The organism is Reichenbachiella agariperforans, from assembly GCF_900142205.1.
Lineage (GTDB): Bacteria > Bacteroidota > Bacteroidia > Cytophagales > Cyclobacteriaceae > Reichenbachiella > Reichenbachiella agariperforans.
The window spans coordinates 60,282-117,952 of the sequence record NZ_FRAA01000002.1; the positions used below are offsets into that span (position 1 = coordinate 60,282).

General features: G+C 42.9%; 55 protein-coding genes and 2 pseudogenes (1 of these 57 only partly in view). 21 read left to right on the forward strand and 36 right to left on the reverse strand.

The window, feature by feature from the left end; translation table 11 throughout:
• The 9 genes and pseudogenes from BUB99_RS20365 to BUB99_RS06630 all read right to left on the reverse strand — a co-directional run.
• A pseudogene (locus tag BUB99_RS20365) lies at positions 1-1,052 on the reverse strand (hypothetical protein); the annotation flags it as partial.
• Positions 1,053-1,104: 52 nt separating this feature from the next.
• Positions 1,105-1,590, reverse strand: a complete 486-nt coding sequence (locus BUB99_RS06595) for a T9SS type A sorting domain-containing protein (protein ID WP_073120773.1) — start codon at positions 1,588-1,590, stop codon at positions 1,105-1,107.
• 419 nt (positions 1,591-2,009) lie between these two features.
• Positions 2,010-3,416: a hypothetical protein gene (locus BUB99_RS06600; RefSeq protein WP_139280930.1), complete on the reverse strand. Its 1,407-nt coding sequence runs from the start codon at positions 3,414-3,416 to the stop codon at positions 2,010-2,012.
• A gap of 251 nt (positions 3,417-3,667) precedes the next feature.
• Positions 3,668-4,324, reverse strand: coding sequence for a hypothetical protein (locus BUB99_RS06605; RefSeq protein WP_073120776.1), 657 nt, complete (start codon positions 4,322-4,324; stop codon positions 3,668-3,670).
• 104 nt (positions 4,325-4,428) lie between these two features.
• Positions 4,429-4,944: an inclusion body family protein gene (locus BUB99_RS06610; protein ID WP_073121764.1), complete on the reverse strand. Its 516-nt coding sequence runs from the start codon at positions 4,942-4,944 to the stop codon at positions 4,429-4,431.
• Positions 4,945-5,225: 281 nt separating this feature from the next.
• Complete coding sequence (locus BUB99_RS06615; protein ID WP_073120778.1) at positions 5,226-6,071, reverse strand: HNH endonuclease signature motif containing protein; 846 nt, start codon at positions 6,069-6,071, stop codon at positions 5,226-5,228.
• Between the two features lie 70 nt (positions 6,072-6,141).
• Positions 6,142-7,128: a hypothetical protein gene (locus BUB99_RS06620; protein ID WP_073120779.1), complete on the reverse strand. Its 987-nt coding sequence runs from the start codon at positions 7,126-7,128 to the stop codon at positions 6,142-6,144.
• Between the two features lie 201 nt (positions 7,129-7,329).
• Positions 7,330-7,938: a protein rhiA gene (locus BUB99_RS06625; protein WP_073120781.1), complete on the reverse strand. Its 609-nt coding sequence runs from the start codon at positions 7,936-7,938 to the stop codon at positions 7,330-7,332.
• A gap of 209 nt (positions 7,939-8,147) precedes the next feature.
• Positions 8,148-8,996 carry a helix-turn-helix transcriptional regulator gene (locus tag BUB99_RS06630; protein WP_073120783.1) on the reverse strand — a complete coding sequence of 283 codons (849 nt, stop codon included), beginning with the start codon at positions 8,994-8,996 and terminating at the stop codon, positions 8,148-8,150.
• Between the two features lie 1,091 nt (positions 8,997-10,087).
• Between BUB99_RS06630 and BUB99_RS06640 the strand changes: the two genes are divergently transcribed.
• From BUB99_RS06640 to BUB99_RS20745, 6 genes and pseudogenes are all read left to right on the forward strand, one after another.
• Positions 10,088-10,588, forward strand: a complete 501-nt coding sequence (locus BUB99_RS06640; protein WP_073120787.1) for a hypothetical protein — start codon at positions 10,088-10,090, stop codon at positions 10,586-10,588.
• Positions 10,581-12,458 carry a tetratricopeptide repeat-containing sensor histidine kinase gene (locus BUB99_RS06645; RefSeq protein WP_170863747.1) on the forward strand — a complete coding sequence of 626 codons (1,878 nt, stop codon included), beginning with the start codon at positions 10,581-10,583 and terminating at the stop codon, positions 12,456-12,458. Before BUB99_RS06640 ends, BUB99_RS06645 begins: the two co-directional genes overlap by 8 nt.
• Positions 12,455-13,087 carry a response regulator gene (locus BUB99_RS06650; RefSeq protein WP_073120790.1) on the forward strand — a complete coding sequence of 211 codons (633 nt, stop codon included), beginning with the start codon at positions 12,455-12,457 and terminating at the stop codon, positions 13,085-13,087. Before BUB99_RS06645 ends, BUB99_RS06650 begins: the two co-directional genes overlap by 4 nt.
• Before the next feature lie 151 nt (positions 13,088-13,238).
• Positions 13,239-15,074 carry a DUF3857 domain-containing protein gene (locus BUB99_RS06655; protein ID WP_073120792.1) on the forward strand — a complete coding sequence of 612 codons (1,836 nt, stop codon included), beginning with the start codon at positions 13,239-13,241 and terminating at the stop codon, positions 15,072-15,074.
• Positions 15,071-17,038 carry a DUF3857 domain-containing protein gene (locus BUB99_RS06660; RefSeq protein ID WP_073120794.1) on the forward strand — a complete coding sequence of 656 codons (1,968 nt, stop codon included), beginning with the start codon at positions 15,071-15,073 and terminating at the stop codon, positions 17,036-17,038. The genes BUB99_RS06655 and BUB99_RS06660 overlap by 4 nt, the downstream gene beginning before the upstream one ends.
• 257 nt (positions 17,039-17,295) lie before the next feature.
• Positions 17,296-17,434 (forward strand): annotated as a pseudogene (locus BUB99_RS20745) (helix-turn-helix domain-containing protein); the annotation flags it as partial.
• Between the two features lie 73 nt (positions 17,435-17,507).
• Here BUB99_RS20745 and BUB99_RS06665 read toward each other — a convergent pair.
• The 5 genes from BUB99_RS06665 to BUB99_RS06685 form a co-directional block, all read right to left on the reverse strand.
• A complete protein-coding gene (locus BUB99_RS06665) occupies positions 17,508-18,236 on the reverse strand; it encodes a siderophore-interacting protein (protein WP_073120796.1) in 729 nt (242 codons plus the stop codon).
• 18 nt (positions 18,237-18,254) lie between these two features.
• On the reverse strand, positions 18,255-18,782 hold the full coding sequence (locus BUB99_RS06670; RefSeq protein WP_073120797.1) for a cytochrome b: 528 nt from the start codon (positions 18,780-18,782) through the stop codon (positions 18,255-18,257).
• Positions 18,782-19,630 (reverse strand): SDR family oxidoreductase, encoded by an 849-nt coding sequence (locus BUB99_RS06675; protein ID WP_073120799.1) that lies wholly within the window; start codon positions 19,628-19,630, stop codon positions 18,782-18,784. Before BUB99_RS06675 ends, BUB99_RS06670 begins: the two co-directional genes overlap by 1 nt.
• Positions 19,627-19,836 (reverse strand): hypothetical protein, encoded by a 210-nt coding sequence (locus BUB99_RS06680; protein WP_073120801.1) that lies wholly within the window; start codon positions 19,834-19,836, stop codon positions 19,627-19,629. Before BUB99_RS06680 ends, BUB99_RS06675 begins: the two co-directional genes overlap by 4 nt.
• Positions 19,837-19,927: 91 nt before the next feature.
• Positions 19,928-20,791, reverse strand: a complete 864-nt coding sequence (locus BUB99_RS06685) for a helix-turn-helix domain-containing protein (protein WP_073120803.1) — start codon at positions 20,789-20,791, stop codon at positions 19,928-19,930.
• A 214-nt stretch (positions 20,792-21,005) separates the two neighbouring features.
• On the opposite strand from BUB99_RS06685, the gene BUB99_RS06690 reads away from it, so the two are divergent.
• The 10 genes from BUB99_RS06690 (at position 21,006) to BUB99_RS06735 (ending at position 30,621) form a co-directional block, all read left to right on the forward strand.
• Complete coding sequence (locus tag BUB99_RS06690) at positions 21,006-21,434, forward strand: DoxX family protein (protein WP_073120805.1); 429 nt, start codon at positions 21,006-21,008, stop codon at positions 21,432-21,434.
• Complete coding sequence (locus BUB99_RS06695; RefSeq protein WP_073120807.1) at positions 21,434-21,925, forward strand: glutathione peroxidase; 492 nt, start codon at positions 21,434-21,436, stop codon at positions 21,923-21,925. The genes BUB99_RS06690 and BUB99_RS06695 overlap by 1 nt, the downstream gene beginning before the upstream one ends.
• Positions 21,915-22,391, forward strand: coding sequence for a MarR family winged helix-turn-helix transcriptional regulator (locus BUB99_RS06700; RefSeq protein ID WP_073120809.1), 477 nt, complete (start codon positions 21,915-21,917; stop codon positions 22,389-22,391). The genes BUB99_RS06695 and BUB99_RS06700 overlap by 11 nt, the downstream gene beginning before the upstream one ends.
• A 163-nt stretch (positions 22,392-22,554) precedes the next feature.
• Complete coding sequence (locus BUB99_RS06705; RefSeq protein ID WP_073120810.1) at positions 22,555-23,343, forward strand: DUF3050 domain-containing protein; 789 nt, start codon at positions 22,555-22,557, stop codon at positions 23,341-23,343.
• A 19-nt stretch (positions 23,344-23,362) separates the two neighbouring features.
• Positions 23,363-23,986, forward strand: a complete 624-nt coding sequence (locus tag BUB99_RS06710) for a hypothetical protein (RefSeq protein ID WP_073120812.1) — start codon at positions 23,363-23,365, stop codon at positions 23,984-23,986.
• A 99-nt stretch (positions 23,987-24,085) separates the two neighbouring features.
• Positions 24,086-24,526, forward strand: coding sequence for a RipA family octameric membrane protein (locus tag BUB99_RS06715; protein ID WP_073120814.1), 441 nt, complete (start codon positions 24,086-24,088; stop codon positions 24,524-24,526).
• A gap of 144 nt (positions 24,527-24,670) precedes the next feature.
• Entirely contained in the window at positions 24,671-25,780 is a 1,110-nt protein-coding gene (locus tag BUB99_RS06720; RefSeq protein WP_084190413.1) for a porin, read from the forward strand.
• A 344-nt stretch (positions 25,781-26,124) separates the two neighbouring features.
• Entirely contained in the window at positions 26,125-28,404 is a 2,280-nt protein-coding gene (gene katG / locus BUB99_RS06725; protein ID WP_073121768.1) for a catalase/peroxidase HPI, read from the forward strand.
• 425 nt (positions 28,405-28,829) lie between these two features.
• Complete coding sequence (locus tag BUB99_RS06730) at positions 28,830-29,693, forward strand: SDR family oxidoreductase (RefSeq protein ID WP_073120816.1); 864 nt, start codon at positions 28,830-28,832, stop codon at positions 29,691-29,693.
• Between the two features lie 16 nt (positions 29,694-29,709).
• Positions 29,710-30,621: a helix-turn-helix domain-containing protein gene (locus BUB99_RS06735; RefSeq protein ID WP_073120818.1), complete on the forward strand. Its 912-nt coding sequence runs from the start codon at positions 29,710-29,712 to the stop codon at positions 30,619-30,621.
• A 58-nt stretch (positions 30,622-30,679) separates the two neighbouring features.
• On the opposite strand, the gene BUB99_RS06740 is transcribed toward BUB99_RS06735, so the two are convergent.
• The 6 genes from BUB99_RS06740 to nadA form a co-directional block, all read right to left on the reverse strand.
• The gene (locus tag BUB99_RS06740; protein WP_073120820.1) at positions 30,680-31,528 is read right to left on the reverse strand and encodes a hypothetical protein; all 849 of its coding nucleotides are present in this window, start codon (positions 31,526-31,528) and stop codon (positions 30,680-30,682) included.
• A gap of 204 nt (positions 31,529-31,732) precedes the next feature.
• On the reverse strand, positions 31,733-32,056 hold the full coding sequence (locus BUB99_RS20545) for a hypothetical protein (RefSeq protein WP_073120821.1): 324 nt from the start codon (positions 32,054-32,056) through the stop codon (positions 31,733-31,735).
• Positions 32,057-32,407, reverse strand: coding sequence for a hypothetical protein (locus BUB99_RS06750; protein ID WP_073120823.1), 351 nt, complete (start codon positions 32,405-32,407; stop codon positions 32,057-32,059).
• Between the two features lie 78 nt (positions 32,408-32,485).
• Positions 32,486-32,857 carry an STAS/SEC14 domain-containing protein gene (locus BUB99_RS06755; protein ID WP_073120825.1) on the reverse strand — a complete coding sequence of 124 codons (372 nt, stop codon included), beginning with the start codon at positions 32,855-32,857 and terminating at the stop codon, positions 32,486-32,488.
• A gap of 152 nt (positions 32,858-33,009) precedes the next feature.
• Positions 33,010-34,566 (reverse strand): L-aspartate oxidase, encoded by a 1,557-nt coding sequence (gene nadB, locus BUB99_RS06760; RefSeq protein ID WP_073120827.1) that lies wholly within the window; start codon positions 34,564-34,566, stop codon positions 33,010-33,012.
• Positions 34,567-34,572: 6 nt separating this feature from the next.
• Positions 34,573-35,532 carry a quinolinate synthase NadA gene (nadA, locus tag BUB99_RS06765; protein ID WP_073120828.1) on the reverse strand — a complete coding sequence of 320 codons (960 nt, stop codon included), beginning with the start codon at positions 35,530-35,532 and terminating at the stop codon, positions 34,573-34,575.
• Between the two features lie 189 nt (positions 35,533-35,721).
• Between nadA and BUB99_RS06770 the strand changes: the two genes are divergently transcribed.
• A complete protein-coding gene (locus BUB99_RS06770; RefSeq protein WP_073120830.1) occupies positions 35,722-36,804 on the forward strand; it encodes an AI-2E family transporter in 1,083 nt (360 codons plus the stop codon).
• A gap of 113 nt (positions 36,805-36,917) precedes the next feature.
• Here the strand turns inward: BUB99_RS06770 and glpX are convergent, their stop codons facing one another.
• From glpX to BUB99_RS06835, 13 genes are all read right to left on the reverse strand, one after another.
• The gene (gene glpX / locus BUB99_RS06775; RefSeq protein WP_073120831.1) at positions 36,918-37,865 is read right to left on the reverse strand and encodes a class II fructose-bisphosphatase; all 948 of its coding nucleotides are present in this window, start codon (positions 37,863-37,865) and stop codon (positions 36,918-36,920) included.
• Between the two features lie 88 nt (positions 37,866-37,953).
• Positions 37,954-39,486 carry an SGNH/GDSL hydrolase family protein gene (locus tag BUB99_RS06780; RefSeq protein ID WP_073120833.1) on the reverse strand — a complete coding sequence of 511 codons (1,533 nt, stop codon included), beginning with the start codon at positions 39,484-39,486 and terminating at the stop codon, positions 37,954-37,956.
• A 13-nt stretch (positions 39,487-39,499) separates the two neighbouring features.
• Positions 39,500-42,313 carry a TonB-dependent receptor gene (locus BUB99_RS06785; protein ID WP_073120835.1) on the reverse strand — a complete coding sequence of 938 codons (2,814 nt, stop codon included), beginning with the start codon at positions 42,311-42,313 and terminating at the stop codon, positions 39,500-39,502.
• Positions 42,314-42,458: 145 nt separating this feature from the next.
• Positions 42,459-42,785, reverse strand: coding sequence for a gliding motility protein GldC (gene gldC / locus BUB99_RS06790; RefSeq protein WP_073120836.1), 327 nt, complete (start codon positions 42,783-42,785; stop codon positions 42,459-42,461).
• A gap of 7 nt (positions 42,786-42,792) precedes the next feature.
• On the reverse strand, positions 42,793-43,719 hold the full coding sequence (locus BUB99_RS06795) for a bifunctional riboflavin kinase/FAD synthetase (RefSeq protein WP_073120838.1): 927 nt from the start codon (positions 43,717-43,719) through the stop codon (positions 42,793-42,795).
• Positions 43,720-43,752: 33 nt separating this feature from the next.
• The gene (gene truB, locus BUB99_RS06800; protein ID WP_407691729.1) at positions 43,753-44,442 is read right to left on the reverse strand and encodes a tRNA pseudouridine(55) synthase TruB; all 690 of its coding nucleotides are present in this window, start codon (positions 44,440-44,442) and stop codon (positions 43,753-43,755) included.
• On the reverse strand, positions 44,439-45,236 hold the full coding sequence (locus tag BUB99_RS06805) for an undecaprenyl-diphosphate phosphatase (RefSeq protein WP_073120840.1): 798 nt from the start codon (positions 45,234-45,236) through the stop codon (positions 44,439-44,441). Before BUB99_RS06805 ends, truB begins: the two co-directional genes overlap by 4 nt.
• Entirely contained in the window at positions 45,233-45,445 is a 213-nt protein-coding gene (locus tag BUB99_RS06810) for a DUF3098 domain-containing protein (RefSeq protein WP_073120842.1), read from the reverse strand. Before BUB99_RS06810 ends, BUB99_RS06805 begins: the two co-directional genes overlap by 4 nt.
• 1 nt (position 45,446) lies before the next feature.
• A complete protein-coding gene (locus BUB99_RS06815) occupies positions 45,447-46,340 on the reverse strand; it encodes a cell division protein FtsX (RefSeq protein WP_073120844.1) in 894 nt (297 codons plus the stop codon).
• A 79-nt stretch (positions 46,341-46,419) separates the two neighbouring features.
• Positions 46,420-47,319 carry an anti-sigma factor gene (locus BUB99_RS06820; RefSeq protein WP_073120846.1) on the reverse strand — a complete coding sequence of 300 codons (900 nt, stop codon included), beginning with the start codon at positions 47,317-47,319 and terminating at the stop codon, positions 46,420-46,422.
• 1 nt (position 47,320) lies between these two features.
• Positions 47,321-47,860, reverse strand: a complete 540-nt coding sequence (locus BUB99_RS06825) for an RNA polymerase sigma factor (RefSeq protein WP_073120848.1) — start codon at positions 47,858-47,860, stop codon at positions 47,321-47,323.
• 156 nt (positions 47,861-48,016) lie between these two features.
• Positions 48,017-48,712 carry a hypothetical protein gene (locus BUB99_RS06830; protein ID WP_084190414.1) on the reverse strand — a complete coding sequence of 232 codons (696 nt, stop codon included), beginning with the start codon at positions 48,710-48,712 and terminating at the stop codon, positions 48,017-48,019.
• Positions 48,713-49,147, reverse strand: a complete 435-nt coding sequence (locus BUB99_RS06835; RefSeq protein ID WP_073120850.1) for a DUF2147 domain-containing protein — start codon at positions 49,145-49,147, stop codon at positions 48,713-48,715. It abuts the gene before it with no gap.
• Between the two features lie 353 nt (positions 49,148-49,500).
• On the opposite strand from BUB99_RS06835, the gene gap reads away from it, so the two are divergent.
• Positions 49,501-50,487: a type I glyceraldehyde-3-phosphate dehydrogenase gene (gap, locus tag BUB99_RS06840; RefSeq protein WP_073120852.1), complete on the forward strand. Its 987-nt coding sequence runs from the start codon at positions 49,501-49,503 to the stop codon at positions 50,485-50,487.
• 67 nt (positions 50,488-50,554) lie between these two features.
• Here gap and BUB99_RS06845 read toward each other — a convergent pair whose 3' ends face one another.
• The 3 genes from BUB99_RS06845 to BUB99_RS06855 are packed head-to-tail and all read right to left on the reverse strand — an operon-like array spanning position 50,555 to position 53,708.
• Positions 50,555-51,709 (reverse strand): BamA/TamA family outer membrane protein, encoded by a 1,155-nt coding sequence (locus BUB99_RS06845; protein ID WP_073120854.1) that lies wholly within the window; start codon positions 51,707-51,709, stop codon positions 50,555-50,557.
• 29 nt (positions 51,710-51,738) lie between these two features.
• Positions 51,739-52,902: a BamA/TamA family outer membrane protein gene (locus tag BUB99_RS06850; protein WP_073120856.1), complete on the reverse strand. Its 1,164-nt coding sequence runs from the start codon at positions 52,900-52,902 to the stop codon at positions 51,739-51,741.
• A 53-nt stretch (positions 52,903-52,955) separates the two neighbouring features.
• Complete coding sequence (locus tag BUB99_RS06855; protein WP_073120857.1) at positions 52,956-53,708, reverse strand: YebC/PmpR family DNA-binding transcriptional regulator; 753 nt, start codon at positions 53,706-53,708, stop codon at positions 52,956-52,958.
• A 114-nt stretch (positions 53,709-53,822) separates the two neighbouring features.
• On the opposite strand from BUB99_RS06855, the gene BUB99_RS06860 reads away from it, so the two are divergent.
• From BUB99_RS06860 to BUB99_RS06875, 3 genes are all read left to right on the forward strand, one after another.
• Positions 53,823-54,920, forward strand: coding sequence for an AraC family transcriptional regulator (locus BUB99_RS06860; protein WP_084190416.1), 1,098 nt, complete (start codon positions 53,823-53,825; stop codon positions 54,918-54,920).
• Positions 54,921-55,047: 127 nt separating this feature from the next.
• On the forward strand, positions 55,048-56,766 hold the full coding sequence (locus tag BUB99_RS20115; RefSeq protein WP_221407492.1) for a cellulase family glycosylhydrolase: 1,719 nt from the start codon (positions 55,048-55,050) through the stop codon (positions 56,764-56,766).
• 97 nt (positions 56,767-56,863) lie between these two features.
• Positions 56,864-57,671 carry the 5' portion of an alpha-N-arabinofuranosidase gene (locus BUB99_RS06875; protein WP_073120862.1) on the forward strand. It continues 725 nt past the right edge of the window, so 808 of the gene's 1,533 nt are visible here — the first part of the coding sequence; the start codon lies at positions 56,864-56,866; the stop codon falls past the right edge of the window.

Below are 57,671 nucleotides of genomic sequence, written 5' to 3' on the forward strand. Positions count from 1 at the left end.
ACAAAATTATCTACTTCTGTTTCTGATAGTTGCGTATCTGTATCATCGAGATAAGGACTCAAATCAATAGTCGTCGCACTACCATTGTTGGTAATTGTTAGATTATTGCCTGACAATTGTAAATCTTGAATCTCATTCGTCACTGAGCCATCTACTTCTGCGGTCAAGTAGCCGTTGTTACCCGCATAAGCATCCACCTCAGCCTCGGTCAACTGTGTACTGACATTAGACACCCATACAGGAGAAGTACCGTCTGTACTAAGGACTTTACCCGCCTGATCAGCTTGCGCTGGCAATTCAATTTCATTCGTTACAGATCCATCCACTTCAGTGAAAGAGGTCAAGTAACCATTGTTACCCGTGTAGGCATCCACCTCTGCTTCAGTCAGCTGAGTATCAGTATTATCTAAATAGGGACTCAAGTCTATCGTCGTGGCACTACCATTGCTAGTAATCGTCAAATTATTCCCTTCTAATTGTAAATCCTGAATCTCATTGGTTGTAGATCCATCCACTTCTGCGGTCAAGTAGCCATTATTCGCCACAAAATCATCTACCTCTACTTCGGTCAACTTTTCTCCTAAACCTTGTGGTTTATTCGTAAGGTCATCAAAATCACCACTAAATGCATTTCCGGCCGTTTTAGCATACAGTGCATAGGGCACACTCATGAGTTGACTTGTCCCAGTAATGGTATAATCTGTACCGCCATTTAGATCAATCTCTGTCTTGATAAAAAAACTACCTGTAGACCAATCGATCGATGTAAAATCCCCACTAATGACGGATCCCGAACCAATCTCCAAAGTGATCAGGCCTCCAGTATTACTAGTAGGCACCTGTGTCTCCATATAAACAGTACTACCTTCAATACTGCCCTGTAGAATACTAATTTGCATTCCTATTTCTTGATTTGATACGAGGGCATTGTTAGCATCTCGTACTACCGCTTGGTAGCTCATTTTCTCTGGCGCTTGCGCAGATGTTTTTTCTGTCAAAAAACCAGTAACCGTCAGTATAGCCAATGCTATTATTGTGTATATTTTTTTCATTTGATTAATTTCTAATACTAAATTCATTTTCTTTAATTCTAGCTTTTGACATTTAGTTCTTGATGATTTTAAACGTCTTTAACACCTGCCTATCTCCTAGCACTTTCAAGAAGTATGCGGACCTTGGTAGGTCTTTCATATCGATAACTGCTCGGTCATTGTTTAACTGATTCTTAGACACTATTTGCCCTTGCAGATTGTACAGCTGATAAGACAACTCCCCGCTATTTCCCCCATCTATTTTCAGATGCAAAAAATCTGTAGTAGGATTAGGATACGCTACCAAATCCAGCTGAATCTCCTCACGTTCTATCCCTGTCACTACCGTGATCTCATAGGTCTGCTGAACTCCAGCACTCACCGCTCCGTCTTGACCAGAATAATTAGTGTATGCCATCTGACCAATAGTAAAGCTAACTGCCCCGTCTGGTGATAGACCATCCCCCCCACTGGAGGACACGGCCTCTTGCGCTTTCAAAGTCACACTCCCCAATGCGACCAAGCACATGACTGCTATGTAAAATTTAAACTGTTTCATTTTTTATACTTTATTGAATAAATAAGTTGACAACTTAGTTTTTTGCAAAAACTCACAACGAGCCTTTACAAAAAACTAATTAACCATGTTGTTGTGATCAAAATTCAACAGCCCTAACTCTTCATGTTCTATTTTGAGTAGTCCCTTAGCGACAGTTCTAGACCTGCCACAGCATTGCATAATAATCACTCAAAAATGTCGGTTTTTCGGATTCAATCCGTCAGGAGAAAGGAGTATACAGTCCAATACCTCTTTTGGGGTACTGACATGAAAAAAGCATTCATTCTATTAGAACAAATGCTTTACATTTCTGAACAGTGTTTTAACACAAAAAAACTAAGCAAAAGCCCATAATGGGCCTTCACTTAGTCAACCTATCCCTGTCTCTTTATAACAGATCAAATACAATCACTCAACCTCTATTTTGTTTCATTGATATTGCTTTGAATAGACCATGCAAAATCTAATTGCACCCAATCATAAAAGATACTGTCGCTCATATCCACATATTGATCTGCTGTGTATTTCAACGATTTACCGTTGGTTGCATTGGCGGTTGCCATTGCATGACAGCTCATACAGTTGGTCTGCATCCCGTATTGATAAGAAGAATCCAGCTTATTCACATCACCAAAAGGAGCTGAAAGACCAGCCTCCAAATAAGGATTATATCCAATAATCGGTTCTACACCTTCATTTGTCCCGTTGGTAATAGGCTGATTTGGCCACACCATGGCATAGGCAGTAGACACAGCATAGTGAGCAGCAGCTCCATTAAGTCCCTCTGGCCGTAAACCGGCCTCCCAAGCAGAACTCGGAAAATTTGGAATACTCGGGTCTGTGGCCCAAAAAAATGTCTGCCACGTCCAGTTGCTAATCTCTTTCGTCCCCACATGCATACATATCAGTATTGCCAAATCTCCTGATTTAATCTTATCTCCCGTTTGTCCCAGTTGTTGCTTGTTCATATAAGTCGCCGCATCCGTATCTAGACTGTAATGAATAAATTCGTTCAAATTAACGATCGCACTAGCTGGAGGGGACGTCACGGTACTGTCTACTGGAACAGCTACTTTTCCAGGTGTCTGTAGGTTATTGACATCTACGAAAATATAAGCATTCCATGCAGACGGACCATACACTTGTTCCAAACTCTCAGGTTCACCGTGCCAAGCAGGAATTCGGATAAAATCATCACTCACCTGTCCAATGAAATACGTCGGTTTGATAGTCACGCTATTGTTAGGGAAGGGAGGGATTTTACCAATACTATCCTTCACTAGCTTTTTAGTAATGCTCGACTGGTTCAGTATCAAATTTTTAGTAGCAAAACATGCCGCATTCGGGTCATAAGAAACTGACACATAAAAGCCTGGATTATCCTGAATGGCAGAAGTCACGCTCGAACCAAAATTATGCGTCAACTGGTTCGGGAAATCTAATTTCTCTCTAGTGAACTTAGCATTGGCACATCCACCCAATGTATCTCCATTAGCACATTGAGTAGCGATATCTGACACCCCTAGCCATGTCTCATATATGAGCAACGTGTCTGATAGGTTGTACACCTGATCGGAATTAGCCGTTAGGCCTGCCCAAATACCCCATGCATGTTTGGTAATACTTTCTGTATCTCTATTGCTCAGCCACTGATAGATAGTCAGGGAGTCTTCAGGGAAATTAAACCCTGAAACAGTTTCTGGCAAAGCTTGAGGAGTAACACCCGTTACAATTTCACCTGTCTTATCATTGATCATACAGCCCTGAGAGACCACCATCAAAACTATGGACACCAGACCTAGTCGTTTAAGATTTTTAATTTTCATCACTTTATTTATTTTCCTTTAAACTCTCTTATACCCTTTTGACAAAAAACATTTCGCTCTATCTAGTAATAGATTATTTTTCAAAAGTGACAAGTCTAGCCATCGTATGCATCAGGTATAATAGGTAAACAACTGCATACCCCAATCGAGGTATTTTTTCAAGTCAGTATAAAAAAGTCGTCCTTTTCAAATCAGAAATACTCGCTGGGGCATTTCTGACTTGAAAAGGACGACTTGCATGATGCGAACAGTTACGCTGGTACAGGAGTATTCAAGATGACTTGTACGACTCCTCCTCTTTCGGAGCGCTGCACATTACAGATTCTCTCTGACTGTGCAGGCCCGATTGGCAATGTCGGACAGGGAGCATCCCCTACCAATCGAACACAATCAGTACAGTTAACAGGGTAGACCCCTGGGTTGCCTTCATTCTCCTGCAACCCCCTGTTGTATATTCTAGTGATAGGTGTACTCTCTGGACCATAGCTCCAACCTAACCCTTTTTCTACTTTCACCTCAATAAAACAATTGACACCATTGACACAACTGATATCAAATGCTTCGGCACATGGTGAACTAGGATTGAGCGTAAACTCGGCGATACTCGTCCCTGTTTTGCCATGATGAAAATCAGCACCAGCCACTGGACACTGTGGAGGAATATAGAAGCCAATGTTTCCACTAAAACACCGGCCCTCTGCATCAAACAATTGTGTTTGATTTGCTCCTAAAGTAAACTTCCCTCTCAAATCATTTACTTTAGTAAGAAACCCAAACTGCCCTACGGCAACTGGACTCGGACAGCATTTGTTTTCGCTATTTTCAGCTGCAAAAGTCACATATACTTCCACTGCTTCGTCAGTATTGTTTGTTACTGATAGTTTTGTATTATTATCGATCGTACTCATTGTATTGTTTTATGTTTAAAAATTGAATTGACTTTCTGTTAAAAGCGAGAAAACCACCAAAACTTCTTTTTGGTGGTTTTCTCTATTGATCAAAACACTAGAAATTATCCTTCTACTGTCACTGTAGGATCCCACTGAAAATAACCGTAGACTTCTGGCTCTCCAGAAGCTCCTCTAGTGTAGAGAGCAAAAACAACCTGAAAATTCTCAACACCTGCAGTAATCACACGTCCTTCATAGAACCAAAACTGTTCTGACCCTATATGTGCGGGCAATACGTCAAAACCCGAAGGGCTGACCCCATTCTTGGTATAGGTAAAACTCATGAAAGGGCTAAAGACTTGATCTCCTCCAAACCTCTTGATCCCGTACACTAAAATTGCATTCTCAAAATTATCAGAGGCAGATGTTCCATGAAAACGAACATTGTCACCGACCTGAGCTCTAAAATTCAAATCCGCTCCTCCTTGACCAGAGATAGAGGCTCCATCCGTGACCACCATAAACTCGTATTGGTGACCAATACCAGTAGGAGCATTAGGATCTTGACTTGGTGTTGAAAAATCTCTGATGATTGCGTCAGTATCGATCGTGATCTGAACATTAATTATATTATTCATAGCAATATTATTTTTTAGTCCCCTACTCTGTTTGCCAATAGGCTTTTCGGGTTTCGCCTTTGCCTCTTTTTTGATGCGCATTGTTTTAAAGACATATCAAAGTTGATCATTAGCACACGCTATTTTATCCCCCGTGATAGGGATAATCACATACACCGCATCTGGGGTACTGACTCACACTAATGTGGTATGGGTGACTATGAGAAGTATCGAAAAGAGAGAAGGGTATCTGTATACATACCGCTTCTCTCTACCAATATAGCTGATCAAAAAAATTGTGCTTAATTACCCCAAATTCGCTGCACAAAATTGGCAGAGTCTATAAATGGGTTTCTATTGTTTTGTATCAAATAGACGGCATTGTTTCGATCTACCTCCTTTTGGCTGACAGGATCTTTTTTATGCCAGCCGAGCAAAAGATCTAAATACCACTGCTGATAAACCGTAGTGTCCGTTCCATCCAAAACTTGTCCTGCATATAAACTATTGGTATTCCAACTTGCTATTTTATCCTGATAGCGAGTAGCCATATAAAAGTACGTTCTCGCAAAATCTCCCTTGTATTCATCTATAGGTTCGAATACGATGATATCCTTCCCTAGCTCTTTATTCGTCGATGAATAGCCTAGTTTACTACCATTTTGTGAAGCGTATAACTCAGTTTTGTCTGCATTACCAAACGGGTAATTGCTCCGTTTGCTATTGACATAACCGTCAGTTGGATAGATATGAAACAAATCTGTGTACATCGGTTTAGGTTTCTTATTTTTTGTTGCGCCAAACCAGCTTGCTGGAAACGAATGTTCCCTGTTGTAACAGTCTCCTTCCATTTTATATGTCCCACATTGTGTGACCTGGTATCCATAGTAATAAGGATTGGGCTTACCAACTAGAGGAGGGAATGAATACATATCCCAGAGCGTATCCCCTTTCATATCTGTCAAATCAAAACATGCCCATAGTTGACCATAGGTCTTCTCCTTGTGCCCCTTAATGATATTGTAAAGGGTCGTTTTCAATTGATAGCCTGACTCACCTACAGTATTGTCATAATATGACTCAGGTGGTTGAGCATAGGTGCCCGTGAGCAGTAGACATACTACTACTGTTGAAAATATACTTTTCATGATTTTAAATTTTAAGTTTGTTAATAGATTAAGTATCGGGATGAATCAACCTCTCATGATCAGAGAGGCGTCATGCCCATTTAATAGTATAGAGTTCGGAGATATTAGAAGGTCTAGTTTCATTGCCCCCGGTCATGGTTGTAGACGTTTTACCCTTCCCTACCAAGTTGACAGATGCCTGTCCCACAGGGGTAGCAATCTCCGAGAAAGCTATGGAGTGATTATGCTCCTTAAATTCCTCTAATTCCAATGTCCCTACATGGTCTCCGCTGACATTAGACGCTCCCCATTTCTGCCTTTGGTTAGCGTCTGGATCGATACTAGCGCCATGATTCCATGCACGGCTAAAGTAACCCCTCATGTCTGGCAACAATGACCTATTTTCCCCCTTACCGTATCTATGGTTGAGCACTGAGTCCAAACGTGAATAGCCTATACCTAATTCTTCGGCAGATTGACAAAGCGATAGCTCCTGTGCAGGAGGGTTCTCTGTGGCAATATATTGCTTTCGTTCTCCGATCACCCCATTTACCATACAAGCGAGATTACTCAAAGCAATAGAACCGATATTCGCGTACACTTTGCTGATATCAACAACTACATTTGGCGTACTGCATTCTATTTTCAGTATTAGCCCAGTTGCGGCGGCACCAACAGCTAACTGCACTTCCAACTCATAGTCTCCCGCAGCATTCGTACTGCTTTCTTTGGTAACGATACCATCTGATAGAGAAAGACTGACAGCAGCTTCTGTTTCTAGGTGTACATGTGCTTTGGCCGTAACGGTCTCGCTACTCAATAACTCCTGCCATCTAGGAAACTCGTGTAGTGCCTGACTCAATACAGCCTGCCCACTAGCTTCAGTAGCAAGCCTGCAACAATTATTACTGGTATCAAGACCCACCGAGCCTTCACCTACAAACACCCATCCATCTGGATGCCCATATTCTGCGGGCGAAACATAGTTGCTGAAATACAAAAAATTATAATTGTAGACCAAGTTCAACTGCTGCATAGCGCGTAACGTTTCTTGAACATACGTAGTGTAATTTTCCATCTTAATTAATCGTTTAGATTGATCCCCCTACATCCATAATTAAATGATCTATCACAGTGTCTAAAAAATGACAAGAAGCTAACCGCTACATAGTTGCACCAGTAGATCAAAACATGGATTGAGAAAGGAGAGGTAGGTAGATGACAGTACTCAATAGTTACAATGAGCACTGCCAAATTATTTCAAAAGAACATCGGATGATTACCCTACAGTCCAAGTATTATCCTCGTTGAGTGTGACCTCTAGGTTGTACTGGTTGACAGGAAATGCAATCTCCTGAGCTGTAGCAGTGATCTTCTCAAGATCCAAAACCTCTCCTTGAGTAAAAGTTCCGAATGTGATCCAATACTTTGGATGAGGAGTAAACTGTAGTTGCATATTCGGTTGTGAGTTTACCACGAAAGTCCCATTACCAGACATCCCGATTCCTACCGAACATTCGTTGGCACCTACATTCCTTTTTTCATTGATGTACAAACTGCCATCTTCAGAACCTGCTGTTTGATTTTCAAACGAATAGGCATCCAATGAAGTGTCCTTTATGAAATCTATGGCATTCTTATTGGTAAGGTCTGCCACCCACGTTTGTGCCGCTTCATATATTATCCCAGGTTTTAGAATTCCCTGTCTAGACCAAGTGTAGCAGTAATCAATTTGCCACTGGAATAAAATATTTGTCGTAGGATAGGCTGACTTTGCAAACCAAGCCAATGACATGACATCATGTACGCCCAAATCTGGGTCTGTCTGATAGATACATACATTTCCCTTTTGGGAAGAATTGTTTTTAAAATTTAATGAATACTTCATCTCATTTAGTTTTAGGTGATATAATTTATTATTGTACTGATTTATCTCGAGTATTTGCTTTGTTGATTCATGATTTAAAATCAATGTTCAATCTAAGTAGGGCCTGCTCTGATCATATGTCTAGGTTTTAGATTTTATAGTCCTCTTCGTTTTAAAGACAAATCAAAGTTGATCAATAACTCAAGCCCTTACTTGTATCAAATCCGCAATCACATCTCATCGTGTAGCATAAGTTCTTTTTTTAGCCAAGTGCAAAAATTTTCTTGGCGCTTCTGCTTCTTATAGACCGAAGGCGAGCAACGGTATGTCCCTTTGAAAGCATGAGAAAAATGAGCTTGATCAAAAAAACTAGCTCTATAGGCAACTGTAGCTATCGATACAGTCTCATCGGCGAGTAACTCTGCCGCATACAAAATTCGAAGCTGTTGTAAAAATCGAATGGGGGTAATACCTAAGCAAGATTTTAAATTCCTTATCAATTGGGAAGAGCTCAGATTTAGCGATGCGGCTAGCTCATCTAATACGACTGATTCGTCTCCCAAGTGATCTAGTAGTAACTTTAAAAACGTACATAGCCATGGCTTTCCTCTAGCTATGGCTAGCATAGAATTTCTCAGTTCTGGAGATGGGGGCATAACCCACAAGACACACGAGGGGCATACCTGTTTGGAAGGATCCCTACACATTCGGTAAGCTGAGGGGGAGCATCCATAGCGCGTAACGAAGGCTTTCCAAAAGCTCTGGTAGCTAACAAACCCACAGTTCCAGGCTACTTGCTTGACAGGGGCATCTCCCTCACGCAACAATACAGATGCCATATGTAAGCGAACCATTAGAATTTGCCTACCTGGCGATACCCCAATGAGAGCTGTTAGTTTTCGACTCAGCTGTGCACGGCTATAGCCTACTATCTCAGCCAGCACTTTGACATCAAATCTGGTCTCTCTGGCGTGCTTTTTTATGATCCGGGCTACTTCCTGGATAAACATACGGTCAGAGTCGATCTCCGAATTAGGTACTTCGTAGATCGTTAGTTCGGGGCAATCAAGTGTTTGCATGTCTACTCAAAATTTTGAGCGACACCAGCGGCAGCCTATCCTATATCACAAATATCGAAGGCATAGTTATCTTGCTAATACGTCATTGTATTTCTTTAAATTAATTCATGATGCAATACCAAACATAGCAGGTCGGAGTGCTAAAATTCGGAAGTAAAGGTGATCGCTGGGTCTTGGTTAAAAATGGATTAAACAGGCAATGTTGTTCAGCGCCCCTCATTCGACACCCCACAGATGAATCAAAAATATTTTAGCCATTCATATGTTATTCGACCAGTACTACACTACTGTAGCTGGTTTTCATGACACGCTGCATATGACAAAATCAAAGCACCTAATCAGATATTTATGTGAGGGGTTCCTAGCTCAAGTGATCATACATCAGGCACTTATTTGCCCCTGCGACTATACACTGAGATAGTTTTTTGGTTTATTTTCCACCTACTCTATTAAGGCTTTTCGGTGTCCGCCAGTCTGTGACATATCTCACAGATCGTAGCATGCAGTATCACCATTTTATTGTCCTTTTCCTCTACCTTTTTTGGGGTATAATGGCACATATGGGATCCTTTACAAGACGATTTAAAGCCAAGTTGGAAAATATCAGCAGGGATAAATTGTAAGAAATCGGCATTCATATCTGATATTGTCTCATCACCATATTTCTCCATTTCATCATGAAAGACCTTAGCTATAGCAAACAACGGAATGTGCCTATCTAAACGTGAATAAATACTGGACAAAAGCAGGAGTTTCCTTCCCTAAAAATGTATCCGCTAGCAGAAGTGTCTGCTCATAAGAATGCTTCACTATAAGTATATTTAATAGTTTAAAGGAAATGACATTTCATAATCCAAATTGATCTCATAACTGTTTGAACTGAATCAGCCCGTCAAACTCATGAATACGAGAATAACACCTTTCTCCCTTTGGTCATTAGAATCACTATTAAGAGATGACACATGGTGGTGATACCTAATACAAAGCACTCCTTCATAAACAGAAAGAAATACCGCTTTTGGGGTATCATCTCAATGGTTAAAACCTGTATTATTGTACAATACAATTAAACGAGATAAATTATATAAGAAATGGGAACATCTTCAAAAAACATTTTCATTCAAGTTGACACAAACAGCGTCCTTCTTGGATCTCCTTCTTTACAAAGCCCTAGTAGTAGCCTAAACGCTCTAGCTTTACAACACACCATGATTTTTAGCCCTGGCTCTATGTCATTGGGAAATTCGGTTACTAATTTCACTATAGGAAGCAATCAAGAAGTAAAAGCAGGATCAATCATATATTTCACAATATTACCTCTTCAACTCTACTCTACTCACTCCCTGTATTTCGCGTCTTCAAACCCCATTTCAGCTCCCCAAAATGCAGCACATCCTATTCTGCCCACCTATTTTAAGATCGTTGACAATAACCCGTTAAGTCTGGGAATGGAGATCACAAATGAATTTCCTCTTAAAGAGAATGTAGAATTTTGCTTAAACATCATCCTTGATTATCATAAGCTCAACGGAGACCCAGCTTCTCTTGAGATTTGCATTGACCCCAAACTAAAAGTTGGCCAAGGTGATTGATTACTTCAAAAGTAAAACCATACTGAAAATAGCAATGGTCTACGCCATTGCTATTTTCAGTATCAAACCAAATATTTATGCCCAAAACCTAGAAGCCGCCGATAGCCTAAAAATATTGTTAACAGAAGACGATACCCTTTCTTCAACCAATAAACTAATCATCCTTAGTAATCTTTCCCAGCTTTGCAGCTCCCCAGAAGATGTATTGACCTATTCCAAACGCCTACTTCGATCTGCTCATGACCATAAACAGACCAATTACGTTGTTAAAGCATATCAGTATCAGGGAGTAGCCTATAGAATGAAAGGCAACCTAAAAGAATCACTAAAACAACTTATCAAAAGTGCAGAATTAGCCAAAGAAAATCACTACCTGCAGTTACAAGCAGAGGCATATTTAGAAATCGCCAATACCTACACTGCAAACAGTCAGTTCAAGAACTCTCTATTGTATGAAAAAAAAGCGATCGAAATTTTGCGCAAAGATGGTGATATCAAAAAATTAGCCATCAACCTTCTCAATACAGGATACAGCTACTATACTCTGAACTACCTTGATTCTTCCCTAGCTCTCTATAACGAGGCTGAGCCACTGTTTGACACTACAGGTCTAACCATCGGTAAGGCTTACGTGATAGGCAACCGTGCCTTAGTCTATTGGCAACAAGGTGATGACCAAACTGCCGAACGAGACTTGTTAAAAGCCATCGACATGCTAGAGCCACTCGGAGATCAATTTGGGATGTCAGATTATCACAATCAACTCGGTAGGTTGTATGCCGAGAGAAATGATATAACTTCATCTATTAATCATACCAACGCAGCACTCCAAATGGCCAAAGCACTTGACCTCAAGGAGCAAATCCGAGATGCCTCATTACTCTTGTCTCAACTCTACGAAGAGCAGCAAGACTATACTCAAGCCTATACCTACCAAACCCAATACATAACCTACAAGGACAGCATAGAAAACACTGAAACCACAAAGAAAATGGCAGACCTACGAACAGAATTCGAGGTAAACCAGAAAGAAAAAGAAATTGCCATCTTAGAAAAAAGCCAACTCATGAACCGAACCTACATTATCATAGCAGTGTTTTTACTGGCGCTAGCTATACTTCTAATCCTCTACTTTCGTCAGCGATTGCACAACACGCGCCTCATGTCAGCCAATGAACGCAAACAGCATGACGAAAAAATAAAAAAACTCCTCAACACCCAAGAGACCAAAGCACTACAGTCCATGGTAGAAGGCAAAGACCAAGAGCGTAAACGCCTCGCTCAAGAACTGCACAACCATTTCGGTAGCCTACTCGCTACCATCAAAGTCAACATCAACGGAATAGAGGAAGAAAGCATCCCTAATCACTACACCTTGACTACACTCGTAGATCAAGCCTGTAACGATATCCGTAATATGTCGCATTCGCTCAATATGGGCATCTCCGAAAACTTCGGCTTAGTCTCCGCACTAAAAGAACTCTCGGAGCACCTCCGCCAGTCTGGAGACTTGGAAGTCGAATTTTCAGCATCCATGTGTGGACATGCACTCGCTGCAGACGAAGAGATCACGATCTACCGAATCGTTCAAGAGTTAGTCAGTAACGTACTCAAGCACTCCCACGCGACCAAGCTCAGTATACTCCTGACCTGCTTTGAGGAGGAACAAATCATGAATATCATGGTACAAGACAATGGCAGAGGGTTTGATACCAAAAACAAACCAAAAAGTGGTGGTATTGGAGTCGAAACCCTTAACAAAATGGTGGCAGACAAACAAGGTGACATCAAATTTGACAGCAATACAATAAGTGGCACTACTGTCATCATAGACTTACCACTATCCTACGAAAACATCGAAGAGTTATGATAAAGGTACTGATAGTCGACGATCACCCTCTCTTTGCCGAAGGCATGAAATCAATGTTCAAACCTGGTGACGGTATAGAAGTGGTTAGTCAGACAATAAACGGTCACGAGATTCCCTCCATTCTTGACACTACAGAGGTCGATTTAATCTTGATGGACATAGACATGCCTGTCATCGATGGCATAGCAACCATGGAACTAATCCTATCCAAGGGATACGATCTACCTATACTGATGCTCACCATGCATCAGTCAATGAAACAAATCAAACGAGCATTGGAAAAAGGTGCCCAAGGGTATATCCTAAAAGATGCACACAAGAGCGAACTCATAGAAGCAATCACACTAACCAGTCAAAGAAAAAATTATTTCCATCCCAAAATCAACAATCAAATATTTGACTATTTCCGAGGCAAGCGCTCCGTCAAATCAGATATGCCTGAACTCTCCGAGAGAGAAAAGGAAATCATCCAATGTCTAGCCAAAGGGCAAAACAGCAAGGCTATTGCCAATACACTCCACATCAGTGAGCATACCGTAAAAACTCACCGCCGTAATATTATGCATAAAATGAACGTAAAAACCTCCGCAGAACTAATCAACACCTGCCTCGAAAAAGGGATTATATGACTCCTCAAATACACGCACAATTCATGCTATCTAAAAAAATAACCCTAGCTATAGTTACGTCTCAATTGACATAATCCCTAATGACTTATATATTGCGAGATAATCTGTGGAACTTTGATTCTACTCATTTTACATACCAACTAGTTACACTTTGTTATACACGCTCCTTACGCTATGCATTTGGTTAGGAACTCCACGTCAACCAGACGCTGAAATCATACGCTACGACAGTCAGATCACCATTGCGGAATCAGGTAAAATCAGCTACCGCGAAGAAGTTATCATTCAGGTCAACAACAGGCAGGGGGATTGGATCTCTGAAATAGAAATCGCCTATAGCAAGGGCAATAAAATTGAAGCCCTAGAAGCTGAGCTACTGGACAGTAAGGGACAAATCATCAAAAAACTAAAAAAGAAGGATATCACTGAGCGACATAGTATTTCACAAATCGCATGGTACGAAGATGACTATGTCAAAGAATTTCAACTGATTCACAACCAATACCCCTACCAAATCCACGTGTCCTATACGCAAGATTTTGACGAGTACACGTCGATCGCACGATGGACACCCTACTACCGCTACCAAGTCCCCACGCGTGCTGCACAACTGAGCCTAACCAAACCCGCTAACTTCAATATCAACATTCTCAGGACAGACACGACCTTGATCCGTCATAGCAATGGACCAACCTACTATGAATGGACTGCCCAAAACTGCCCCGCACTACCTAGTGAAACACATGGCCCTAGCCGCTACGAACTGTCTCCCAAGATCATCATCACGCCTGATCAGTTCGTCTACGACCAGCCTGGATCTTATGAGAGTTGGGCTACCTATGGAGACTGGAGCCTAGCGCTTAATCAGGGATGTAGTGACCTGACTACTGCTGACCAAATCGCTATTCGAAAGTTGGTCGAAGGAATAGAAGATGACCATGAAAAAATAAAAACGCTCTACAACCACATGCAAGATCAGGTCCGCTACATCTATGTAGGGATCGAGTATGGAGGACTAAAAAGCTACCCTGCCAGCTACGTCTCTACCAACAAATATGGAGACTGCAAAGCACTCACTACCTACATGCAGAGCACTCTAGCGGCGATAGATATCGATTCTTACCCCGTCTTCGTCTACGCTGGAGATAACCCTGTCCCCATGATCGACAGCTTTCCTAGTCATCAATCCAACCACGTCATTCTATGCGTTCCTCTAGCATCAGATACGGTCTGGTTAGAAAACACCAGCAACAGTGCACCTTTCGGGTATTTGGGAAGCTTTACTCAGAATAGAAAAGGACTTTTCGTCAAAAAAGGAGAAAGCCAACTCGTCAACCTTCCCAAACTAGAGATAGATGAAATCGCCACTACCCGTCGCATTGACATCACGCTAAACGGAGACAAGTACCTTACAAAATTTAGAGGAATCTATCGTGGAGAAAACTATGAGTATTACCACGGGATTAAAAAAAACCTCAGCTCCTCCCAAATCGACAAAAGGATAAAACAAGATTTTCCCATATCTAAAGCAGAAGTTAACCAGTGGAATATCGTCACTGCCGAAGATCGAAACGAAGCAATCATAGAAATGACAGCAGAAGCAACCATCTATGGCCTCACCAAAAACTATGGATCAAACAAAGTACTATTCCTGCCTAAATCACAACTGATCAAACTCGACGATCCCGACGAACGTCAGAGTGAACTAAGAATCAGAGTACCAAAAAACGTGACCGACTCAATCATTTTCAACATTGACACTAATCAATTTTCTCAACTCCATAAACCAGAGAACATTATCATAGACACGCAAGCAGGTCAATATTCTCTGGATTTTTATCTGGAAGACCAAAAAGTACTTTGTGTGCGTCAGCTAACCATGCCACGAGCTACCTACGCTGTTGGCGAATCCTACGAGGCATTTTACGACTTTCAGCAATCCATTAAAAACGCAGAAAGAAAAACCACCATTACGCTCAAACCATGATTAGATTTTCACTCCTATTGTTCCTATTGATCCTCCTTCAATCAGCGCTATTTGGCCAAACACCCGAAAGGAGATATGGCAAACTGAGTCAAGCAGAATTCGATCTCGAATATTATGAACAGGACTCTACCGCAGCGGCCGTTATTTTATTTGATCTCGGAGAGTCCTGTTTTAAGATCAGCAGTGATGGAGGACTGGATTTATACTTCACCAGAACCACTCGCATCAAGATTCTCGACGAATCTGCCATAGATGACTGGTCCAATGTCTCCATCCCCTACTATGTAGATGGCTACAACAAAACAGAAAAAGTCTCCGAAATAAAGGCTGTCAGCTACAACTACGAAAACGCACAGCTGACCACCAGTGAATTAGAAAAAGAGGAAATCTTTGATGAACAACTCAGCGAACGATGGCATCAAAAGAAATTTGCTATCCCAGGAGTCAAAAAAGGATCTATCATCGAATATACCTATCAGATCAATTCTCCGTTCAAATGGAACCTTAAAAGCTGGGAGTTTCAATCCACCATACCTGCACTATACAGTGAGTACACTGTCAAAATGACTCCATTCTACGAATACATCATGCTTTTTCAGGGACAAAACGAGGGATTGAAAAAGGAATCTTACGTAGAGAAAGGGCTAGAAAACAGCTTTGGCGGAGTAAAGTATCGGGATATGGTATACACATATTCATCCAGCGATGTTGCAGCTTTTTCTGACGATGATTTTATCACATCACGAGAAGACTATATCCAAAAAATCGAGTTTCAACTCGCCAAAGTAACTCAGCTCACAGGCGCATCTACCGAATACGTGACCACATGGCAGGACATGGTAGATGACTTCAACAAAGAAGACACCTTTGGCAAATACATTAATAGTGCGGAGCGGTATGCGGCCAAAAATATCCTTCCAGAACTTAACCTAAACGGGCTAGCCCGAACTAAAAAGATTGAAATCATCACGAAGTACATCAAAGATCAGTTCCGATGGAATCACTACTATGGCAAATACACCACACAACGTCCTCGCGAGCTCATCAGCAGCAAAACTGGTAATGACAGTGATCTCAACCTCTTCTTGATCGGCATGCTTCGCGCAGCAGGACTAGAATCCAACCCAATCCTCATCAGTACCAGAAGACATGGCAAAATATATACGCAATACCCCATCACCCAAAAGTTCAATTACGTCATCGCAGAGGTAGCAGTAGATAACGGTGTCCTCCTTCTCGACGCTACAGAGCCTTTGCTCCCCTACTACCTCCTCCCCACCCGATGCTTCAACGATTACGGTTTCATCATCAAGGATGACAGCCATGAATGGATTGGACTTAGCCCGCTCGCTACTTCGCAAAAATTAGAAGCCTCTACCTTCAAAATCAGTGGGAATGAAACGACCATGTCTGTCCGCGAACAACTAACTGGCTATGATGCCTGGCGAGCAAGACAAGAGTACCTAGACGACCCAGATGCCTTCAACGCATCACTAATCTTCGAGCATGAAGAGCTGAACGGAGACATCTCCGTCAACAACGACGATGTGCTAGAGGCTCCACTCTTAATCAACTATAAAAAAATACGACCTATCGATAGCTTCGAAGGAGACAGATACCTCGTCCCCTTCAACAAAATAGAGTACGCTCAAAACCCACTGGTGAAGCTCAAAAGAAAATACCCAGTCGACCTAGTCTACACTAAAAAGAGGGTCTACACCAGTACCATAGGCTGTGATGAGAACTCAAAGTTCAAACACCTTCCAGAAAGCACCTCGTTTGATGATGAGCTGATGACATTCAGCTACAACGTACAAGCGTTCGACACCTTCGTCAAAATAGATGCAACCTTCGAATTCAAAAAGAACGTCTACCAACCCGAAGAGTATGATCAATTGAAAAAGGACTTTGACATCCTCTACAAAAAACTAAATGAGCAAATAGTCGTCACAACCAAAAAGTGATTCACTAGCCTGGCTACCTTTTGGTAGTAACATCACGGACTTTCAACTTCCTCATTTTGACTACACATATCCTCAAATAGTCTACTAGAAGGCAAGTATGGTTATTGATTTTTGTAATATTCTAATCATAAAATCAATATCATGAAAAAGAGAACAAAGTTTGGTTCATCACAGGCTCTTCTCCTGGATTTGGGCGAATTTGGGCTGAGGCAGCGTTAAAGCGTGGAGATAAAGTTGTAGCAACTGCACTAAAAGTAGAAAGACTATCTACTACTAATCACTCCGTAAGCCAGATTGCCTATGCATTAGGGTATGAACACCCACACCTTTAGTAAGCTCTTCAAATCCAAAACTAGTTGCTCTCCATTAGAGTTTAGACAGGCATTCTTCAATTAATAACTGGTTCACGTACCTCATCTGACGTACGAAACAGAACCGTATAACACTTAAAGAACTCTAGCTTGACAAGCTATTCCAAACCTTTCTTTTCAGGGTTCCAGAATGGTTTCGTTTTTATCCGTTTGGTATCCCAGCCCAATTCCTTTTTAAAACATTGATTCAGCGCTACACACACTCGACTATCCCCAGCTATATAGACTGTTTTAGTACCTGTCATGCTAGACACGATCTCTTTTACCTTTGTAATGAGTTCATCGGCGGGATTCTGAGGCAATTCATAAAAATCGAAAGGAGTCGAACCATCAACATCAGGAAACAAATCCGTCTTATCCTGACTATATATGATACTCTCTACTTTTTTGTTTCCCGACAGGTGACGTCTGATCATATACAGGTGTGACAGAGCTGACAAGTCACCAATCATCAGATAACTCTCTGCCGAATCATCCACTAGAAAATTACCTTTCTTCCACTTAAAGTAAACCGCATCTCCAGGCTTACACTGTTTTGCCCAGTCAGCCCCTATCCCTTCGCTATGTGTGGCTATCGCTAGATCCACATGACCTGTTGATTGATTGATATCCCATACACTATAGCTCCTTACTTTATCCTTTAGCGGGACATCCTCCTGATCGATCCCAATACCCAATCGAAAAAAGCATCCTGCTATAAAATCCACTCTACTTATGTCTGCCCCTTTGATGCGTATCCGATAGGCAGCTTCAGACAGTTTGACTTTCTCTTCAATCACAGCTTCCTGAAGCACCACTTTTTTCAATATGCTTTCTACAAATCCCATACTCTTCACTTATTAATATTATTTAAACCAAATCCGCTTCAAGGTGTTCTCTCTATTTCTGATCAGATGAACAAAGTAGCCTGTAACATGAAATATTAGTAGTAGGAATACGAACTTGGCTACTATATGATGTGACATCATGATAGGATGAAATCCATCCTTGCTAATCTCAGGCAAATCTGCAAAATCCCCACTACGCAGTGCAAGAATTATCCCTTCTAAAAACAGAGAACTAATTCCTGAAATGCACATCCATAAAATAACGATATAGAACCCGTAGTGCACAAAAGTGATAAATCTTTGATGAAAGGATTTTTTAGGTTGTAAAGGGGCTGGCCGAGGATCCTGCATAAGAGCCAAAATTCTCATAATCGTAAGGACAAAAACAGTAACCCCCATAACAAAATGTATTCTATACAAGTTGAACTTTTGTAGATCATGCGCTCCATGCTCCATATTAATTCCTGTATAAATCAAAGCAAAAATCAGCCCTGCTGAAACCCAGTGAATCCAAACGGTCCTGCTACTATAATTTGTAACCTCCATCAAGCGTTTTTGATTTCTTGGATCATCTCTAGTGGAGCCTTGTGTACTCTACCCGCAGCTTTCTCATAGTCAGAAAACACATCGTTGGAGCCAATGGCGATTCCTTCGTAGATACCTGCTATTATGGTACCCATAAATTCCCCTAACTCATCTTTCCTTTCTGTCTCATAATCCTCTACAGAAACGGAATGATATACAAGATCAGTTTTATACACTTGATTGATCAACGCTGCTAACTCTCCTTGGGTGATAGGCTGACCTACTAGGTTATATGTCTGGCCATTGTGACGGTCGCTCAAGAGCATTTTCGCATAGGCATATCCCAATTCCCCTCTACTGGTATAACTACACTTGCCCTCGCCTGCACAGTTTCGGATTTCTCCTGCTTTGATATACTGATCGAGGTATTCCAAATCGGGCTCGATGTAGATACCATTCCTGCCAATGGCCCATTGAAGTCCCGATTCTCTTACATCCTCTTCGGTTTGGCGATTGGTTTTTACGATCGGTGCAAAAGCACTTTTTGTTTCATCTCCCACGATACTCGTATACACGATCTTTCGAACACCATTTGTTTGAGCTGCTGCTATGACATTTCTGTGCTGCTCGATTCTTTTCTGTGGTTCGTCCATACCAGAGACTAGCAGTACGGCATCCACCCCTTTTAGTGCTTGTTCAAATTGCTGCCGATCGTTGTAGTCTCCCTTTCGGATTTCAACTCCCAAGTGGCTAGCTTTCTCTGGCGTTCGTGCGATTCCTATTACGTTTTCTTTTCCGATTTCTTTGATCAATTGTTTGACAATCGATGCTCCCAATTGTCCGCTTGCTGAGGTTACTGCTATTTTCATGATTGCATGTTTTGATTCAACTGGATTGTTTCTAGCTCCTTTTCTAGTTGCTCTGCTTTAGCCTTGAACTTCTCCATAGCCTTTTTTAGTTGGCCTATTTTACTGAATGCTTCATCATCTTGCACTACTTGATACACGACCTTTCCATTTGTTTCTTTGACTTTTGACTTGCTGCCACATGTTGGGCATGTTGCTACTTGACTCATTGTTTATTGTTTTAAAGCAAAATTCTACTTTCAACCACTGCTGTAAAAGGTAAATACTCTCCTAAAAATGGTAAATATGGAACTGGATCAATCAAAGAGATGACTTGTACTCCTTTGGAGTAATACCTGTATGCTTTTTAAAAAATTTGGTAAAGTTGGTCACTTCATCAAACCCCAACTCGTAAGCGATTTCCTTCAAACTATTGTTGGTACTGAGGATTGCTCTTTTTATTTCCAAAACCACATACTCGTCTATGAAATGTTTGGCAGTATTCAAGGTAAAATTTTGGACGACCGCATTCAATTGCTTGGCAGAGACGGACATGTATTCCGCATAGTCCTTCACATTTCTCGTGTCCATGTACCTCTCTTCTACCAAGTTCTTAAATTGAAAGAACAGTGGGTACTGCTCTGTGTTACGTTTCGTAGAAATAGCTAAGTGCGACACTCTCTCCAATTTCAACAGATACAGCTCCAGCATTTTGGCTATTATATTCCTTTGGGCATAGGTATTTTCATTATTCAGTTCCTGTGCGATCAGTGCCAAAAATGATTCATTGAAATTACTACCCTCCACCAGTGGATCTGAAATATGATAGTTGTAGAGGTGCGAAATAAAGTCAATGGTAGACTTAGAGAAAAACTTCAAAACAAAGTCTTCTGTAAAAACGACAAGGTAACCGTCGTAGCTTAGATTTTCTTGAAAAGCATGCACTTGCCCTTTAGCGATTTTCAATACAGACCCTTTCTTTAGTAAGTAGTTCTCTAGATCGACTTGATGCATTCCCTCTCCTTCCATAACAATCAACAAGGCAAAGAAGGTAATTCGGTGAGGTTTCAGTGGATCATGGTTAGGATTTTCTTCGACGCGCTCGAATAATTCAGATATCCTCAAAAATTCAATATCTGTGGTCTTTTCGCTACTATCGAATGATATGTTTGGGATATTGTTCATAGAAGTCCGTTCAGATTAATGTCCTTAGTGTTCAACTAAACAGATTTAACATAAACAATAGTCTTCTATCTAGCGACATTCCCTCCTTGTTTATTTAACTACTATTCCCAACACACACCGTCCCTATTAATTCTGTATCATGATTCTAATACAACATATATAAAAGATTTTTGTAAATTACATCGCGCACGATCTAATTGTAAACGAATCAAATATGATACCCCCAAAAATAGAGACGAACAACTATCAAAAAGTACTGAGAATTATACTTGGGCTTTTCATGGTGATGGCAGCTATCGGTCACTTTACCTTTCAGCGAGCAGAGTTTCAGGCGCAGGTTCCGCTCTGGATCCCGCTGAGTAAAGATCTGGTCGTGATCCTTTCGGGTGTGGTGGAGATCAGTTTAGGACTAGGCATGATATTCTGGAAGAATTACCGAATCTATGTGGGATTGGCCTTGGCGATGTTTTACATTCTAATCTTCCCTGGCAACATCGCCCAATACCTAAACGGAACGGATGCTTTCGGTCTGGACACAGATCGCGCTCGTTTGATTAGGCTTTTCTTTCAGCCTGTACTGATCCTATGGGCACTTTGGTCCACAGGCGCACTCAAATTTTTAATCCAAAAAACGAACAAATAATGAACACTCCATTTTACGAATTAGAAGCAACTACCCTCCAAGGAAAAACTGCACAGATGAAAGATTTTGCTGGCAAAGCGGTCTTGGTGGTCAATACCGCCAGTCAATGCGGGCTGACACCACAGTTCGAAGGGCTAGAAAAGCTGTATCAAAAATACAAAGACGACGGCTTGGTGATCATAGGCTTTCCTTGCAACCAGTTTGGCAATCAAGAACCTGGAGGAAAAGAATCCATCGAAGAAGGATGCATGATCAACTACGGCGTGACATTCCCGATGATGGAGAAGATCGAAGTGAATGGCGAGGGCACACACCCTGTTTTTCGCTATCTCAAAAATGAACTGGGAGGACTCTTTGGCAGTCGAATCAAATGGAACTTCACCAAGTTTCTCATCGATCCACAAGGTCAACCCGTCAAGCGTTTTGCTCCGACCACCAAGCCCGAGAAGATTGACAAGTACATACACCAAACCTTGGCTCATGAAGAATAATCCTGAGACACTGTGGCTAGAGAACCAAATATGCTTTCCGATCTATGCGGCCTCTCGCATGGTGACCAAGCTATACACCCCGTTTCTCAGTCAGTTGGACATCACCTACCCACAGTATTTGGTGCTACTGACCCTCTGGCAGACAGACCAGATGACCGTGTCGGAGATCAGTCATCTGGTCCATCTAGAATCAAATACCCTCACCCCTGTACTCAAGCGGATGCAGGGCAAAGGACTGATCGAACGCCAACGTTCTGAGAAGGACGAAAGAAGTGTAATCATCTCCTTGACGGAAAAAGGGAAAGCCCTGCGAAAAGAAGCGATGTGCATCCCTCAGCAGATCATAGACCAATTCGCATCAGATGAAATCAATGCGCAAGAAATCCATCAACTAAAGCAGACACTGACGAAGTTGACTGATATCTTAAGTAAGAAAGAGATGGTGCCTCTTAGGCAGAATGTGTAGTACTCTTCATAGCCATATTGTACCCAAAGGGTTGTGAATCATAGAAAAATAAAGCACTATTGCAGCCCATAAATATATGCCTCCTCTCGTAAGGTTTTGAGGCACAATCAAACAACAAATCACAACACCTTGCCATGGTGCAAGTCACATAGAAGTGAACCCGATGGATAGAATACAAGAGATAGAAAGTGAGATCGCTGGATTGCGTACCCAATTGCAAAAACACTCGCTCTACGAAAACCTAAAGGACATCAATGACATCAAAATTTTCATGGAAAACCATGTTTTTGCCGTATGGGATTTTATGTCTTTGTTGAAGGCTCTACAGCTGAAATTGACGAACGTACATACCCCTTGGACTCCTAGAACTAACCCGACACTAGCACGATTCATCAATGAGATCGTACATGGTGAGGAAAGCGATATCAACGAATTAGGAGAACCTAAAAGTCACTTTGAAATGTACCTAGAGGCGATGCTCCAAGTCGGTGCAAAGACGAATGAAATCGATCAGTTCATTCGATTGATCGAACAAGGACAGTCTGTCTCTGATTCTTTACAAGCCATCAATATTGATCAACGTGTGATTGATTTTGTGGAGTTTTCTTTCTCGACGATAGCCACGGACAAGCCTCACTTGGTGGCTGCAGCATTTACTTTTGGGAGAGAAGATGTCATTCCAGACATGTTCATCGAGATTCTGAAAAATGCAGACGCAGAGAACACGCGCTACAACAAGCTGAGCTACTATCTCGAACGCCATATCGAACTAGATGGAGACGAGCATGGACCACTTTCTCTACAAATGGTAGCAGAACTCTGTGGCGAAGAAGAAACCAAATGGCAGGAGACATTGACTATAGCCAAAGACGCATTGACCAAGCGGATCAGCCTTTGGGACGGGATCCGTGATTTGATAGCAAAAGAAAGAGTAAGTTTAGCATTGTCTTGACTCTACGAATTTAAAAAACATGAACCTTCACGCATCTATATTCTTCATCACACTATCGATCGTGAGCAGCGTGGATGTTTTAGGTCAAGGACACAACCGTATGGAAATCGAACACATAACAACCTTAGGAAAGAATTCGATCACTGAGATCGCTCATGGCATTGTTCGGCAGAAATATCCGGACTTGGACATCATTCTTGGTGATTTTGACATCTCTGTTTGGTCCAATACCCAAGAGGTTCTGGTACAGTACAAAAGACGCATTCGGTTCGTGCCACTAGGTCAAGAAACGAGGAATTATACATACGACTTTACAGTCCATGTGATGACCCACGGGATCAGTCCTTTTGATTTTTTTGGGATAGATGACTTTTACCTACCTACAAGCGAGGACAGAGAAAAGATTTCTTTTGTCCAAAATGCTTTTGGCTTGCCTCGTCAGTGGTTTGATAGCGAGGTGACGGAGAAGGAGAACAAGTATGTGGTTTCGTTGAGCAATGAGGTGTCTTTTGGAATATACGAGATAGATAAAGTCACAGGCATGGAAATTCCACAAAGCTCCATAGAAGGCAACTGGGAACCTGAGCCTGATATATTGGGTGGGGAAGAGGACAAGGATCCTTATGTCGAAATAAAGGAGTAGCAAACCTCTAAAATCTACTAGATGTAGTGGCTTTCGATGCAGATGAAGATGATTTAAGCATCTACTTTTTTTCTATCCAAAGCCCAATGGGTATCTTGAGTGAGCGCAACTGAGGGTATAGCAGTTGTGCCAACTATCATCATGAAACCAGAAGACCTCAGTCGCGCATGGACGCATCGACAAATCCTCGAACTCAACTTCAACAACAGACTCAATTTCTTCCTTTTGTTTCAGTCCATCCTCTTGGCTGCCACTGTCAACGGGATCGGTGACGGCAATGACCACATGATCTTGATGGCTCTCTGTGTGTTTGGGGGAGTGATCACCGTCATCTGGTGGCTCATCCAATCCAAAGAGCACCACATGCTGGACAAGGTCAAGAATTTCCTCAGAGAAAACGACGAGAGCTACCGCGAGCGTAGAAAACTCTACGAAAGCTACCTCTCCAAGTTTTCTGTCAATCAACTATTCAGCAGAGTGATCCCTCCTGTACTGACTGTGATTTGGGTTCTGCTTATCGTGTACTTGGTGGTGAAGTAGTCTGTTCGCCTACTGATCTATTTTTTAATTGGCTTTATTAAATACATGTTATGTGACATAAAACAATATGACATACATTTCGGTTTTGCTTGTTGCAAACTTGCCTTTTGATTAATTTCAAACTCGACATTTTATAAAACCGACATGAACAACATCAGAAAAATAGGAGCACTCAGTCTACTCCTGAGTCTCACGATGCTCCATGCCCTTCAGGCACAGGACGAGGAAGATAACAGCGATTTGGGTCTATCCATCAGTGCTTTTGTGGATGCATATTATGCTTATGATTTTGATCGACCGACACAAGGTTATCGTCAGTCGTTTTTCTACAACCACAACCGTCACAACGAATTCAACATCAATCTCGCCCTGATCCGAATGGCCGTAGAGAACGATCGCTACCATGCCGTCGTGACATTACAGGGCGGTACCTATGCGCAGGACAACTACAGCCCAGAGCAAGACCTGCTCCAGCATCTACACGAGGCATACGCAGGCGTAGCTCTCAACGCATCGGGTAGTCTCTGGCTTGATGCAGGGGTGTTTGCTTCCAACTTGGGGTTCGAAAGTGCCGTATCGATGGACAACTATACACTAACTCGCTCTTTGGTTGCGGAGGAATCGCCTTACTTCCTCTCCGGGGCGAAGTTGACCTACACTCCCTCGGATCAGTGGCTTTTCATGGCGCTCGTCTCCAACGGGTGGCAGCACATCCAGCGTGTCGATGGCAACAGTCTGCCGGCATTTGGCTCACAGATACAGTATATGCCCAATGACAACATTCTCCTCAATTGGAGCACCTTCATCGGGTCGGACGATCCAGACGCGACGCGACGCATGCGCTACTTCAACGACATCTTTGGGACATTCAAACTATCCGACAAACTAGACCTCATCGCGGGCATAGATGTGGGATGGCAGCAGACCGCCAAAGAGAGTTCTACTTACGACAGTTGGATCGCTCCGGTAGCGATTTTGCACTACCAGATCGATGACCAGTGGGGTTCGGCTGTGCGTGGGGAGTATTTCAACGATGCACAGCAGATCGCTGTGTCGACAGACAGCGGTCTGGGGTTCAAGACCACCAGCGTCTCTTGGAATCTCGACTACCAGCCTGACCCGAAAGTCATGTGTCGTGTAGAAGGCCGATACTTCAGTAGCCCAAATGACATCTTCAACAACGGCGAGGTACTCTCTGACAGCAACTTTTTTATCACCGCTTCGCTAGCCGTCAAGCTCAACAAGGATTTCTAAGCATTCAAATGTGATGGGAGTATTGAGACACAGGATTTTGGATTAAATATGAGGTGGATGCGCTACTTTATATAGAGCGAAGTGTTTGGCTATCGAGTGTCTGGGAGAGGCCATGCGGAGGCATTTTATTTATGGTTCTTACCGTTTAAAGCACTTTATCTGTTGCTTTAATCAATAGATTATTTTTATTTATTTACTTGTTTTTTGATAAAATATCGGGTGTACTCTTTTGACCTTATAGATAACATCGATATCATGATCGAAAAAAGCATTTTGAATCGGAGGTATGGCCAGTGCTGAAGGTTGACATTTACATAAAATTCCAAAAACTAAATTTTATGTATATGAAAAAGATGATAGCCTTCTGCTCGCTTCTTGCCTTGGTGGCTTTATTGCCAGCCTGCCAAGAGAAAGCAGGACATGAAACTGCGGATGCCGACGGCAATTCGGGTGCTACCCGAAAGAGCAAGTCGAACATGAACGCGACTAGCAACAGTGAGTGGTGGCCCAACCAACTCAACCTAAGTATCCTGCGTCAACACGGTGATTTGTCGAACCCTATGGGCGAAGAGTTTGACTACATCGAGGAGTTCAATAGCGTAGATTACGAAGCACTGAAAGAAGACATTAGAGTAGTATTGACAGACTCTCAAGATTGGTGGCCTGCCGATTTTGGGCACTATGGCGGGTTGTTTATCCGTATGGCATGGCATAGTGCTGGGACCTATCGCTCAGCTGATGGGCGCGGAGGCTCACGCTCTGGGCAACAACGATTCGCTCCGCTCAATAGCTGGCCGGACAATGCCAACTTGGACAAAGCGAGACGGCTCATCTGGCCGATCAAACAGAAGTATGGCAATAAAATCTCATGGGCAGATTTGATGGTCTTGACGGGCAACGTCGCACTAGAGGACATGGGATTTGAGACTTTCGGTTATGCTGGAGGTAGAGAAGATACATGGGAGCCAGAGCTAGATGTGTACTGGGGAGCAGAGAAGACATGGTTGTCTGATGACAAAAGATATACTGGAGACCGTGAACTAGAAGATCCATTAGCAGCTGTGCAAATGGGGTTGATCTATGTGAACCCAGAAGGCCCGAACGGCAACCCTGATCCGCTATTGGCGGCAGAGGATATCCGTGCGACATTTGGCCGCATGGGGATGAACAACGAAGAGACTGTTGCGCTGATCGCAGGAGGACACACCCTCGGCAAAGCGCACGGAGCAGGGCCTGCTACGCATGTAGGCGATGACCCAGAATCCGCAGCTATCGAAGAGCAAGGGTTCGGATGGAAAAGCGATTACAAATCAGGAAAAGGAGCAGATGCGATTACTTCCGGACTGGAAGTGACATGGACCTCTACTCCTACGAGATGGAGTCATTTGTTCTTCTTCAATCTATTCGAAAACGAATGGGAATTGACCAAAAGCCCTGCAGGTGCTCACCAGTGGGTCGCCAAAGACCCTAAGATGATGGTGCCAGATGCATTTGATTCGGAGAAGAAGCACAAGCCGACGATGTTCACGACAGATTTGTCTTTGAGGTTTGATCCGACATTCGAAAAGATCGCGAGAGGGTTTTACGAAAACCCAGAAACATTCAACGAGGCTTTTGCACGTGCGTGGTTCAAATTGACGCACAGAGACATGGGACCAAAGACAACGTACTTGGGACCTGAAGCACCGGAGGAAGATTTGATTTGGCAAGACCCAATTCCAGCGGTAGATCACGCATTGATCTCTAGCACGGATATCTCTAGTTTGAAATCGACAATTCTCAAATCTGATTTGTCTATCCAAGAATTGGTCACCACGGCATGGGCATCTGCCTCTACCTATCGTGAGTCAGACAGACGTGGAGGAGCCAATGGCGCTAGAATCCGTCTTGCACCGCAGAAGGATTGGGAAGTGAACAATCCGGCACAGTTGGCCAAAGTACTCACAGTATATGAGCAGATCCAAAGCGATTTCAACGCCAAGTCGGGTGCAAAGAAAGTGTCTATTGCGGATTTGATTGTCCTCGGTGGTACGGTTGGGGTCGAGCAGGCTGCTGCCAATGCTGGCTATGCCGTGAAAGTCCCCTTCGTAGCAGGACGTATGGATGCGACCCAGGAGCAAACGGACGTGGAGTCTTTTGGATTGCTAGAGCCGATGGCAGATGGGTTCAGAAACTACCTAAAGACGAGATACAAGATCCCAACGGAAGAACTGTTGATTGACAAGGCACAATTGCTGACACTAAGTGCACCAGAGATGACTGTTTTGGTAGGAGGTATGCGCTCTATGGGTGCTAATTATGACGGGTCGTCAGACGGAGTCTTTACAGACAATACGGATGCACTGAGCAATGACTTCTTCGTCAATCTACTCGATATGAGTACCGCATGGAAAACTACCTCAGATACCCAAGAGGAGTTTGAAGGCTTGGACAGAAAGACAGGGGAAGCGAGGTACACCGCAACCCGTGCAGATTTGATTTTCGGATCCAATTCCGAACTGAGAGCTTTGGCAGAAGTCTATGCACAAGCAGATTCGAAAGAGAAATTCGTGACTGATTTTGTGGCAGCATGGGACAAAGTGATGAACTTGGACAGGTTCGACCTGACCTACCCACAGCACTAAGATAGCAGAGTCCTATCCAAGATAAAGACGCAGCGTAGGCCGATGGCTTACGGTGCGTTTGTTTTATAGACGGACTCCCTCAGTATGTTTCTCATCTTGTGCAACATGGGGAGACTCCTTGCGCAAGATCAAGCCCCTCCTTGCGCAAGGCCAAGTCCCTCCTTGCGCAAGATGGAGGCTGTCGTAGTGCAACCATATGCTGACAGTAAGCTTACAGGGAATCCAAATACACTCATCTCAAAATTTTAGTTGTCATAGCATCAAAAAAACCTATTCATCCACTCACGAGATGTAAAGCTGTGTTCGTTTAGCAATTAATCAAAGGCGCCTCTTTGAAAGCCTAAAACGATTACAACAAAGCAAGATATGACTAAAAATATCTGCCATACACGCTAGAGCTTTGCATAAATCAAAAACAGATCATTATGCAAATATTAGTAACAGGAACTACCGGTAATCTTGGCCGTTCGGTCATTGAAACTTTATTAAAGAATATTCCAGCTCAAAACATCTCTGCCTTTGTTCGCGAGGAAGAAAAAATATTAGAGCTAAAAGCAAAAGGAATAAATGTTTTTCGAGGCGATTATGATAATGTGTCCACTCTTGAAAGTGCAATGGCAAATGTAGATACCGTGCTTTTAATTTCAGCAGGCGATCAAGGCAACCGACTGCAACAACACAGAAATATCATTGATACCGCTAAAAAATCAGGTGTTAAAAACATTGCCTACACGAGTAGAGCCATGAAAAATAGAAGCACATTGGCACATCAGTTGATGGAAGAACATTTTCTTACGGAAGATTACATCAAAGCAAGCGGGCTAAACTATACCATTTTTAGAAACACCTTGTATATGGATGTACTCCCGCTCTTTGTGGGTAAAAAAGTGTTTGAAACGGGCATTTATCAACCTGCAGGAGATGGAAAAGTAGCTTTTGCCTTAAGAAAAGAAATGGGCGAAGCAATGGCTAATGTACTCTCAAATGAAGCTTGTGAAAACAAAACATACAAATTCACAAACAATGAATCCTATTCGTTTTATGATATTGCCAAAGCTTTGACCACCCTTTCGGGGAAAGAGGTGAATTACCAACCAGTAGACATTTCTGCTTTTCAAGAAAGAATGAGACCAACAGGAATACCAGCAGCCATGCTCCAAAAAGTAATAGAATTCAACACCGATATAAAAAACGGACAAGAAGACGAAACAACCAATGACTTAGAAAACAAACTAGGGCGCAAACCAACCACACTAAAAGAAGGATTAAAAACACTCTTTGGATTATAAACCGCAACTTTGCTTGATGTCAAAACCCTATCATATAAAATCCATCACCGAATACCATAAGGTGATGGGTTTGCCTAAGCCTGAGCACCCACTGATCAGTGTGATAAAATTTGAGGAAATAAAGCACCATGAGACTAATCCTGTAAATATTACGAATGATTTCTATTCCATCGCTTTAAAAAAGGACTTTAATGCCAAATTAAAGTATGGTCAACAGTCCTATGATTTTGATGAAGGAATCCTGCATTTCATGTCCCCTAAGCAAGTACTTTCTTTTGAATTCAGAACGGATGAAGAGTTGAACCATAAGGGATGGTTATTGCTAGTACATCCCGATTTTCTTTGGAATACTCCCCTAGCGAAAAAAATAAAAGCCTATGAATTCTTTGACTACAAAATAAACGAGGCACTGCATTTGTCTGACAAAGAAGAAAAAATGATTGCCGGTGTTATAGATAGTATTGCTCAAGAATACCGAGCCAATATTGACCCTTTTAGCCAAGAGGTCATCATAGCGCAATTGGCGTTATTACTCACCTACTCCGAACGATTTTACCAGCGCCAATTTATCACACGAAAAATCACCCATCACACACTCTTAACCCAGTTTGAGGAATTGCTATGTGCTTATTATCATAAAGAAGATTTGATAGAAAAGGGAATTCCAACCGTTCAGTATTTTGCCAATGAACTGAATCTATCTGCCAATTATTTAAGTCGCTTGCTAAAAAATCTAACAGGCAAAAGCACCAAGCATTTCATACAAGATAAGGTGATTGATCTGGCAAAAGAAAGGCTGTCGACCACTGAGTTGTCCGTCAGTGAAATCGCCTATACATTAGGCTTTGAGCACATACAATCGTTCAGTAAACTATTCAAGCGTAAAACAGACCTTACACCTTCTGAATTCAGGCAATCGTTTCACTGAAAGTATGACACCACCGCCATGACCTTATCAATCCGCTTGTTACCCCGTGCACTAACACCTAAAACCACTCCTTCAGCATACGGATGTAATTGAATAATTGCAAAACTCCGAAAGATAAAGTGAGGAAGATCACGATAGACCACAGCTTGGAATCGTTGCGATTTTCTTTTGCTACAAGCGTACTCATGAGGAAATAGAGACCTCCGCCTAGCATGGGCACAAAGTACAGTAGACTTTCTCCTTCACCAAAAAACTGAGCGAAAGTAAGTCTCTCTCCAAAGAGCTTCACTGCAGTCCAGTGCAGACCAAAAAGTAGCATCTGAAAAATCAATACTCCCAATAGAGGAACAATGCGCTGCTCTAACACCGTCTGTGATATGGCTTTTCCATTCTTTTGAGTTTCTTGTGAGAATAGCAAGAGCTGGATAGGCATAAAGGCATGACCGACAAAGCCTAGCCAAAAGTATCGGGTATCAACTGTCGGCGCAGATACATCGACCGAAAGAGAAAAGAGACTGGAGACGTTGACTGCTATCAGTGCAAGGGAAGTCACCGCTATCATGGGAAAGAATATAAAGCCCATGATATTGCCTTCCATGCCACGAAAGTAAGTGCGCAAGGTGAATAACGTCACAGCCCAGCCGATGGCAGATAACCACCAATACTTAGGCTGGTAAGCCTGCCATACATCAAAATCAGCAAGGAGCAGATAGCCTATGCCATAGCTGATCCCCAATACCGCGGTTGTATACACCATAGAGTAGATCACATAGGGTTGGATCTTTAGTTTGCTGGTATTGGTACTGTCGGGCGTGAAATAGGAAGGTCCCGAAAAGCAAATAAAAAAAAGAATCAAACCAAAGGGGCTTAGCAAGATGTTGACCAGGGCTATCGCTACTTCTATCATAATTTAGGGCATTCAGAGTTCAACCTATTAGTCTCTGAAATGATTAAGTCCACACCTACTTTGATTTCGTACATTTTGCTCAGGTTTGATTTGTATAAACTATTCAATTTCGTTGAAATTATTAAAAAGATAAGACTAAAAACAAACATGCCATTTTAAAGTTCCTTTGCTGAAAAACAACTAGATAATCATGAAGGAGCCTGACTACTGCGGTTTTATCAAGCGAATCTTGTTTCCAAATCCCCACAAAAGAACAGGGTTAGTTATCAGTAGCACGATGAATGTTGGGAGATGAATAGGACCGAACATAATATCAAATGTAGCGGGCCACACACCCCAAACTAAAAATGAGCCGAACAGCCCAATAACAACTGTCAAAATGATAAATATCAGGAAACTCATCCAGCGAAAGGTATTGGCTCGCATCACTAAAAACGAAAACATAAACGTCATGAGGTAGGTTATAGAACCGATATATAATTTGAACACAACTAGCTCCAAAACTGGTATTGGCAATTGTTCTTCCATCTACAACAGTGCCAGCGCCTCTTCCATAGTAGAAACCTCTAGCGCCTCATAACCTGCAGCTGAGCCCGTGCGGTTAAACTGCATTTTGACCACAGGGTTGTCAGTCACTCGAATAACTTTGGTGACACCTATTCCTAACACAAATGCTTGGGCACGCTTGATTTCTTGTGCCCCTTGGGGTGAAGCAGGTTTCATGCGAGAGATATCATTGATTACCACAAAACCAGGCCTCAATTTTTTCGCTTCAGAAATGCACAAATCAGCTCCTTCTATTAGCTCTTGGTCTGTCAAAAAGCCCTCTAGTATCAATACTAGTAAGTTCTTTTTCTCATCAGCTTTAATATCATACATGGTATTTGGACATATTAACTATAGTAATGTTACTATATATCCTATCGACAAACAATGAATACGCCTGTATTTATTTGTTCATTTCTCTCCCATATGCACAAGATAAAGCCACTCTTTGGCGTCCTCTACAGTATCAAAGAGTTCTGCCTTTCGCCCTGTGAATTTGATCATGGTTCGTGCGATCAGTTTAGTCATAGAGGTTAGTCCCACGGCTGCCGTACCTTTGACATAGGGTGCATTAGATTTTCCAACTCTCTTTATCTCATCGATAAAAGCGGAGTTGATTTTGATCCCTTCGACATTTATTAGAGAATAAACTGATTTGGGAGGATACTGACTGATCACATCGACAGCTTCTTGTAACACTTCGAATCCTTCTTCTTTGGCGAGACCAGACAGATTGGTATAGATGATACTAATATCCTTGTAGGAGATGATTTCGACACTCATGCTTATGATAGTTTAGGTAGATTCTACATAAGTTCCTCTACTTTTAGTGCTTCTCCAAATTTTTCATGCAAAAAACCACCATTACATAACATCACAAGGTGTAGTACATCACAGTACAGTCATACAAATCTCTATGAGCTTGAATCTACACGTCAGCTAGTTCTAAAAAATCCTCCACGGTTTTCGTCCCTTTTCAGCGACTGCTGAATAATGAGATAAGACACCGTGATCAAATTTCTCAACTCAGACAACTGAGGGGATATTTTGGACTTTTTGTAAAGTTCCTCCGTTTCGTCATAGAGCAGCTTCAGGCGTTTATTGGCCCGATCTAGACGCTGGGTAGAACGGATAATCCCGACATAGTTGGACATGATCGCTTGCACCTCCTTGCGGTTATGCGTGATCAAAATCAGCTCCTTGGGATCTGTCGTTCCTTTGTCACTCCAATCACGTGGGGTAGGCATATAAGTGATTTGATCGAAAATATCCAAAGACTTTTGGTAACTGCGATGCGCATATACGATCGCTTCTAGGAGTGAATTAGATGCCAATCGGTTGGCGCCATGAAGCCCTGTACACGCTGACTCTCCCACCACAAACAAGTTGCCCACACATGACAACCCTGAATGATCCACCTCTATACCTCCACAGAGATAATGCGCCGCTGGCACGACTGGAATCATATCATGTTCTATATCTATGCCTATGCTGCGGCACTTATTGGTAATGTTAGGAAAATGCTTCTCAAACTCTTCTATGTCTAGATGTCTACAGTCGAGATATACATATTCATCTCCAGATCGCTTCAGTTCTGCATCGATAGCGCGAGACACGATATCGCGAGAGGCTAACTCCTGACGCTCGTCATAGTGCTGCATGAACGACTCTCCATTCTTATCACGCAACATGCCTCCAAATCCACGAACTGCCTCTGAGATCAAAAAAGTCTGTCCTTTTCGCTCAGGTTCATAGAGCGCCGTAGGATGAAACTGGACAAATTCCATGTGACTAACCTTTGCTTTGGCACGGTAGGCCATCGCCACACCATCGCCTGTTGCTACCTTGGGATTGGTTGTGTTTTGGTAGACATGTCCTATTCCTCCACTGGCGAGCATAGTGATTTTCGAGGTAAAACTCTCAATGCTCTTGGTCTTCTCGTTGAGCACATAAGCACCAAAGCAAGTACGTGACTTACCTGCTGCCCCTTCGTCGAGATGATGCTCCGTGATCAGATCCATCGCAAAATGATGCGGTAGTATCTCTACATTTTTACAACGGTGTACTTGCTCAAGGAGTGCTCTCTGGATTTCATATCCAGTAATGTCTTTGTGATGAAGAATCCGATTCGCTGAGTGCCCCCCTTCTTTGCCTAAATCATACTTACCGTGCTTCCCTTTATCAAACTTCGTCCCCCATGCGATAAGCTCTTTGAGCCGAACAGGCGCCTCCCTGACGACAAACTCCACCACTGCCTCATCGCACAGGCCATCTCCCGCGATCAAGGTATCTTTGATATGCTGATCGTAGGAGTCTAACACCTTGTCCATCACTACCGCCATACCACCTTGGGCATATTTGGTATTGGACTCACTCTCGTAGGATTTGGTAATCATAGCCAAGCGCTTATCTGGGCACTCTTTGGCTATTTTTAAGGCATAGGTTAACCCTGCTATTCCTGATCCTATGACCAAGTAATCGTAATGTGGCATGAAGATCTATTTAGATAAGTCAAGCATTCTCTCTAATGGCACGAGCGCCTTTTTGCGGATATCCTCTGGCACATCGACTTCTGGCAACTCATTCTTGAGGCAAGCGTAAAGCTTCTCTAGGGTATTCATTTTCATGTAATGACATTCGCTACATGCACAGGTGTTGTCATCTTTGGCAGGTGCAGCGATCAGTTTTTTATGTGGGACACGCTTTTGCATTTCGTGCAGAATCCCAGCCTCTGTAGCAATGATAAACTCCTCCGAATCGTCCTCCTGCACAAAATTGAGCAGCTTTTCTGTAGAGCCTACAAAGGCTGAAATACGAAGGATATTCTGTGTAGATTCTGGATGCGCAATGAACTTAGCTTTAGGGTGTTCCTTGTGCAAGTCGAGTATCTTATCCATCGCAAAAGCCTCATGCACCATACACGCCCCGTCCCACAGCAGTAGATCTCTACCCGTCTGATGAATCAAATACTCTCCTAGGTTTCTATCTGGAGCACAAATAATCTTCTGATCCTTAGGGATAGAATTGATAATATCGACCGCATTGGACGAGGTACAGATGATGTCACTCATCGCTTTGATCTCCGCAGTACAGTTGATGTACGTCACCACAATATGATCAGGGTGAGCATCCACAAATTCCTTGAACGGGCCAGGCTGTGCAGAATCTGCAAGTGAACAACCTGCATTGACATCTGGTAAAATCACCTTTTTGTTTGGGTTGATAATTTTAGCCGTCTCCGCCATGAAATGTACTCCGGCAAATACGATAATATCAGCATCCGTCTCCGCTGCTTTTCTCGATAGTCCTAGGCTATCTCCCACATAGTCCGCTAAGTCCTGAATGTCTGCTTCTTGGTAATAATGAGCCAACAACACGGCATTCTTCTCTTTCTTCAATCGAAGAATTTCCTCCATGTATTCCTTTCTTGTCTTGGGGATATCAATCACATGCTCCATATCTATATTTTCAAAGGTTCTTCACCCTCTTGTACGCAAGCGCAAAAGTAACCGATGGACCATTGAGGACAAAAAAAGCAATTAAGTATGTGTGCATTCTTAGTGTTTTGATAACAAAATAAATTGGATCAGTCCAGATACAATGATTATCTTCATCGCCTAATTGCCAATACCTATTACTAAACATCGATGAGTCAGATTTCAGATACTTCTACGCAAAGCATAACCAAATTCACTTACATACTCCTGTCACTCATAGCGGTCATCGTCATCTTAGTGTACACTGAGGAATATGTAGTCCCTTTTATCATCGCACTAATTATCTGGTTTATCATCCACGAGCTGAGAGAAAACCTCCAATGGATCCCTTGGGTACGGAAGAATGTTCCTATTTGGCTACAGAGTCTGATCGCTTTTGTGATCATCAACCTTGTCATAATCGGGGTAGGCGAACTAGTATATATTAACTCCACAATCTTGTACGAAAATATCGATCTCTACGAGCAAAATTTTCAAGCAGTACTCCTTCAACTCAATGAAATTTTCAACATAGACATAGCCTCCAAGGTCAACAAGTACACGCACGATTTTGATGTGGACGAGTTCGCAGCATCCATGCTCAATACGACTACCGCACTATTCGGAAATGGCTTTCTCATTGTCATATACGTTATTTTCTTACTTATCGAGGAGTCTATCTTCCCACTCAAACTCAAAGCCTTTTACCCTGACGAAGAAGAACAAGAAAAAAAACAAGATCTATTCTACAAGATGGATCAAAACATAGGCCGATACCTTCGCCTCAAAACGATTGTAAGTTTCCTAACAGGAGCACTGAGCTATATTGTATTGCTGATCTTTGGTGTAGAAGCTGCATTATTTTGGGCCTTACTCATCTTCGTGCTCAACTTTATTCCTACTGTAGGTTCACTGATAGCCACTGTCTTTCCTGCCATATTCGCAGTACTACAAATGGCTGAACTAGCCCCTTTTGTGTACATCATGCTATCCGTAGGAGCAGTACAGATCATCATCGGTAATGTCGTAGAACCCAAGCTCATGGGCACTTCCCTCAACATGAGTTCACTTGTCGTCGTACTATCACTGACGATATGGGGTGGAATATGGGGCATCATGGGAATGATACTCAGTGTGCCAATCACGGTCATGATGATCATAGTCTTCGAAGAAATCCCTAGCCTCCGATTTATTGCAGTAGCCTTATCAGAAAAAGGAGAACTGTCAGAAGCTCCCAAGCGAGTCAAAAAATAGAGCAATCGCAGTTTTGCAGTGTTAACTTTTCCAAAGCTCTATCTTTTAATTCTTCAAAAGCCCTAACCTCTAGAAGTGAATGGAATGAAAACTTTGGAAAAATTAGGGTGCTTCTAAACCTGATTATTGTACGTACTACGTGTGACTTGTCCTAAATCAGGCCCGATCGTGATGCATTCGGTAGTCAAGTCACCTACCTCGCTAGTTTGAACGCCTGCTAACAGAGGTCCCGAAGTAACACCTGCCGCAGCAAAAATCGCCCAATCACATAACACCAAATCATCCACCTGATAGACACGACTCAGGTCTATTCCCTCACGCTCTAAACTAAGTTCCTCTTCAGCTTTTTGAGGTGCTAGCTTGCCCTGCATATCACCGCCAAGCGCGCGAACTGCCGCAGCAGTAATCACCGCCTCTGGCGCGCCACCTATTCCCATCAAAACATCTATTCCCGTATCTGGCATTAGCGCCAATACTGATCCGATGACATCTCCTTCTTTATGGATATAAACAAGGACTCCTGCAGCTTTCAGCTCCTCTATCAGCGCATGGTGTCGTGGTTTGTCTAGGATGTAAACACCTACTTCGGTGACAGGCTTATCGAGTGCTTTCGCGATAGCTTTTATATTTTCCATAGGTGTGCGATTGATATCGATGGCTCCTTTGGCCTCCGCTCCCACGACTAGTTTGTCCATGTAATAGGCTGAACCAGAATCCCAAAAACGTCCCCGTTGAGTAGCCGCGATCACGGTGATAGCATTGGGTAATCCCTCCGCCATCAAGCGAGTCCCTTCGACAGGATCAACTGCTATATCTACAGCTACTCCCTTACCTGTACCTAAGGTCTCTCCGACATAGAGCATCGGTGCCTCATCCTTCTCTCCCTCCCCGACACGAACAATCGCATCCAGTCTAGCACCATCAAAAGCCCGCCGCATCGCATCCACTGCCGCCTGATCTCCTGCTTCTTTCTCTCCGCTCCCAATAAACTCCTTAGTAGCTAAAGCAGCCTGCCCAGCTACTACTCTCAATATCTCCGTAAGTTCCTTTGCCTCTTTCATGTGCACCAAAGCTAGGTATCCCGTCAGTAACAAAAAACCCCGACAGAAATTAACTCTATCGGGGTTTTCAAAAATCGTTTACCGTATCCTACTGCTGAAACGGCGAGCTATTATAATCCATCACATTTAGTTTTGGGATTTCTGACTGAAATTCCTCCTCCAGTACATCAATCAACTCATTTGCCAATATCGCATGTCCGCGAGGGTTCGGATGAATCCCATCATTAGAAAATATTCCATTGGGAGTAAAGTCAGGCGAAAGATTAAAACCTCCCGTTTCTGGAGAAGAGTAGCCCCCTCCAACTGCTATCCCCAGCAAAAGCGTATAAGCATCGAACAGTACTATTCTATCCTCGGTAGCTGCCACCGTAGCAATAGATGTATTAATAGCCGTGAGGTTCGTAGCTATCTTGGTCAGCTCATCCACTCTGAGAGAATATTTATCATCCAATGGCACCCCTACACCAATAACAGAAGCGGGATTATCAGGATCAGCCAATGTCCCTAAGATATTGCTAGCCGCCAAAAGGACGATTTCACCATCCTGTAACTGTCTATACTTAGGGATTGGTATCGCTCCACCAGAATTTGTCTCAACATCCGTAAGGTTTGGGTCAACAATCACAATTCCATTTCCTCCTAACGCGTAAGAGATGGTTCTTAAAGCAGCCTCATCAGAATCAATGATTCCATTGGCTAATGCTGCTTGAACACCTCCATTATATCCAGCAAACGCACCATTCGCTTGATCTACACTTTCTTGACTAGACATAGGTATGGCATTGAATGGCACTGCCTGAAAATGTGGTAACGCTAGTATATTTGGCACATTGACAATCACTCCCTTTGCGCTAGTATTTGCCATCAACTGGCCCACGATTGCATTGATATACCCATCTACTTCGGTAGGATCAGTCAGTATGGCTTCATTCGTACCTCCACTAGCAGCATAACCCAAAACATCATTGCCCCCTGCCCAAAGCGTGAAAAATGTTGGCTGTCTTGCTATCGCGTCTCCGAGTATAGTAGAACTACCAGGATCAGAAGCAAACCTTGCATAAAGTGCGTTATAAGCAGGGTTTCCAGATGCTGGACCTCCGGTTAATGGAGTTAAGATTTGTGAAGTCTGTATACCTGGAACACCAAAATTATTTAAAACGGCTTTATCTCCAGTAAATGGCGTAGGGACTTCCCCTTCAGACAAGACTAAGCCTGCATCACCCAGTGCTCCGTCATTGTTTAGATCCAAATCTAAAATATACTTCCCATAAATCGTCCCGTCGCTCGTTGCACTCGAATACCCATTAACAGATTCAATAGACGGCACATTAAACTCTCCCCCTCCGATATCTTCATGAGCTAGTTGTTTCGCAAGCAACACAGGGAATGAATTGTTTTGTGAGTGCGTATACAGTGCAGCATCCATCGTGCCCCCTGTAATCGAAGCGCCAATGGAGACATAAGTACTATAATCGACCAGTCCTGGATCTCCTGTTTCAGGCACTTCCGCACCGTCCTGAGTGTTTTCTACTCTTTCTTCTATTAACTTATCTTCCTCATCACAACCAAAAGCAATGAAGGTGAATGCTAAAAGTGACATGTATAATTTTATGCTTTTCATCTTTCTATTGATTTTAATTCAAGAATTGATCAAATGTGATAGAAACGTAGTAGATCGCCCCCATTCGAGGGTTACCTATCCCTGTCGTGTATCTCTTGTTCAGTACATTGCTACCACCTAATTTGACCACCGATTTCAAACTAGAAAGTTTATAACTAACCTGTGCATCTAAGGTACCAAAAGCAGGTACTACAGCATTACCAAAGGAAGAAGACCAAAGAAAGGCATCTTGCCATCTCCACTTTACATTGAAGCCAACGTTATCGATCACTTCTCTATTACTCAACCCAATATTGTAAGTGTACTCAGGGGTATTGTATTGTGACCTAAACCCTTGATCTCTCAATGCTTGATCATCAAGCAATTCATTAAACGCCACATTACCGGATAGTTTATACCCTTTACCCATAAAATAATCTGCTTGCAGCCCCCATCCATGTGTCTTGATAGACCCTTCTGCATTCACATCAAAACCATACTCTTGTGTAGGAACAGTTCCTTGTATGATATTGTCTTGAGCAGCTTGAGTGTTGGGATCATAACCAGGATCATTTTGAAGACCATTAGGTACTGCTTGTACAAAGTAAATCTCAGCGATAAAATCCTGATAACTACTATGGTAATAATACCCATCAACCATCAATTTATCTTGTAAAAACAATCCACGATAACCTACTTCGAAAGTACTAATCTTTTCTGTAGTGAAATCATCGTCCACCTGACTGGCTCTTTCTAAGTCCGTTCTCAGTCCAGCACGAGCGTCAGCCAAACTTTGTGTAGTATAAACTGTATTAGTTTTGAATCGATATCTATCAACCAACAGGCTATTACTGCCAATCAACCTTCTTGTTTGAACATCTAAGTCAATAAATTGATCTTGAGTCGTCGGAATTCTAAATCCACGTTGAAACGATCCACGTAAATTATGGTTTTCAGCAATTGTTCCTACCACAGAGACTCTTGGAGAAAACTGTCCATCGAAGTTTTCATTTTTATCATACCGACCTGATGCTTGAACTTTTAATCTATCATCAACAAAAGATTTAGACAACTGTACATAAGCACCATACTCTCCATAAGACTGCTCATTTCCATCATCATCCAACGCAAATAAAGTACCGTCAGAATTTAAATTATACCTACGATAGTTAGCTCCTGCTATGATCTCAACCGCATCCACTAAGTGACTAAAGTTATAGCTTCCTTCGAAGTGGTTCATACTAGAGGCATCCTTAAACTTAGCCCCTCCATCAAAAATAGAAATCTGTCTTAACGAATCCATTCCTACCTGCCACTGTTCAGTCCCTGGAGCATAGGCCGCTTGCAAACCATCCGCATAACCTCTAGCTGCGGCATGCGCTTGATCGATAGTAGCACCTTGCCCTCTCGCTCCCAAGAACCCTAAAGTGTAATCTGGCACATACTTGTTCTGATTGATCAGAGAAGCTACAGTATTAGCAGCATAGGTATCACCTGAGTTTTCTTGTGTGGTATAAGCTCTCACATAAAAATTCTCATTTCTTAACTCCAATTTAGCCGTCCATATTGAGAATCCATCTAAAACAAACCTATCGTTCGCTGTATAGACAGTACTACCAGACCCATAGTTAAATTGTCCAGACACCTCCAAGTTGTCAGTAATCCTGTAATGCAAGGCTCCTCCTATCTTAAAACTCTCAGTGGTATTGTCTACGAAAGAAGACTCTGTGAAACCTGTAGGTGAGAATGCTCCATCAGGACCAGTAGGCAACTGACCTGCTACCGCTTCATATGCAGGATCCAATCTCGGGATCAAACCAAGGTTAAACCCAAAATCGCCATAAGTGTTGACACCATCATAGTTTCTGTTATTCTGTCTGTTTCGACCCTCACTCTCTACAACATATCCAGACCCCTGACCATTGGTTGTAGTACTTTGGTCTCTGTAATCCACACCACGAAAATCATTGGCTTTCAGATAGGATGCTGTTACTTTGACAGCAAATTTATTATTAAATGCTTTAGCATAACGAATGCCATAATCTTGATAAAGAGAAGGATCATCGTCTTCACCATCCACGTGATTGACTCCCAGCTTGGTATATGCACTTAAACCTTGGTATTCAAATGGACTCTTGCTATTCATCAACAAGACTCCATTAAGAGCGTTGGGACCGTATAGCGCAGAAGCAGCACCAGGGATCATTTCAGCACTTTCCAAATCGAGATCGTTGATACCAACAATGTTCCCAACGGCAAAATTAAGACCAGGAGCGACATTATCTATCCCGTCAATAAGTTGCACAAATCGGTTGTTACCATTCGCTCCAAAGCCCCTCGTATTGATTGATTTAAACGTGATACTTTGTGCACTCATATCTACTCCTTTGAAATTAACCAATGCATCGTAGAAATTAGTAGCAGCTGTTTCTTTAATAGCCAGCACATCCATTTTTTCAATCGAAACTGGCGATTGCATCACAGACTCTTCAACTCTAGAAGCTGAAACCACCACTTCTTGTCCCATGATGGCTGTTTCAGTAAGTGCGACCTCCAAACCTTGGACATTGGCTGTTGTGATTTCTTGTTCCACGGCGGAATACCCCACCATCGAAAATACTAGAGTAATCGGGGGGGCAGAATTGACCTGCAGTCTAAAATCACCATCCGTATCAGAAATGGTCCCAACCACTTTATCTTTCACGCGAATACTCACGCCGAGTAAGGGTTCTCCTGAGCCCGCATCCTTGACGCTACCCGAAACGTCAGTTTGTGCCACTGCGGCAAAGCCAACCAATACGGCACAGGCAAATGCAAGCGCAAATTGCTTAGTAATTAGTCTTATCATATCATGTGTCTTAAATGTTGCTAAATCTGGTCTCTATACAATTGGAAATACACAACCAGCCTCTAATAATAGTGAAAAAATCTCTTTTGACAGATCCACTACTGCTTAATTTAAAGGAATAAAATGAAAAAAGTAGGCGTGCATACTACTTTTGATTCAGGTACTCTACCAATTTTTCGCAGAGATTGGCAATTTCGGTCGACATGAATTCATCACCAGTAGCATTGAGTAGCGTGCTGGAGGCACTTCCTAGCATATTGACATAAAACATCTTCATCGCATCGACATTCATGTCCTTAGTCCAGAGATCCAGATTCAGGGTATCCTTTTTATCATGATCCCAAAAAGAGAGAGATACGGCTTTGGCATTTTGGAGTGCACCATTGGCATTGTCCTCAGCTGACCAAGTTATTTCTTCTGGCACGCTATTTTCGTCGAGTGTTACGTCTACACTTATCTTAGATTTTCTCATCCTATTTTTATCTTAAAACTGCTAAACTTTCCTTTTTATCTATCTTCAACTGCTCTTGTAGCCTAGTCAATGAGTCGAATTTTTGTTCTCCTCGCATATACTGAATAAAGGAGACTGTGATCTCTTGATCATATATATCCTGCTGGAAATCAAAAATATGTGCTTCGATCACACGGTGTACACCTTCTACAGTGGGTCTAAATCCAATATTAAGCATTGCGTCCTTTTCCTGTCCGTCTAGTCGGACTTTGATTGCATACACGCCATCTTTGGGTATTACTTTATAATGTGCACCTAATCGAATATTCGCTGTAGGAAAACCGATTTCACTCCCTATTTTTTTTCCAGACACTACCGTACCAGTGATCTCATAGGGTCTACCCATATATTCGTGTGCGAGGTGTACATTTCCTTCGAGAAGGGCTTTTCTGATTTTGGTAGAGCTGACCCCTACATCATCTATATCTTGGCGTGGGATCTCTTCCACATCAAAATTAAATAGCTGGCTATGCTCTTTGAGGTACTCAAAACTACCTTCTCTGTTCTTTCCAAACTTGTGATCATAACCAATGATCAACTTTCGAGTACCTATACGGTCAACTAGTACGTCTTGGATAAACTCCTGAGAACTCAGCTGTGAAAAAGCGGGGGTAAATGCAATCTTTACTAGATAATCGATACCGACTTCCTCCAGTATAGCAGCCTTTTCTTCAAAGGTCGTGAGTAGTTTGAGAGAAGTATCATCAGGAAAAAGCACAAATCGCGGATGAGGCCAAAAGGTCAGCACGACACTTTTCCCTCCTGCTTTCTGTGCTGCTTTGACTATCTTTTTGAGGATTTTCTGATGACCTATGTGTACACCATCGAAAGTACCACTAGTAACAATGGCATGAGGTATATTATGAATCTGATCAATTCCGTCCAGTACGATCATCAAGCTTGGGGTTCTAAGATTTACGACGCAAATTTAATCTCTTTCGAGACTTGCTATAAATTCCTCCAGATTATATGCGTCCTCGACACGATGATCACCGATCGCAGTACGACGCAGTTCGGACATATAGGCGCCACATCCTAAAGCCTCGCCTAGATCTCGTACCAAACTCCTGATGTAGGTTCCTTTAGAACAGTCTATTTCGAATTTAACCTCAGGGAGGTTAGATGCATCAATTATAAACTTCGTAACACTGACAGGGCGCGGATCTAGCTTAGCCTCTTCTTTTCTTCTAGCAATTTTGTAGGCTCGTTCTCCGTCTATCTTAATCGCACTATAAATTGGCGGCACCTGCATAATATCTCCAGTGAGCTCATCCGCAGCAGCCTGTATCTCGGATGTAGTGATATGGCTGTAATCCGATTCAGAATCGAACTCAGTCTCCAGATCAATGGACGGAGTTGTTTTACCGAGCACCAAAGCTCCGGTATAGCTTTTTCCTAAATCCTGAAATTCATTAATTTTCTTAGTGGCTTTGCCCGCACATACGATCAGCAAACCTGTGGCTAGTGGGTCTAAAGTACCAGCATGACCTACCTTTTTTATTCTTAATCTATTACGAACCTTTTTGACTACATCAAAAGAGGTCCACTCATAAGGCTTGTCAAGTAAAAAAACCTCGCCTTTCTGAAAATCCAATTCCGACAGCTTTATCTCTTTCAAATCAATAACCCTCCTATGACAGCTCCCAACCCTACTACCCCACAGTAAACTGCGAAATAGATCAGCTTGCCTTTTTTGACAATCGAAATCATCCAGTTACATGCCAAGAGTCCCGCCACAAAGGCAGCTATAAACCCTACGACCAAGCTGGTCACAGGTAGACCTGTCGCCAACTCAGGAGCTTCGATGAGGTCTTTAGTTTTGAGTAGCATCGCACCTATAATGGGTGGCAACACCATCAAGAATGAAAAGCGCGCTGCTTTCTCCTTGTTGACTCCTAGAAGTAGTGCTGTTGATATAGTCGATCCTGATCTGGAGACACCTGGCAGAATAGCAATGGCTTGCGCTAACCCTATGATGAGTGCGCTCTTGAATGTAACTGAGCCTTCGTGCTTTTGACTGAAGTAGGTAAAAGCTAACAATGCAGCAGTCACCAGTAACATCGCGCCAACTAACAATATTTTACCTCCAAACAATGCCTCAATTTGATCTTCGAATAATACTCCTACTAACCCTACTGGAATCATCGACAGTAGAATCTTCGCTGCAAAAGAGGTCTCATCGTTCCATTGGAACTTAAACAAACCTTGAATAATTTCTAAAATATCTTTTCGGAATACGACTATGGTACTCAGTGCTGTAGCCCCATGTACTAAAATCGAAAAAAGCAGATTATCCTCGGACTGGACGCCTAAAAAGTAGCTTCCTAACTCCAAGTGGCCACTACTACTAACGGGTAAAAACTCTGTCAGCCCTTGAATAATCCCAAGGATCAACGCTTCGATTACACTCATTTATTCTCCTTGGATTTGTATAAAATAGCGACAAACTCAATAACAAAACCTAGCACTACTACGATAGGGCCAAGAGTCAGTCCTTTGAACCCAAACCCGTAAGGTTCAGTATCTAGCGTCATGATAAAGAATCCGAGTACCAGCACACAGACCCCCGCAATCATGATTATATAGTTGATTTTCGAAAACGCTAATTTGTTATTACTCATATCAATAAAGTTCGTCAAGCGACATTTTCATGTATTTTTTAATGGCTGCAAATGTACTGATAAATCCCACAAGTAGCCCAACCAATAGCATTGCTGCTGTCAACACCAAAAGCTCATCCATTCTCACCAAATCAATCAACCCCTCTATCTCGCGTTCTGCAAGTTGCAAGACACCCCAGATGAGTGCACATGCCAACATCCCTGACAGCAACCCAAACCAAGAAGCTCTAGACAAAAATGGCTTTCGGATGAAAGATGAGGTCGCACCCACCAGTTGCATACTACGGATCAGAAAACGCTGAGAGAACAGCGCCAGTTTGATTGTATTGTTGATTAGAACCACCACCACGATCAATAATATGACAGTAAATCCTACCAGCACATAGCTGATCTTTCGGACATTTTTATTGATACTTTGTACTAGGTTCTCTATGTAAGTCACCTCGAAAACTCCCGAGATAAAACCAATTTCCTTTTTGATCTCTGCTAGATTTTGTGACGCCTGATACTCGGGCGAAACCTTGATTTTGATCACATCCCGCAGTGGATTATCGCCTAGGAAGTTGACAAAATCCTCTCCTGTTTCCTCCATAAAGGTCTCGGCGGCTTCTTCTTTAGTGATGTGCTGAATTTGAGCTTGTCCTCCAGATTTGAGGACATAGTCTTTACTCGATAAAATCTTAGTAATCTTCACTACTTCATTTTGACTGAGCCCTTTGTGAAGGAAAACTTGTATCTCAACATTCTCTTGAATCAGGCGTGTCAAATTATTGGTCGTAAGGATTAGAAGTCCAAACAAGCCCATAACAAATAATGCCAAGGTGACACTAAACACGACACTAGCAAACGGATAACTTCCGAGCTTCTTTTTGCGATATTTCTTGTCCTTTGCCATAGTGAAAAATCAAAAATAGTTTCAAACCATGAAATTACTTTCAATTCTTAGACTTTTCGATAAAAGGGGATGCAAATGACTATAGGTTACTGCTTTTGATCACGTCAAGCTCATTGATTAGCTTGCGGTTTTCAATCTTGGAAAGAGGGGTTATTTCAGTTGCCTCTTTATTGAGTGTAAAGAAATCACCATCATAGTAGAAGAAAAGCTTCTTCGCTCCCGGTGTATTAATTTCTATAATTTCATAGGGAGACTCATTGAATTTACCATAGAGATAAAGTCTATTTTCCTCCATACGGTAGTGAAAATCATAACGTCTAGAATTGATCGTCTGTATATTGACTCTATCGATTTTTGACACAGATGGCACTTCTTCGATACGTTTAGCCGACTCCAATGCCACCACTGGCCCTGCCTCGAACTCATCTTGTTGATATCCAGCATCCACCTCCGGTACTTCGAATCGAATCTCCTGTGTAACCACTGGGACATCCCCTTTAGACAATTCCTCTTTGGCTATTTCACGTTCTTCTGCTACAGGTAGTATGTTTTCCGAATGCATGTATCGGTAGTTGAGACTCGGTGCAGTATGGACAGTGAGTCCCGTCTCCAATGCATATTGATTTTTTGATTCCAGACCTTGGAGGTGATATTCTATAGCTGCATCCGTATCAAGATAAAGGTATGCGCCTACAGAAACTGCCAAGCCTGTCACAGCATATACTACGGGCTTGAACGCCGCACTCTGCATCAGCGTCCCTATCAATGTAGTCTCTACCGAAATATTATTCAAACGAGTCTTGAGCTCTGCCACACGGTGTGCGCGAAGGCTCTCGACTATTTCCTGTTGTCTAACGAACTCTTCTTTGAGCATAGGGTCTGACTCTACACGTCCCTCAAAGACGAGTCGGTCTGCACCTTGCATTTCCCCATTGAAATAGGCCTCTATTTGTTCGTTATAGTTGCTTCTAATCGACATACTAATCTAAAAAATCACTTGACGTATAATTTCTTTTAATCATCAAATCAAGCTTTTTCTTGCACTTATATTTTTTCGTTTTGGCCGTATCGGTATTCGCAAAATTGAGCTTCTCAGCGATATCTTGCATCGATAGTCCGTCAAAGTAGTGGTATGTTAATATTTTCCTACAGGCATCTCCAAGTTGATTGATACAATCATTGACAATCTTGATTTTCTCCTGCCGCTCTATATCTTGGTAGGTAGCTTCCTCGATCATCTCTCCAGAATGCCTGCTTTTTCTATCCAGTTCTTTTCTCCAAAGGTTCAGACAAATACTATAAATGAACGTGCTGATTTTGGAAGTCAAAACAAGATTGCCAGAAATCGCTTTCTGCCAAAACACCAATAAAGCATCTTGAAACACGTCTTTGGCTTCATCTTCCGTACCGCTATTATTTAAGACAATGCGCGTCATCATCTTATAGTACTTCTTGTAGAGATAGTCCAAAGCAGCCTCGTCCCCTCTACTCACCCGTTCTAATATTTCGTGATCCTTCATCGGATAAAAAGCTTCTGCTTTTGATTAGATACTACAAACTTAATTAATGTAACCCCTCTAGGTTGAGATATGGTGGAAATTCTAATTTAATTGAAATTCTCTAGCAATACAATTACCTAACGTGCAACTGGCTACATTTCGCATATACTCCACGCACTATAGTTCAAAAGCATGCACCACCTTCGTTCGACCTGGTGTATGATACCAGTCGTTGATCACGAGCTCTAGCACTGTCACAGGGGATGCCCCAAAAACTCTTTCTTTATGCTCCAAAACAAATGCTTCATACTGTTTCGGGTCAGCCAAAGCCTGCTGATATCTCATAATGGTCGTGTGGGCAGTTTTCAGTGTGTACCGAGCATCCATGCTGTGCTTAATAACACTAGCACGAAAAGCCTCCCTCAGCTGTGAACGTAACTGCTCTAAAACACTATCGTTTGGGAATCCCTGTATCAATAAACCAACAGGCGACAATGTGAGCCCTTGAAAAAGGATACTTGTATTTTTAACTCCTTTCAAAGCTTGTTGGATCAAAGTGATATATGGAGAAGGGTCTTCCAAATCACCCAACCTAACCTCTGTAGAACAGGAAATAACAGACAAGCCTGTCACATGGATGGCACTGCTCGGATAGTGATATTGTTCAGGAGCTACTTCGATTAATTCGTCTTGAAAAGCTGCTAGACGACTCAAGACCTCCGCGTCAGGTCTAATCCTCAGTGTCAAGCCAAATCGCATATCATCCTCCAATGAGGTCAAATACGAATCTATAAAATAATCACTATACTGTAGCCCTTGCCAGCCCAGACGCCACATCTCCTCATAGTGCTGCCCTAACGAAATATCTATCATCTATTTATAGGGGAGCCAAGTTTGTGTCCTAAACAGAAAAGAAATATATCCACGAACCTGAAGGTTTCCGTCTTCCACCCAGAGTTTGCAGTCATACACTTTTCCATTTTCGGGATCGAGGATCGTTCCATCCTCATATTCATCTCCATCTTTTTCCAACCCTTCGATAATCTCCATTCCTATAACAGGTTGCTGGTAGCGTTTATCTTTTGGATCACAAGACTTGCACATTGGGTTTTGCTCCTCGCCGGGTGACCGAAACAACTTGGTGACCTTACCATAATATTTCCCTCCTCGTTCGTAGATTTCTACTACAGATTTAGGTTTTCCTGTGTCATCATCTATCGTCTTCCATGAACCAACGGTCGTACTTTGCGCTAATACCGGCCAACTAACACTGGCGACAAACATCAACATTAACAGTAATTTTCTCATAGGATCTATTCTTCTAATTCCTTAACATCATCTACTTTTCTCCTCTAATTTAGTCACGGAAGCAAAACGAAACCTAACACCAAAGATACTTTTCGTTTACTCTCTACGAGTGACAAAACAAAAACCCAACAAAGGGTCAATAATCATCATAAGTTCAACTCACATGATTATCAGCCTCATTTTTTTGAACCAATTCAATAAATCACCCCTTTTGTTTTGAACTATTTAATAGATCATACTGTTTATTGATTAGAATCACAAAACTATAACATAGGCTTTAGACAGAAATGTTTGATTTAGCGGTTCACTATATTAGATTTGTCAAAAATTTTCAAACACTAAATAATTAATCAATGATTAAAGTTGCCATCAACGGATTTGGGCGAATCGGAAGACTCGCATTCAGAGCATTATTGAAAAAAGAAAATGTAGAGGTAGTTGCTATCAACGACCTTACAGATACTAAGACGCTTGCTCACTTGTTGAAGTATGATTCTACTCAAGGTAAATTCGACGGGACTGTTGAAGCTGCTGCAGATGGGATCATTGTCAACGGAAAGAAAATCGGCATCACTGCTGAGAGAGTTCCTGCTGACCTACCATGGAAAGCCCTAGGAATCGACGTAGTATTGGAGTCAACTGGTAGATTCGTGGACGAAGCGGGTGCAAGCCAACACTTGACTGCCGGTGCTAAGAAAGTAGTTATCTCTGCTCCAGCAAAAGGTAACATCCCAACTGTAGTTTTGGGTGTGAATGACGACATCTTGACTGGTGAAGAAACCATCATGTCAAATGCATCATGTACGACTAACTGTCTTGCTCCTATTGCTAAAGTATTGCATGACAACTTCGGTCTAGAGCAAGGGTTTATCACAACAATCCACGCTTATACTGCAGATCAAAACTTGCAAGATGGTCCTCACAATGATTTGAGAAGATCAAGAGCTGCTGCGATCAACATGGTACCTACTTCTACTGGAGCTGCTAAAGCTGTAGGGTTGGTTCTACCAGAATTGAACGGTAAATTGGACGGTAACTCAATGAGAGTACCTACCCCTACAGGATCTATCACTGACCTAGTCGCTACGCTATCTAGAGAAGTCACTGTAGAAGAAGTCAACGCTGCGATGAAAGCTGCTGCTGAAGGCCCAATGAAAGGCATCTTGAAGTACACTGAAGACCCTATCGTATCTTCTGATATCGTAGGTGACCCACACTCTTCTATCTTCGATGCAGGCATCACTTCTGCTAACGGTAAAATGGTGAAAGTTGCGTCTTGGTACGATAACGAAGCTGGATACTCTAACAGAGCTGCTGATTTGATCGCTAAGATTGGATAAGTTTTCTCTTCTAGGAGATCAAACAATATGTAGAAACCCTGGCAGACTGTCAGGGTTTTTTTGTATTCTAAAACGCTTCCGTAAATGCAACGACAAATGCACTAGCCCCTTCCTGACCAAGACCATAATCTAACCTCAGGTTTGCATTATTCTTACTATCTACCCGAATCCTTAGCCCTAGTCCTCCGCCATACCAAAGCCCCTGCACCGTCATCGATGAGTAGTCCGGAGCAACGCGCCCAGTACTCGCAAAGGCCACCACTCCTATTATATTCCATACAGGCATTCTATACTCAACCTGGGTATCTAAGATGGTTTTGTCACGCAACTCGCCACTAAAGTAGCCACGCATCCGGTCAGACCCACCCAGTTGATTGAGAGAGTAAAAAGGCACCTCACCTACCGTCCCTGCTGTGTGAAATTGAAAAGCAATAACGTGATTGTACCACGGTTTGATGAATTTCCGAAAGTCTATCCCAAACGAACTATAATCAAACTCGCTACCGATCGCTGCACCCGCCCAAGAATAACTCATCTCTAAATACATTCCACCCGAAGAGGTATATCTATTGTCTCGAGTATCATAGACAAAACTCGGTCCTATTTTAGATACGGCACCTCCCTGATATCCTTCTATTTGATTGCTATACATGTAACCCACAGAGTCGAAATCGATCAAATCATAGGTTTTAAAATCTTGATTGAACCCTACGTACAGTGTTTTCGAATCATTCACTGCGAACATCATGGTATTCGCAAAATGGAGACTAGCTGTCTTAATCTGTTCCTCGTTCTCTGGGGTCACCTCATTACCTACCCCGTAGAGCTGCTGAGGAAAGTTGATATAACTAGCCTTGCTTCGGATTATGACTTTATTTCGATTCAAATAACCCGAACTACGCAGCACGAACTTCACCAGTCCTATGGACGACACAGATGCCAATGCCGTAAAACTAGAAGCTGTACTCACAGTATCATCCTTGACAAGATTCAACAAGTTATATTTGACCAAACCAAAAACTTGCCCCGTCTCCTGTGCATAAGAATAGACTGGAAATGGCACATACTGAAACAGCACTTCTGCCTTTTTGTTGAAAAAATCAAATTTGGAGTGAGGCACCTTCATGATTGAATCCTCAACATCCTTGGCTCGCTGGCCTAGCACATTTAAACTCGATAGCCAAACTAATAGCCCTGACACCAATAGTACCTTATATTTCAACACTTCTATGTTTCAGCGCCAACTGCCCCTTAAAAGGACTCTGTAAACCCGATCACAAATGCCTTAGCTCCCTCTTGTCCCCATCCAAAGTCCATTCGTAGGTTTGCACGGTTTTTACTATCCACCATGACACGCAAGCCAAGCCCCCCGCTCATCCATACATCTTTGAGCTGCATGGCACTATAGTCTGGTGCCACACGACCTGCACTAGCGAAAGCCACCATGCCAAATATCTTCCATACTGGCATTCTATATTCTACCTGTACATCGGCAATGGCTTTATCTCTAATCGCTCCTTCATAGTAGCCTCGCATTCTCTCCGAGCCTCCTAGCAGCGCCAGAGAGTAAAAAGGAACTGCCCCTGTATTGAGTTCGGTGTAGGCCTGAAAACCAATCACATGATTCATCCATGGGTTGATAAATTTTCTCACATCTAAGGTAAAAGTGCCATAGTCAAAATCGCTCCCTAGGTACTTCCCAAAATATTTATAACTCGTAAAAATATAAGCTCCTGTACGGCTATTGTACCGATGGTCTCTCGTGTCATATATGAACGCTGGCCCTACTCCAGAGATCGCTCCCCCCTCAAAACCAGGTACTTGGTTAACATTTAAATAACTACTACTGTCTTTCTCTACTTCGTAATAGTTTCTGAACTCCTGCGACACCCCAGTATATACCGTCTTAGAATAGTTGACCGCAAAGAGTGCTGAATTGACAAAGTTTAAACTCTTCGTAGAGATTTCCTCCAACCCCTCACGCGTCACATCATTTCCTATCCCCAAAAAAAACTGTGGAAAATTGATATAGCTCGCCTCTCCTTGTAATACAATTCTATCTTCTTTGAGATAAACTCTGCTACCCATTACAAACTTGATCTGGCCCAATGCCGAAGCAGATGCCAATGCACTAAAACTCGACGCGGCACTCACAGTATCCCCTTTGACAATATTGATTAGATTGTATTTGACCAATCCATACACCTGACCGGTCTCCTGCGAGTAAGAATATATAGGGAATGGAAGGATCTGAAAAAGCACTTCCGCTCTTTTATTAAAAGCATCGAATTTTGACATCTCAGGACTGTCCCTCGATAGTGTGTCAGCAGCCTGTTGCGTGCTTTTATCTTGACAGATTGCTTGCCATGAAAGCAAGGTGATCAATAGGAAGACAGGTAGGTTTTTACAATTCATCGTTGGTACTAAATACATGGTTTCATCAAAAATTCAATATAGCTTATTTTAGGTCAGTTTTCTAGTAATTCTTCCTGCCCTTCTCCCATTTCTAGGTTGTGCCACACTTTTTGCACATCGTCATGATCTTCGAGCATATCGATAAGCTTCATCACCTCCTGAAACGCCTCATCGTCGACCTTAACAGTGGTCTTTGGCAAACGCTGAAGCTCGGCATTCTCCAGTTCCAAACCCAAGGAGTCCAACTTCTTGTTGAGCGAGCCAAAATCCTCCATTGCCGAATGTACGATGACAAATCCATCCTCTATCTCGACCTCCTCTGCTCCTGCTTCTATTAGCTCCAGTTCGAACTCGTCCAAATCCATTTCCGATGGAACAGGAAGGCTAAAAACACCTTTTCGATCAAAAATAAACTCCAACGAACCATTCGTCCCCAAACTCCCGTTGTTCTTAGTAAATGCAGCTCTGACCTCCTGCACCGTACGGTTCTGATTATCCGTCAGTGTTTCGACAAATACTGCCACCCCATGGGCAGCGTACCCTTCAAAATCCTGTTCAAAATAAGACGCAGCATCTCCGCCAAGACCTTTCTTGATCGCCCGCTCAATGTTATCTTTTGGCATATTGGAGCCTTTAGCATTGAGAATCGCTAAGCGCAAACGTGGATTAGCCTCCGCATCGCCACTATTCCCTTCCTTGACTGCTATGGTTATCTCCTTGCTAAGTCGACCAAAAATCTTCCCTCGTTTGGCATCCAATGCTCCCTTCTTTCTTTTGATCGTTGACCACTTGCTATGTCCTGACATATTTCAGATGTGAAATTTTAGATTCAAAAATCAAATTTCTAAAGAAGAGGACAAAAGAAAAAACAAATCTTGAAAATGACGTATCATTGAGTCTCAATCCCTAGAGGTTTGCCCATGAGTGTAGCATCAAAAAGCATGTTTGTCCAAACTATCCGTAGCACGGGGTTCTTGCTTCCCATTCTCCTGCTCCTATGCTCTTTGCTCGTATTCACCTTGTACTATGAGATCCAGCCAGACTTAAGCGTTTTCCCTAATCGGGAATTTGAATACCACACCTATACGGATCGTGCCAATGAGGGAAACTCTACAATCCTCGGTTTCCAAGTGAATGACTCCCTGATCCAGGTAGACTTCAAACTCAATGACCAGTTTCAAAGCCCCTACATCGGCATCACATTGGCTCCCAAATCTCAGCAGCCAATCGATGTTTCGTACTACAACGAGCTACTGTTTCGTGTGCAAGGGGAAGGGATCGATAAATTAGGACTTTCCATCTTCACTCCGCTGATGTCAGAACCCGAAGCTCCTTTCCACACCTTTCTCAGTATATCCGAAAAGACAACAAGCTACCACCTACCGATAGATGATTTTTTATTGCCTGACTGGTGGAAAGAGCTCCACAGCATCCCTATGAAAGAAAACCCAAGACCAGCCTTGGACCAAACTCTCCACCTCAATATTGGGACAGCCTACACCCCTAACATAGTCCAGCCAATGACACTAAAGATCCACAGTATCCAATTGACGCGTGACAATGCCCCTCTATATACCAAACTAGCCTTGATTTATCCTATTTCTTGCCTGCTGCTCTTTCTAGTCATCTTTTTGACCAAAGCCTACCATGCGAAAAACACCTCCATCACTGTCCAATATCAAGCACTCCAGCTGGACAAAAAACAACCCATTGAAAGCTTCATTGATTACATCAATACGCACTTTCAAGACAGCCAGTTGAGCATTGAGTCAGTCGCCAAGGAGACCGGGATCTCGCCACGCAAAATCACCCAAACCATCAAAGAGCAATTCAACTGCAATTTCAAAAGCTATATCAACCACATTCGAATCAAGGAATCACAAAGGTTGCTCTCCAGTACAAGGCTCAACATTGGAGAAGTCGCCTACAAAGTCGGGTTCAACAACCAGAGTCACTTTAACCGAGTCTTCAAAAATGAAGTAGGACAAAGTCCTAGTGAATACCGAGACTGTACATAAGTTACCCCGAAGCGAGTCATACCATCACCCTCCCGCATTTTTTGCAAAGCCTTTTACCGCTTTTGCAAAAGCACTTCTTCCTTATCCCTCTATCATTGTTCGACTTGAACAAGCAGATATAAGAAAGATGAAAGGCTATTTACTATCCCTACTAGTCATGCTGACGATGACGGCATGCAACCAAGAAGAATCACACACCCTATCCGTCACCCCTACCGAAGTAGAATTCCCGCTGGAGGGGGGCAGTAGAAATATCCAGATTGAAACCAATGCCGGAGAATGGCAACTTGAGTACCATGCGGACTGGCTCACACTCTCTAGTGACGGAGGGATTGGCAATAAAGCCAAAATCACGCTGACAGTCGAGGGTAAAACTTTGGAACCGAAAACCGAAGACTTGATTGTCACGGCTGGTGATGCTGACCCTGTCCATGTCTCTATTTCCCAGTTGATCTCGGACTATCTCCATGCGCTGAGCGCAAATACTACTTCCATAGACTTGGGTGATTTCGCTAACTCACAGAATATCGAGATTAGCTCGGAAGCCGAAGCTTGGACACTCCAATCGGACGCGGACTGGCTCAACATCACCCCAAGCAGTGGCGGCATAGGAACCACTACGGTCACAGTAGTCGCAAGCAGCGAGCTATCTGAGGCCCGCAGCACGACACTCCTCCTCAGTGCCGAGGGAGCTCCGACGAGCCAAATCACCGTCTCTCAAACTCAAGGATACCCTGACTACAACACCAACCCACTCGCGCCAGACGCCAGCGGCATGGGCAGTACAGCCATGCAACTCTACGACAAGATGACCATCGGATGGAACATCGGAAACACCCTAGAGGCCATCGGTAGCGAGACCGCTTGGGGCAACCCCCAAGTCACCGAAGAGCTCATCCAACTTGTCAAACAAAATGGATTCAACGCCATCCGAATCCCCTGTGCATGGGATCAGTACATCGAAAACCAGGCCACTGCCAAAATTTCGGAGGATTGGCTCAACCGAGTGAAGGAGGTCGTACAATACTGCGTGGATAACGACATGTATACCGTCCTCAACATCCACTGGGACGGAGGATGGCTCGAAAACAACATCACGCCCGAATATCAAATAGCCAACAATGCCAAACAAAAAGCGCTATGGGAGCAAATCGCTACCCACCTCCGCGATTTTGACGAGCACTTGATCTTCGCCGGCACCAACGAACCCAACGTAGAGGATGCTGAGCAAATGGCTATCCTAGACAGCTACCACCAAACATTTGTAGACGCTGTGCGCGCCACTGGTGGAAAAAACAGTCACCGTGTGCTGATTGTACAGGGACCTTCCACAGATGTCGAAAAAACCCACAACCTCATGTCTACCCTCCCAACCGACGAGATCGCTGACAAAATGATGGTCGAGGTACACTACTACACCCCTTTCCAATATTGCCTCATGGGTGAGGATGCCAGTTGGGGCAAGATGTTCTACTACTGGGGAGCTAACTTCCACTCTACTACAGATGTAGATCGCAATGCGACGTGGGGAGAAGAGGCAGATGTAGATCGCCTGATGGCTTTGATGAAAACACAGTTTTTCGACAAAGGAATTCCCATGATCATGGGCGAATACGCCGTGGTACAGCGACTGAGCCTGACCGGGGACAACTTGGACTTGCACCTCGCCTCTCGAGCTCACTACCTCGAATACGTGACACGACAAGCCAAGGCCAACGGCATGATCCCTTTCTACTGGGATGCCGGAAACAAAGGTGACCTGAGTTCCGCACTGTTTGACAGAGCAACCAACACAGTCTACGACCAACGAGCTTTGGATGCCATAGTAGCGGGTTCTAATCCATAAGTACTATACGTGGGCAAATCAGGGCGCTACAAAGAGACATTTGCCACGGATGAAAACGAGGCATACCTTATAGATTTAGACAAAAAACAACACGAACATGAAGCAACTAACATTACTACTTTCCTTCGTATGTGGCTGGACCCTGAGTTCAGCACAAGACATCCAGGTACAAATCGATACCAAAACAAACGGGCCAACGATCAGCAAGCACATCTACGGTCACTTTGCCGAGCACCTCGGGCGCTGTATCTACGGTGGCTTCTATGTCGGAGAAGACGAAACCAAGATCCCTCATACCGATGGCGTACGCAACGACATCATCGAAGCACTCAAAGAACTACAAATTCCCAACCTCCGTTGGCCTGGGGGCTGTTTTGCAGACACCTACCACTGGCAGGATGGCATAGGACCAAAAGACCAGCGCGCAACCATCGTCAACCAATGGTGGGGCGGTGTGACCGAAGACAACAGCTTTGGTACACATGAGTTTCTCAACATGTGCGAATTGCTCGAGACAGAACCCTACCTCTCTGGCAATGTAGGCAGCGGCACGGTCAAGGAGTTTGCCGACTGGATGCAGTACACCAACAACGGAGGCGTGAGTCCCATGTCAGAGCTGCGCAAAGAAAACGGTAGAGAAACCCCATGGAATGTAAAGTACTGGGGAGTAGGCAATGAAGCCTGGGGCTGTGGTGGTCACATGACCCCCGAATACTACGCGAATGTCTATCGCCAATTTGCCACTTACATGACTGGGAGTAACATCCAACGTATCGCCTCTGGTGCCAGCAGCAATGATTACAACTGGACCGAAACACTCATGAAAAACATCCCTGCTCATCTCGTAGATGGTCTCGCTCTACACCACTATTCGGTGATTGATTGGAACGACAAGGGGTCCGCTT

Coding starts and splice junctions, on each gene's coding strand:
- BUB99_RS06595 (WP_073120773.1), bottom strand. CDS start 1,590: ATGAAACAGTTTAAATTTTACATAGCAGTCATGTGCTTGGTCGCATTG.
- BUB99_RS06600 (WP_139280930.1), bottom strand. CDS start 3,416: ATGAAAATTAAAAATCTTAAACGACTAGGTCTGGTGTCCATAGTTTTG.
- BUB99_RS06605 (WP_073120776.1), bottom strand. CDS start 4,324: ATGAGTACGATCGATAATAATACAAAACTATCAGTAACAAACAATACT.
- BUB99_RS06610 (WP_073121764.1), bottom strand. CDS start 4,944: ATGAATAATATAATTAATGTTCAGATCACGATCGATACTGACGCAATC.
- BUB99_RS06615 (WP_073120778.1), bottom strand. CDS start 6,071: ATGAAAAGTATATTTTCAACAGTAGTAGTATGTCTACTGCTCACGGGC.
- BUB99_RS06620 (WP_073120779.1), bottom strand. CDS start 7,128: ATGGAAAATTACACTACGTATGTTCAAGAAACGTTACGCGCTATGCAG.
- BUB99_RS06625 (WP_073120781.1), bottom strand. CDS start 7,938: ATGAAGTATTCATTAAATTTTAAAAACAATTCTTCCCAAAAGGGAAAT.
- BUB99_RS06630 (WP_073120783.1), bottom strand. CDS start 8,996: ATGCAAACACTTGATTGCCCCGAACTAACGATCTACGAAGTACCTAAT.
- BUB99_RS06640 (WP_073120787.1), top strand. CDS start 10,088: ATGGGAACATCTTCAAAAAACATTTTCATTCAAGTTGACACAAACAGC.
- BUB99_RS06650 (WP_073120790.1), top strand. CDS start 12,455: ATGATAAAGGTACTGATAGTCGACGATCACCCTCTCTTTGCCGAAGGC.
- BUB99_RS06660 (WP_073120794.1), top strand. CDS start 15,071: ATGATTAGATTTTCACTCCTATTGTTCCTATTGATCCTCCTTCAATCA.
- BUB99_RS06665 (WP_073120796.1), bottom strand. CDS start 18,236: ATGGGATTTGTAGAAAGCATATTGAAAAAAGTGGTGCTTCAGGAAGCT.
- BUB99_RS06670 (WP_073120797.1), bottom strand. CDS start 18,782: ATGGAGGTTACAAATTATAGTAGCAGGACCGTTTGGATTCACTGGGTT.
- BUB99_RS06675 (WP_073120799.1), bottom strand. CDS start 19,630: ATGAAAATAGCAGTAACCTCAGCAAGCGGACAATTGGGAGCATCGATT.
- BUB99_RS06680 (WP_073120801.1), bottom strand. CDS start 19,836: ATGAGTCAAGTAGCAACATGCCCAACATGTGGCAGCAAGTCAAAAGTC.
- BUB99_RS06685 (WP_073120803.1), bottom strand. CDS start 20,791: ATGAACAATATCCCAAACATATCATTCGATAGTAGCGAAAAGACCACA.
- BUB99_RS06690 (WP_073120805.1), top strand. CDS start 21,006: ATGATACCCCCAAAAATAGAGACGAACAACTATCAAAAAGTACTGAGA.
- BUB99_RS06695 (WP_073120807.1), top strand. CDS start 21,434: ATGAACACTCCATTTTACGAATTAGAAGCAACTACCCTCCAAGGAAAA.
- BUB99_RS06700 (WP_073120809.1), top strand. CDS start 21,915: ATGAAGAATAATCCTGAGACACTGTGGCTAGAGAACCAAATATGCTTT.
- BUB99_RS06705 (WP_073120810.1), top strand. CDS start 22,555: ATGGATAGAATACAAGAGATAGAAAGTGAGATCGCTGGATTGCGTACC.
- BUB99_RS06710 (WP_073120812.1), top strand. CDS start 23,363: ATGAACCTTCACGCATCTATATTCTTCATCACACTATCGATCGTGAGC.
- BUB99_RS06720 (WP_084190413.1), top strand. CDS start 24,671: ATGAACAACATCAGAAAAATAGGAGCACTCAGTCTACTCCTGAGTCTC.
- katG (WP_073121768.1), top strand. CDS start 26,125: ATGAAAAAGATGATAGCCTTCTGCTCGCTTCTTGCCTTGGTGGCTTTA.
- BUB99_RS06730 (WP_073120816.1), top strand. CDS start 28,830: ATGCAAATATTAGTAACAGGAACTACCGGTAATCTTGGCCGTTCGGTC.
- BUB99_RS06735 (WP_073120818.1), top strand. CDS start 29,710: ATGTCAAAACCCTATCATATAAAATCCATCACCGAATACCATAAGGTG.
- BUB99_RS06740 (WP_073120820.1), bottom strand. CDS start 31,528: ATGATAGAAGTAGCGATAGCCCTGGTCAACATCTTGCTAAGCCCCTTT.
- BUB99_RS20545 (WP_073120821.1), bottom strand. CDS start 32,056: ATGGAAGAACAATTGCCAATACCAGTTTTGGAGCTAGTTGTGTTCAAA.
- BUB99_RS06750 (WP_073120823.1), bottom strand. CDS start 32,407: ATGTATGATATTAAAGCTGATGAGAAAAAGAACTTACTAGTATTGATA.
- BUB99_RS06755 (WP_073120825.1), bottom strand. CDS start 32,857: ATGAGTGTCGAAATCATCTCCTACAAGGATATTAGTATCATCTATACC.
- nadB (WP_073120827.1), bottom strand. CDS start 34,566: ATGCCACATTACGATTACTTGGTCATAGGATCAGGAATAGCAGGGTTA.
- nadA (WP_073120828.1), bottom strand. CDS start 35,532: ATGGAGCATGTGATTGATATCCCCAAGACAAGAAAGGAATACATGGAG.
- BUB99_RS06770 (WP_073120830.1), top strand. CDS start 35,722: ATGAGTCAGATTTCAGATACTTCTACGCAAAGCATAACCAAATTCACT.
- glpX (WP_073120831.1), bottom strand. CDS start 37,865: ATGAAAGAGGCAAAGGAACTTACGGAGATATTGAGAGTAGTAGCTGGG.
- BUB99_RS06780 (WP_073120833.1), bottom strand. CDS start 39,486: ATGAAAAGCATAAAATTATACATGTCACTTTTAGCATTCACCTTCATT.
- BUB99_RS06785 (WP_073120835.1), bottom strand. CDS start 42,313: ATGATAAGACTAATTACTAAGCAATTTGCGCTTGCATTTGCCTGTGCC.
- gldC (WP_073120836.1), bottom strand. CDS start 42,785: ATGAGAAAATCTAAGATAAGTGTAGACGTAACACTCGACGAAAATAGC.
- BUB99_RS06795 (WP_073120838.1), bottom strand. CDS start 43,719: ATGATCGTACTGGACGGAATTGATCAGATTCATAATATACCTCATGCC.
- BUB99_RS06805 (WP_073120840.1), bottom strand. CDS start 45,236: ATGAGTGTAATCGAAGCGTTGATCCTTGGGATTATTCAAGGGCTGACA.
- BUB99_RS06810 (WP_073120842.1), bottom strand. CDS start 45,445: ATGAGTAATAACAAATTAGCGTTTTCGAAAATCAACTATATAATCATG.
- BUB99_RS06815 (WP_073120844.1), bottom strand. CDS start 46,340: ATGGCAAAGGACAAGAAATATCGCAAAAAGAAGCTCGGAAGTTATCCG.
- BUB99_RS06820 (WP_073120846.1), bottom strand. CDS start 47,319: ATGTCGATTAGAAGCAACTATAACGAACAAATAGAGGCCTATTTCAAT.
- BUB99_RS06825 (WP_073120848.1), bottom strand. CDS start 47,860: ATGAAGGATCACGAAATATTAGAACGGGTGAGTAGAGGGGACGAGGCT.
- BUB99_RS06830 (WP_084190414.1), bottom strand. CDS start 48,712: ATGATAGATATTTCGTTAGGGCAGCACTATGAGGAGATGTGGCGTCTG.
- BUB99_RS06835 (WP_073120850.1), bottom strand. CDS start 49,147: ATGAGAAAATTACTGTTAATGTTGATGTTTGTCGCCAGTGTTAGTTGG.
- gap (WP_073120852.1), top strand. CDS start 49,501: ATGATTAAAGTTGCCATCAACGGATTTGGGCGAATCGGAAGACTCGCA.
- BUB99_RS06850 (WP_073120856.1), bottom strand. CDS start 52,902: ATGAATTGTAAAAACCTACCTGTCTTCCTATTGATCACCTTGCTTTCA.
- BUB99_RS06855 (WP_073120857.1), bottom strand. CDS start 53,708: ATGTCAGGACATAGCAAGTGGTCAACGATCAAAAGAAAGAAGGGAGCA.
- BUB99_RS06860 (WP_084190416.1), top strand. CDS start 53,823: ATGAGTGTAGCATCAAAAAGCATGTTTGTCCAAACTATCCGTAGCACG.
- BUB99_RS20115 (WP_221407492.1), top strand. CDS start 55,048: ATGAAAGGCTATTTACTATCCCTACTAGTCATGCTGACGATGACGGCA.